This is a genomic window from Streptomyces sp. NPDC007189 (assembly GCF_040703635.1).
GTDB lineage: Bacteria > Actinomycetota > Actinomycetes > Streptomycetales > Streptomycetaceae > Streptomyces.
Genome location: NZ_JBEYEY010000026.1, coordinates 1 through 55544 on the forward strand (window position 1 = coordinate 1; position 55544 = coordinate 55544).

Consider the following 55544-nt stretch of genomic DNA (forward strand, 5'->3'; position numbering starts at 1 on the left):
CTGAGACTGGGGCAGGAGCGCCCGCTGTGGCAGCCGGTGCGTGATTGAACGTACTAACACCCCCTATTGCTGTCATATCGAGCAAATCGGAATCTTGGTTTCGTAGGGCTGATCGGGCATGCGGAGGCCCTCTACGCCACTCAGGAGTGGAGCTGGTCGGTCGCCAAAAATGCTGTCACTAAGGCAAGTTGAGTCACCGTTAGCCCTTGTAGGTGATCTTCTGGCGCCTAGTCACCCGCGGTGGTGGTGGGTCGCCGGGAAGTGTCGGCGAGTCGCTGCTTGACATGCGGCCTGTCGCAGGATCAAATCCTGGATCCGCGCGACGTGGAGATCGTGACTGGGTGCCTGGTCACCCGCATGGCGCGCTCCCAGGGCGGCGCCGTGGCGCCCACCTCGGGCATCCTCGGCCTGTATCGCAAGGAGTTCGTGTTGGCCAACCTGGAGGACTACGTGACCTCCGGCTCGGCCGGTGACGACCGTCGCCTGACGTACTACGCGCTCCAGCACGGCCAGGTCGTCGCGGTGAACGAGGCGTGGGTGTACAGCGCGATGCCGGAGGACCTGAGCGAGCTGTGGACCCAGCGGGTGCGGTGGTTCAAGTCGTACTGGAAGTACGTGCGCTGGGAGCTGACGAACTTCTCGGCGGCCCCACTGTTCCTCCGGCTGTACGGCCTCGTGCTCACCGCGCTCTCGCCGGTGTTCTCCGCCTGGGTGCTGTTGGTGATCCCGCACTGCACGGGCAGCAAGGTGATGTTCCTGTACGGCCTGGGCTACTGGATCATCCTGACCTACGCCCAGACGGGCATGTACGCCGCGCTGAGGCCCGAGCTTGGCACCCGGCAGAAGCTCTTCGCGTGACCCCTGCTGACGCCGCTGGTCTCGCTGGTGAACCTGCTGCTGATCAAGCCCGAGATGTACTGGGCGCTGACTCAGGCCCGGACGACGCACTGGGGCACGCGCAAGGTGGCAGAGTCCAAGGACGCGGTGCCCGCAGGAAGAAGACGACCATGGTGGTCCTCCTGATCCTGGGAGTGGCCACCCTGGCCGCCTGCCAGAACCGGGGTCTCCCCGCCAACGCCGACCGGCGTGGTGCCATGATCGGGGCGATGGGGGAGTAGCTGCCCACACGTCCGAGAAGGACACTGCGGGCCCGTGGTGGCACGTCTGTGGCACGACCCCTGAAGCGCCGAAGAGCCAGCCTGGTAGGAAACCCCAACCCCCTCCTGAGCTGGCCCTTCTCACTGCGCCCCCGGCAGGATTCGAACCTGCGACACTCGCTTTAGGAGTTTTCCTTGGGCGAGGCTGTGACCTGCGGAAACGTTGAGATTAAGGCGTCTGGCCCGGGAAAATGCCTCTCTGCAGTCTCACGTGTTCACGGCGATTCCCGGCCTCGTGTGTGCTGGATCCGTTCTAGGAGTGCCCTGCGAGGCTCATGCCCTACACGGGCTCGCCATCGTCGGCCGTCCGCACCGTCTCCCTCTCCACAGCCGTGGGTACAGTTCGTCGGCGACCGAGCAGCGTGGCGATAGGCAGGGCTGCTGCCAGTCCGCTGAGCAGGATGGCGGCGAGTGCGCCCGGGACGGCAGGCTGGTCGTTAAAAGGCAATGCCGATCGCGGCCATTGCGGGACCGGCGTTCCGGACCGAGGCGACGCTGCCCATGATGGTGCGTCGTACGGACGGACCCGTGGTCAGCAGCGTGCCAACGGCGAAGGCGGCGGCGGAGAGCAGGAAACCGGCGATGAGGGCGAGGGAGCCGAGGAGTGCGACGACGCCTTGCCAGTTGCCGAGGAACTGCCTACCAGCACGATCAGGAACGTGATGTTGGAGACGGACGCTGCTGCGGGGTGCCATGACTGTGCGGTGGGCGTGGCGTAGCGGCGCATCAGCAGGCCGATGGCAAAGGGTACGAGTTGCAGGAGGGCTACGGTCCTGATCAGTGTTCCGGCGTCGAGGGAGACGTCGATGCCCACGTCGGCGGCGTTGAGGAGGACGCCCGCTGTGGGGGCGAAGGTGATGCTGCCGACGGAGGCGAGCAGCACCTGCATCCCCGCGCCGCCGACGACGTCGCCGCTCTGCACCATGGCGAGTTTCGCCCCGAAGGGGCCGCCCGGGGACGAGGCGACCAGGACGGTGAAGACGCAGCGCAGCGCCGATACCGCCCAGGCCGGCGGCGAACATGGTGGCCGCGATGAAGATGACGGTGACGGCGTTGAGCACCAGGTGCAGGGTCTCCATCGGGTTTCCCCTCGGGTGCGGGGCAATGGCCGGACGGTGTCGGGGTGCCCGTCGCCGCGCTGTCAGTCGTGGAGGTCGCCGAGCCAGCGCAGGGCGGTCAAACTCGGCAGGAAGCAGTACTCGCCTCCTCGGGTGACGACGAACCGCGGCAGTGGGGCGAGGCGTCGGCGCAGCGGGCGGCGGGGAATGGTGTAGCCGGCGGACCCGTCGTGGGCTCCGGTGACGGGGTCTTTGGCGTCGTTCGCGCCAAAGAAGACGCCGTCGTTCATCCATTGCGTCTGGACGAACTCGAATTGCCGCCCCAGGTGTGCTCCGATGAACGCGAACATGAGGCCGCGGTCGGCGCCGTCGTCCTCCAGCGCTCCCTCGGGCAGCGGCGGGCCGTAGACGGCGCCGCGTCGGATCATGCGGTGCAGCCGCACCTCTCCTGCCACGGAGGCGTCGCGGGGATTGGCGCGGCGGATGTGGCTGCTGCCGGGCGTCGTGAATCCCGCCGGATCGTCGGTCTTGTACAGGAAGGTGTTGCGGCGGTGCGGGTCGGCGCCGAGTGCGGGATCGTCGGCGTGCGGAGCCAGTGCCAGGGGAGCACCGCTGCGCCAGCGCCCCATGATCTTTGCGGCGATCAGTTCTTCGTCCTGAGGCCCGGTGGAGTTGTCCTTCAGGTACCGCCGGAACTGGGCGACGTTCTGATGGAGCTTGCGGAAGGCCGCGTAACTGCCGTTGCGGCCCAGCACGGTGGGCTGTGGGCTCTGCACACCGCCGAGCTCGTCCCGGTAGCCCAGGATGAACTCGCCAGCCTTCAGCGGCACTTCCAGTTGGTTGGATCCCGGTATCCCGCTGCCTTCGACGGCCGGATGGCTGACACCGTCGCGATAGCCGAAATGCTCGGTCTCGGTGGGCAGCGCGTGGCAGTCCTGCCGCCATATCGCCGTCACCCCGGCGAGCCGATCGTAAGCGGGGCGGGCTCGGTCGAGGGCCGCCTCCAGGTGCTCGGGGTCGGGCGCTACCGCGGTGAGCACCAGATGGACGTCGGGGCTGCCCAGTGGCGTTTCCCAGTGCTCGGGGCTGCTGTCGCCCACATCACCCAGCGTTCTGGCACGGGCCGCCATCCCCTGCCGGAACTCCCAGGCGAACGTGTCCAGTGAGGCGCGCGGTACCCCCAGCGCCTCCAGGCCGCGGCAGGTGACGGCCACACTCACCCAGGTCTCTCCCACGGGGCTGACCGAGTCCGCCGCGGAGGTCACCGCCGTACTCGCGCGCCGCATCAGCTCCCGCCCGTGCCCCCGGTCGTCGATGCGGAAGGCGAGGTAGGTCGCCGCGTAAGGCGTGGGCCGGCCGCTGAGAACCCCGCGCTGGATGTCGTCGAGTTCCAGCGCGACGTCCGGGTGAACGCTCACGGTTGACCTCCCCATGGCCCTACTTGGAGACGAGGTTGCGCCAGAAGTTCCGCAGGCTCTCGTCCCCGCCGAACAAGGAGCTGAAGATCGTCGAGTCCGCCAGCAGCAGATCGCCGGCGCGCTCGCCGCCGGGAGGCATCCACAGGAGCATGTTGAACTCGGTGTTGCCGGCTTCGGTGAAGGGATGCGGCCGCGACATGTCGATCGGCTGCCTGGCCAGCACGTGGACGGTGTCCGGGTCGTCGGTCGTCACGTCGTAGTGCGGCAGGTGCATGTGGAAGTTGAAGTTCGTCACCCCGTCCAGCCAGTCCTTCCGGTCCAGGTCCCGGACTGTGGACAGAGGGGCGATCTGGTTGCCCACGCGGGTCGCCGGACGCAGGCCGTACCGGTTCATGACCGGTACTCCGAGGCCCCGCATCACGTCCCTGACGTAGGTGGCGAACCGCTGTTGGCGGGGCACCAGGGGATCGCCGTGATGGCGGTATTCCATCTCCCGTACCGACGGATCGTCCGATGCGCCCACGTCGTGGTGCGGGCCCAGGACGAGACGGGTGTCCTCCCGGGCGAGGAACGCCCGCAGGGCCTCGATCTCCCCGGGCTGTGCCTCCTGCTCGGTGACCGCGTGGTCCAGCCCGAACACGAACAGGACGTCCGTGTCGTCGAGCACCCGTTCGTCGAGCGGTGTGAAGAAACCTGCCTGGTCGATGCGCTGGTACACCGGCACGGGATGCCCCGTGACCTCCTCGACGAAGTCCTGGAACGGCACCCAGGCCCAGAAGAACAGCTCCAGCGACCCGGCGACGCCCTGCTGGAACCGGTACGGGTCGGACCATTGCGGGTCCTCGTACGCCGGCCATGCCGCCCGCCTGACCTCGGTCATCGTGGAGAACCGGTTGTCCAGCTCGGCGGGGTTGCGGCCGGCCTCGGCCGGATAGCTCCACGAGACGTAGATGCTCACCCGCCGCCCGCCAGGGGTGTACTCCCGCGGAATGTGCCTCTGGTTGTACGTGCGCGCGGTCCTGACCTCGCTCATTGTCACTCGTCTCACCGGGCCCGACCGTCGGTCGTCTCACTGCATCTGGTCGAGCATCTGCGACAGGGCGTTCTTGACCAGCAACGCCTTCTTGATCTCGTCCGCCGTCACGTATGGGTACTCTCCGTACTCGATGAAGCTCGGACAGTGGTGTTCCCGTACGAAGCGCACGAACGCCTCGGGGTTCGTCCGCCAGTCCTCGGGAAATCCTTCGAGGTTCTCGAAGGTTGTGCTCACGCCCGCCTTGCTGAAAAGCGCGACGGCGTCCTCGGTGTACTTGTCGAAGTCGGTGTCGAAGATCCCCTGATACATGAAGCGTGTGTCGTCGTCGAAGAGCACCCAGCGCAGATAGTGCAGTTTCAACGGTGCGAGGAGGTAGGGATCCTGCTCCAGCGCTCGGGCAAGGGCATGGCCGTGCTCCCGTATCGCGTCGGCCCTGCCCGGTTTGACGTTCGCGACGATGGTGAATCCGTAGCAGGCCGGAGTTCTCGGAAAGACGGGGCCGTACTTGCCCTGTTCCAGATGGCCGGTCTCCTTGGGGATGACGACTGCCTGTGGCTTGATCTCCATGTCCGTTCCCTTCCGCATCCGGAGGCCGAGACCGGTCCACCTTCAGCGTTGCACTCGACGGCCGAGGGCGCCTGCCGAGCGGGCGGGAGCTGATCAGGCGCGTCGGGCGGCGCCGACGTCAGTGCGTCACGGCGACCTTGAGGAGCACGATGAGCAGCCCGAGCATCAGGTTGACGGCCCCGGTGGTCACCACCGCGCGGCGGGAAGCCCCCGCGCGCACGGCGGCGACCGTGGACCAGCCGACATGACCGGCCAGCGCCACGCCCAGGGCCAGCCACAGAGCCCCTCTCGGGCCGATGCCCAGCAGGGGGGTGACGCTGACCGCCACGGCCGGCGGGACGGCCGCCGTGACGATGGGCCACTCGGTCACGCACGCCCGCCGGATCTCCCTCGCGCTCACGGGCACGTACATGACCCGCGCCCCGAACAGCCGGGCGAACACGTGGGCCGCCCAGAACACCAACCCTGTGCCTAGAAGCAGGAGAACGAGTTCCAGCCGAGGGCGGGAACCGAGCGAGCCGGTTCCCGCCCCCACCACGACCGAGGCCGCGAGCAGCGAGCCGTACACGGCACCCGTGTAATCGTGCCGCTCCGCGGCATCCGCGTGCGGCATGGGCGGCCTTTGCATAGGAGGCCGATCTTCCATGATCCCAGTGTGGTCACTTATGTGGTGCGCCGCACGGCAACAGGCCGTCGCGCGGTCAGTGCCGACCGGCGTCGTCTGTGCAGGTCAGCTCTGCGACGAGACAAAGGTGGATGTCGCCGTCCTGGTCGGGTTCGGTAGGGGCACAGCGGGCCGCGATCCCGTTGGACAGCGGGGAAAACGGGCGAAGTCCACCCCCAGTGCGGGCCGCCAGACGTTCCCCTTGCGTATGCGTCATCGGCGGTATCCGGCCTTGAGCCGGGCGCGCAGACCCGGGCCCATGGCCAGGCCGACGCTACGCCGTACTGTTCAGCGGCCTGCTGCTCGACATCACCAGCTGGACGCAGGAGGAGGCGGACACCGGCGTAGCCCTCCAGACAAGCTGGGGCAGCCCGGAGCCGGCGGACGAGCCATGTACGACCGGCGCCCCGGCCACCCGACCCGCTTCGAGTGGAGCGGCGACATCCCGTGACGACTGCCGGCAGGGACACTCAACCGGGTGACATCCCAGTCCCTTATGAACCGGGCGTCGCCCGTCGCCCGTGGACGTCGACCAGAGCATGAGGACGAGCAGGGATGAACACGTCGCGGAACCGGGGCTCGTCGTTGTAGACGTCGTGGCTGCAGACGACGACACGGCTTTCGCTTTTCCAGACGGCGCTCACCGAACGCTGGGCGACGGCGACAGACGACCGGACGACCAGGACGCCCGGTGAGCCGGGTGTACGGCTGGGTTGCTACCTCGTCTGCGCCAGGAGCTTCCCGCCGTGGTCGACCCCACGAAGCCGACCACGGTCGGAAGAGGCCTATGACAAGGCAGCGTCCTCGCCGAACAGCGGTACCTGCGCCACGTCGACGTCTGTGCGGATGCGGTGCGGCCGGGCAGGGTGACGCCACCGCCCGGAGCTGTCCCGGGCGACGTCGACGGCCACCTCCATCACCGCCTCGGGCTGCACCAGGTGCACATCGAGCGTGCGCTGTGTTCCCAGCCTGCCGAGAACGTCCATCCCTGCCACGGGTGCCTGCCGGCTGGCGGGGCCAGCAGGTCGGCCAGGGCGCGGCTGGCGGCCTGGACAGTGTGGTGCTACGGCCGGCGTGCTGCAGATGGCCCACTGCGTCGTAGCGGCCCAGCAGTACCGTCCGGGGCGGCTTACGGGCACCTTGGCTCTGGCTGCCTGAAATGGGGCGGCTTCGGCCGGGCGCCTCGTCGGGTTTTATACCGGAGCAGCCGTGGTTGGCCGCGTCCGTGGGCTAATGCCGGAGCGTGACTGTTCACGGTTTGACGCTCGCTGCGGCGATTCCCAAGCTGGTGGGAGGGGCTGGTGGAAGGGGCCGCGGTCGTGAGTGGTGGACAGAGCGGACTGCCCCGGTTGCTGGCGGCGGCGGAGACGGCGGCGCCGGCGGACGCTATCGACGTGATCGCGGAGGACCTGCGGCGGCGCTTCAACGCCGCGAAGGTCTCCTTCCTCATCGTGGATCTGACGGGGAAGGCGGTGGCGCGGCTGTCGACCGCCGCTGCGGCGAGCGAGCGGGAGGCGGAGCGGATCCCCCTGTTCGGCAGCGTCTACGAGGAAGTGATCCGTACCCAGCGGCTGCACCAGGAGGCGACCAGTCACGGACATCGGGTGATCGTGCCGGTCACCAATCGGGGTGACGCGATCGGGCTGCTGGAGGTGCTCCTGCCGGCCGATCCCGGCGAGGCCGTCCTTGACGCGGTCGGGGAAGCAGCACACGCCTTGGCTTACATCGTGATAGCCAACGGGCGCTTCACCGACCTCTACGCCTGGGGCAAACGCTCCAGGCCGCCCACCTTGGCGGCTGAAATCCAGTACCAGCTGCTGCCTCCGTCGCTGTCGTGTGAGGCTGCACAGTTCACGCTGAGCGGGAACCTGGAGCCCTCCGAGGACCTCAGCGGTGACACCTTCGACTACACCCAGGACCGCGATACCTTGCATGTGTCGGTGACCGACCCCATGGGCCACGACATCGATGCCGCCCTGGCCGCCACGGTCCTGGTGGGCGCCCTGCGCGGCGCCCGCCGGGCGGGCGCCGACCTGGCCGAACAGGCCCACCGTGCCGACCAGGCACTGATCGACCACGGCCGCGGTCACGCCACCGGACAGCTGCTGCGCATCAACCTCCACACCGGGCGGGCCCGGCTCGTCAACGCGGGTCATCCCTGGCCACTGCGTATGCGCGAGGGAGCTGTGGAGGCGATCACCTGCGAAGTGGACCATCCGTTCGGGCTGTCCGAGCTGACTCCCCACCCCTACCGTGTGCAGGACCTCGACCTGCGGCCCGGTGACCGTCTGCTCATGTTCACCGACGGCATGCTCGAACGTCACGGCGAGAAGGTCGACCTGGCCGCCCTGGTGGAACGCACCCGGAATCTGCACCCGCGGGAGACCACGCTGGCGTTGACGTCCGCGGTCCGGGACGCCGCCAACGGCCGGCTTGAGGACGATGCCACCGCCGTGTGCCTGGACTGGCACGGTCCCCAGGAAACCCAGCGGCACGTCGGGTCCGGCGCGGACACTCAGCAGGCCTCAGCCGCACGCACGAAGGACCAGTCGTAACTCAGCGCTCTCTTCGACGGTGCCGGACGGCTCTCAGGCCGCGCCTCTTCCTGGAGACCGAGCTTTCGCACTCCTCTACAGCCCTTGCGGGGCGGCTCGGGACCTACCCGAATGAGAAGGCACGGACGCCGGCATCGCGGCCGAGCTTGTCGAGCTGGACGGCGAACAGGACGTTGGCGGTCTTGGCCTGGCCGTAGGCCGCCCACTTGTCGTAGCCCCGGCGCCAGTGGATGTCGTCCCAGCGGATGCCGGAGAGGTGGTGGCCGCGCGAGGAGACGGAGACGACCCGGGCGCCGCCCGGCGCGATCGCGGGCCACAGACGGTTGACGAGGGCGAAGTGACCGAGGTGGTTGGTGGCGAACTGGGCCTCCCAGCCCGGCCCCACCCGTGTCTTAGGGCACGCCATGATCCCGGCGCTGTCGATCACCAGGTCGAGGGTCCGTCCCGAGGTCAGGAACCGCTCGGAGAAGCCGCGCACACTCTCCAGGTCGCCGAGGTCCAGCTCGTCCAGTTCGACTCCGGAGATGCCGGTCGGCGCCTGCTCGGCCACGGCCGGGCGGCGGCCGGGCACGACCACGCGGAGCCCCGAGCCACCGCGGGAGAAGAGTTCGTGCCGCAGACGCCCTGATCTTGGGCTCATGCCCTTCAGCGCAGGCCCCACCCGGACAGCGAGTTCGCTCCGGTCGCGGTGTGCCATACACCCGGCGGAGTAGTCAGGACGACTCCCCCCGCACGATTACCCGGGGTGGGCCATGGGCGATGCTGTGGGCTGTGACAGCTGATCTTCCCGCGCAGCGGCCACGTCGTTCCCGGCTGCGGCGGTGGCTGGGGCGCGCCGCCCTGGGCTGTGCCGTCGTTCTGGTGGTCGGCACGGCGGCCTCTTTCGTCTACAACTCCGTCACGGCCGGGCGCGCCGCGCCGCCGCGGGGCCTCAGGTACGTACAGGCCGCCGACATCCGCACACGCTTCCAGACCTGGGGCACGACGGGCCCGCCGGTCGTCCTGGTGCACGGCGCCTTCGAATCCGTGGACACCTGGTCGCGTCTCGCCCCGCTGCTCGCCCGGGACCACCGGGTGTACGCGCTCGACCTGACGGGCGACGGATACAGCGAGCGCCACGGTCCGTACACGGTCGACCATTTCACCCGGCAGCTCCTCGGCTTCCTGGACGCCATGCACCTCGGCGGACCGGGCGAGCGCCCGCTGCTGGTGGGGCATTCCAGCGGAGCCGCCGTGGTCACCGAGGCGGCCCTGCGCGCCCCCAGCCGGCTGGGCGGTGTGATGCTCCTCGACGGCGACGCCCTCGACACGGGCGCCGGGCCGCCGCGGGCCTTCACGTACGTGCTGATCGACCCGTACCGCACCAGCCTGCTGCGGATCGGCCTCGGCATCGACGCGGTGATCCGCAGCGTGTACGACGCCCAGTGCGGACCTGCCTGTCCGCGCCTGGACCCCGCCGGCCTGGATCAGTGGCGACGCCCCCTGCAGGTGCCGGGCGCGGAGAAAGCGCTCTGGAGCATGCTGTCCGCCGGGGTGCCGGGCCTGCCCGCCGACCAGGTGGCTCGGCTCGCCGGGGTGCGCCTGCCCAAGTCGGTGGTGTTCGGCGCCCAGGACGACGTGTTCACCCGGCAGACACCGCAGGAGACCGCCCGGCGCATCGGGGCACCGCCCGCGACGCTCATCCCGGGCGCCCGGCACCTGACGATGATCTCCAGTCCTCAGGCGGTCGCAAGGGCCGTGGACAGACTCACGGCGGCCTCGATCAGGTCCTCCCGCTGACCCTGCGGCTTCCCTGGTGACCGGATGCTAACGGCTGCGTGGAGATCGCGAATTGGAGGACCATGTCGCGGTGCGCGACTCCAAGGACATCGGTGTCTGTCCGCTGGCGTTCTCACGGGCGCCAACTGACGGAGAGTGCCTGCCTGCGAAGGCTGGTAGAGGCCGAGCGTGGTCGCTGCCTCGTCCAGTTTCTCGTCTGACGGGTTGGGCGTCGGGGACTCGACGATTTCCGCCGCGGACTTTCCGGGCTGCTCGGCACCTCGGTCCGACCAGCCACGCAGCAGGCGCGAAAATTGACGGAGGTGGTCGCGCTCGGCAGGTCGGCGGCAGCTGGCGCAAGCTGTTCTCCCGACCCGCCAGCTCCTCGGCCGGTAGCCAGCCAGGGCGACTAGCTCGTCGGTCTCTCGGTGCTGCAGTGGCCGACATGCAGATCGACCTGGCGTGTCTCCCCTTCGCCCAGGGGCACCTGCGCGGTGACGGGCGCATAGCCGGTCGTGACGACGGTGTAGTCGCCCGGGGCCAGGTCCTGGAGCGTATATGTGCCGTCAGTGACCGTCAGCGCGGAGGCGACCACCTTGCCCGAGGAGTCCAGCACGGTGACACGGGCGTCACTCACCGGCAGACCTGTGCGGCCATGGCGGACCGTCCCGCCGACGCGGCCGAGTCCGGCCAGGGTGACCTCCGGGGCGGATGGCGTCGCGGAGGTCATCTGCACGGCCCGGGGACGGTACCCCTCGGCCGACACGACGAGCGTGCACGGCAACGAGTCCTCGGCCGTCAGCGCATAGGTGCCGTCCTCGCCCGTCCTGGCGAGGGAGCGCTGCCGGCCGTACCTGTCCACCAGGGTGAGGGTCGCGTGGGCGATGGGACGGCCGGCGCTGTCTCGCACGAGGCCGTGGAGCGTCGAAGCCGACGGAGCGGCTGCGGAGCCCTCGGTCCGCACCGGGGGTGGCGCGGAGGGAGTCGGCGCCGGCGCCGAGGGCTGCGTCGCCGGCACCGTGTCGGGGCGGCGGCCCTTGACCAGTGAAGCGGCCGCTGCGGCGATCGACATGGCGATGGCCAGGGAGAAGACCACGACCAAGCCGTCGTGGAAAGGCTGCGAAACGAGATGGGGGAAGTACTCGCGCCCCGTGAGGTGTGCCGCGGCGCCGGGCGAGAGGTGTTCCAGGATGGCCGGGCCGAGGAGGTGCCGGATGGGGTTGTAGCCCAGGAACGCGGCGAAAAGGACACCGACCGGCGGGAGCCCCGCGACGTTGTGAGCGGCGCTCGGCGGGACGCCCTGGGCGGTCAGGCCCGAGGCGAGGGTATGCGGCAGTGTGCCGGACAGTCCCGCGACCATCAGCGAGAAGAACACGCCCATGGACAGCACCATGCCGGCGTTCTGGAAGGTGGCGCGCATCCCCGAGGCGGCGCCGCGGGCGTCGGCCGGGACGTTGGACATGATGACCGACGTGTTGGGAGCGGCGAAGAGGCCGCCGCCGAGGCCGTTGAGGAAGATCAGTGCTGCGAACACCCAGTAGGAGAAGTCACTGGGCAGGGCGAGCAGTCCGGCGAACGAGGCCGCCATCACCAGGAAGCCGGAGGCGGCGAAGAGACGGGCTCCGAACTTGTCGGACAGCGCGCCGGAGACGGGTCCGGCGACCAGAAAACCGATGGTGAGCGGCAGCATGTAGATACCGGCCCACAACGGCGTGTCGGCGTAGTCGTAGCCGTGCAAGGGGAGCCAGATGCCCTGCAGCCAGATGATGAGCATGAACTGCAGTCCGCCCCGGGCGATGGCGCCGAGCAGGGTGGCGGCGTTGCCCCCGGCGAACGCCGCGTTCCGGAAGAGCCGGAGCGGGAACATCGGCTCGGCGACCTTCGTCTCGACGACGCAGAAAGCGGCGAGCATCGCGACTCCGCCGATCAGTCCTGCGAGCACCCAGGGATTGGTCCAGCCCATGGTGTGGCCGCCGTACGGCTGGATGCCGTAGGTGATGCCCGCCAGCAGCGCGGTCAGGCCGATGGCGAAGGTGATGTTGCCCCACCAGTCCATGCGTCCTGGCCTGCGGACACCGGTCTCGTGCAGGGACTTGTACGCCCATACCGTGCCGATCAGGCCGATGGGCACGTTGACCCAGAAGATGGAGCGCCAGTTCCAGGTGACGAGCGCCCCGCCGAGGACCAGACCGAGGAACGAGCCCGCGATGCCCGCCACCATGTTGACGCCGAGCGCCATCCCGCGCTGACGTGCGGGGAAGGCGTCGGTGAGGATGGCCGCGGAGTTGGCCATCAACATCGAGCCACCGACCGCCTGGACGATGCGCCAGCCAATCAGCCACAGCGCCCCGCTGCCGCCGTGGAAGGGGTCCAGCGAAAGGATCACCGAGGTGAGCGTGAAAATCAGAAAGCCCGCGTTGTAGATGCGGACCCGGCCCAACATGTCCCCCAGCCTGCCGAGCGCGACGACCAGCACCGCGGTGACGAGCATGTAGCCCATGAGCATCCACAGCAGGTAGCTGACGTTGCTGGGCTGCAGAGGATCGAGTCGGATGCCGGTGAAGATGCCGGGCAGCGAGATCAGCACGATCGAGCTGTTGATGGTGGCGAGAAGCATGCCCAGCGTGGTGTTGGTCAGCGCCACCCACTTGTAGCCGGGGTGGTCCGAGCCGATCCATCCTCGACCGCGGCGCCGCGCCGGGTCGGCGGCACCGGGTATGTGATCGGTCCTGCTGCTCGTCATTGCTCGCTCCCGGTGTCTCGCCCTTCGGGCAGGGGCTCCGGCTGTCGGTGGTCCGCGAGCATGCGCTGGACGAGCGGAGCGACGATGCGCATGGCCGCGTCCAGTGCTCGCTGATCGTCGTCCGGCAACGTGGCCACCAGATCGGCCAGGCGGGCGTCCCGCGCCTGCCGGCGCGTGGAGAGCACCGCGCGACCGGCGTCGGTGATGGCCACAAGGGTCACTCGCCCGTCGCCCTCGTCGCTGATGCGCCGGGCCAGACCCTGGCGCTCCAGCCGTTGCACCAACTGGGTCATCGATGGCTGCGTCACGCCCTCCGCCACTGCCAGGACCGTGAGCCGGACCGGGCCCTCGCGCTCGAGCCGGGCCAGGGTGGAGGCCGCTGTGAAGCTCACGCCACGGCGGTCCGTCACGACCCTGATCACGGCCGAGGCCGTCTCCGCCAGCGATCGCGCGGTCTGCTGGGCGTCCGCGTCCGCGGGGGAGTGATGCACCCTCCTTAAATATCACGTTCCTATATAGGAGGCCTATGAAAAGTTTCGGAAGGGAGATCCTGGGCGGTCAGGTCACGGTGTCGTGGTTTTCGGTCGTGCGCGAGGGCGTCCAACGCCAACCGGGCGCCCCCCGGCAGCCGCTGCCTACGGGGCGAGTGCTCGGCCCTGCCTGGGGCGCGCAGGAAGATGGCCCGCCCCGTTCGCGGCCTCGCTGTAGGTGGTCGCTACTCGGATAGTCCGAATAGGGGTGAATACCTGGTTAAGGCTTGGGGTGGGGGCCGGGAGCTGGGGTGGGTGGTGTCGGAGGAGGAGTTGTGTCCGGCGGTGGATGCCCTGCTTCAGGAGGAGCCGGTGCTGCCGCCTGTGGGGGAGCGTGCTCGTCAGGCGGGTCTGGCCCGGGTGATGAGGTCGACGCACGGTGAAGAACTAGGAGAACGGCCGGTCGGAGCCGAGGGGCCGCGGTTGTCGACGTACCGGCGGCTGCTGCAGGGCTGGACAGCGAAGTACCCCGCCCCCGCGCCCGCCGGGGACGCGCCCGCTGCCGCCGCAGCCGGTATGCGCCAGCCGGTAGCGGGAGAGCAGGAGCCCACCGGCCCCGCCGGTTTCCGGGCCGAGCAGCCATCCGATGGGGAGATGGGCCGGTCCGCGGAAAGGGCCGTGCGAGCTCCGACGATGGCTCCGCGGTTTCCTCATGGTCCGCTGGTGACGGCGCCGCCTACAGCCGCGGCGACGTTGGTCAAAGGGGAGCTCCAGTCGACGCCTTCGTCGAGCGCCCGGACGGAGGCAGGGGGCCCGGTGTGCGCGGACGGTCGGTAGTCACTCACCCTGTCCGGTCCCGGCGGCATCCTGGGGATTTCAGCCCAGGGCGGGGTAGTCGCCGGCAGCGAGGTCGTCGATCAGGCTCGGGTGGGTGGGCTGCCAGCCGAACCGATCCCGGGTCAGTGCACTCGAGGACGGCATGTCAAGGGCGAACACGCGACCGATGACGCTGAAGCGTTCAGGCGGCACCGACTCGACCGGCACCGCCAGAACACGGCCGATGGCCTCGGCCAGCGACCTCATGGTGTCGCCCCCGTCGGCTACCGCGTGCAGGACCGTGCCCGGCGCAGCCTCCTCGAGTGCGATGCGGAACAGCAGGGCGGCGTCAAGCCGGTTGACTGCCGGCCATCGCTGTGTGCCGTCGCCGACGTACGCCGACACGCCCGTTTTCTGCTGCCGGGCCCGTCTCACGGCCCAAGCTGAGTGAGGCCCTGTGCACCGTGCTCGAGCAGGAGCTCGTCAAGGGGCCGATCGCGCATGGCTGGCCGGTGTCGGCGTACACGTGAACGTGGCCCTGGCAAGATCTCCGTGAAGTTGTGGCGTGCTCCCGTGCGCCGGTGACGCTCCGTCACGGGTAGCGGCGGTGTCGGCTGAGTGTGATGACCTCGTACGGATCGTGTCTCCGCACCTGAATGCGGTGCGGGTGGAGCGTGTGTGGTGGGCGGGCGGCGTGGTTCGCATCGCTCCCCGTACTCGCGAGTTGATGGTGGCGTGTCCGGACTGACGTCGCGAGTCGGCGCGGGTACACAGCCGGTCTCCCCGCACACTGGCCGATGTCGCTGTCGGTGGCCGCCCGGTGTCGACTGGCCGGGGCCGCGGTCGGCGGGGATCAGGACGTCAAGTTCCTCGCGGAGCGCGGGTAGGAGGAATGCGAGTGGCGAGCTGCGGAACCGGATCACACTCCGGGCCTGTCGCAGAACTCTTGCGTCTGTTCTGTTGTGAGAACGGGCGCGGTGAAAGGGCGGAGCGGGATCAGTCGGTGTCGAGGCCGTCGATCAGGCGGTTGAGGAACCGGGTGAAGGTGGCTTCGGGGGTGACGGGGCGTTTGGGGGCTGAGAGGGCTTCGGCGAGTTCCGGGTGGTGGCCGTCCGCGGCGACGGCGGCGAGGTAGCGGGCTTCGGCTGCGGCTCGGTCGGGCGACCGTGAGGCTGCGGCCTGCGCAATCTCGTGGGCGACGTGTCCGGCCACGAATGCGGTGATCTGGGCGAAGACCTCCAGCTTTGCCGCACCGTCCAGCCCCGTGGGTCGCAAGACGGCGAGCGCGTGTTCCAGGAAGGCCAGCGTGTTGGGGCCCGGAACGCGACGGGTGGACAAGGCGGCGGGCAGCCAGGGGTGGCGCAGCATGTGTGCGCGCTGCAGGTGGGCAATCGTCTTCAGGTCGGCGCGCCAGTCGCCACTAGGCGGGTCCATGACCGTCAGTTCGCCGCTGACGTGGTCGACCATCAGGTTCAGCAACGTCTCCTTGTCGGGGGCATAGCTGTAGAGCGACATGACGCCGGCTCCGACCTGTGCGGCGACTTTCCGCATGGTGACCGCTTCGAGGCCCTCCGCGTCCGCCAGGGCGACGGCCGCCGCGGTGATCGCCTCCCGGCTGTACGCCGGCTTGCGGCCCCGGCGGGGCTGGACAGAGCGCAGCCAGAGCCGCTGAGGGTCGACGCCCGGAGCGTCGTTCTCACCGTCACGGGGCATTGTCCACGTTCCCTTCCTTGATCGCGGCGACCCTTGTGCGCCTCAGTCAAGCATCCTCTATTCTCGTACATCGTACGGGAAATCAAGGAGGGGAACGATGACGTCACGCACGCATGGTCCTGTGCCGGGGCCGGCCTGGACACCGCCTTCCGGGAAACCGCCCATGGCCTCACGGATGATGAGGGCGACGTGGCGCCGTCTCCCCGCCAAACTGCACGATGTCGGGTGGGAGCCGGGGCTGGTGGTGCCGGCCGCCGACGGCAGCCTGCTGATCACGGACCACTACTTTCCGCGCACCGAGGGCGACTTCCCCACGCTCCTGGTCCGCTCGCCGTACGGCAGGGGCGTGCCGTGGTCTCCGATGTACGGTCTGCTCTTCGCCGAACAGGGCTTTCACGTGATCCTGCAGAGCTGCCGCGGCACCGGCGGTTCGGGGGGTGCGTTCGACCTGTGGCGCAACGAGGCCGCCGACGGCCAGGCTACGGTGTCCTGGCTGCGCGAGCAGCCCTGGTTCAACGGCACACTGGGTACCGTCGGCCCCAGTTACCTGGGCTACGTGCAATGGGCCCTCGCCGTGGACCCGCCGCCGGAGCTGAAGGCGATGGTGGTGCAGGTGGGCATGTACGACCCCTACGCCCTGTTTCACGCGGACGGTGTGCTACGCCTGGAGACAGCCCTCGCAGTCGGCGTGGGCATGACCTATCAGCACCAGGGCATGCCACCGTTCCTGAGGGCGACCCTGCGCCTGCAGCGCCGCCTGCGCGACGTCACCACCGCGCAGCCCCTGCGCGGTGCATATGTGTCCGCCCTCGGGGGCGAGTTGCCCTGGCTGGACGACGTCATGACGCACCCGGATCCCAAGGACGCGTACTGGCACGGCGCGTCGTTGGCGCAGGTGGCGGAGCGGCTCAGCGTGCCCACGAGTCTGATCACCGGGTGGCACGACGCGCTGGCCGACCAGACCCTCGAGCAGTACGACCGGTTGCGGAAGGCCGGATGCGAGACCGCCCTGCTCGTCGGCCCCTGGACCCACACCTCCGCCCTGCAACAGGGATGGCCTGAGGTGTTCGCTGAAAGTCTCTCCTGGCTGCGCACCCACCTGTACGCAGATCCCTCCGGTCTCCGTCTCACACGGGTGCGCGTCCACGTCGGCGGCGAAAACGCCTGGCGGGACCTCGAAGAATGGCCGCCGGCCACGGCGGTCGACCCATGGTTTCCCACCGCGCAGGGGCATCTCACCCGGCAACCGCCCACGGACTCCGCACCACTGACGTCGTTCCGCTACGACCCGGCCGACCCCACCCCGTCCCTCGGCGGCCCGCTGCTCTCCCGCACCGCCGGTCCCCGCGACAACCGCAGCCTGGAGGCTCGGGACGACGTCCTGACATTCACCGGACCTCCGCTGACCGAGCCCGTCGACATCCTTGGGCCGGTCTCCGCGCGGTTGAGCATCTCCACGGACACCGGCCACGCTGACGTCTTCACCCGTCTGTGCGACGTGGACCCACAAGGCCGCTCCGTCAACATCTGTGACGGGCTGGGCCGGCTGCGGACGGACGGGCAGGAGCCGTCGCGGATCACCGTGCCGATGAGCTCCACCGCCCACCGCTTTGCCATCGGCCACCGCATACGCTGGCAGATCAGCGGAGGCGCCCATCCGCGCTACGCCCGTAATCCCGGACCGGGCAATCACCGGTGGACGCCACCACCTTTACACCGGTGCGTATCACGCTCCACACGGACTCGGCGCTCATGCTTGCAATGCATGCCCACAGTTCCGGGCTCAGCCCTGCGGGGAACGGCTGACCAGCCAGCCGGACCCGACGGCCCGGCTCACTCCTCGGCGCCGTCTCCATCGTCCAAGCCGGCCGCCTCTGGCTTGCGCAGGGCGCGCAGGCCGCCGCCGACCAGGGTGGGAGGGGCGGCCCGGCACGTCGACATTGGAGTGGCGGAGTGGGACAGCCGGGCGACGTCCTCGTCCGGACGTCGTGCTTGCGCTCATCGGCCAGCAGCGCCTGCAACTCCTCCTGTACGTCTGCATGATCTGTCCGCGCTTGCCCTGGCAGATCCCCGGGGGCCGTTTGGCGTGTGCTCGTCGGGCCTGAATCCGCGCCCTGATTGAGTGGCCCGTTCGGGGGGTATCGGTGGTTTTACCGCGCCGCACCTGGGGAGGTTGTGGCGCGGTCCCTGGCCGGCCTCTGTTTCGTCGTCCCCCCTGTGGTGACGGGCCAGAGGCCTTCCTCCGCCGTACATCCGAGCGGCGCGCCGGCAGTGGGCCAAGCGTCAATCCATGAGTGGTTCGTCAGACGTCTGGACGTCGCCCCAGGCTGCCAACAAGCGGGAAGCGCTGCCCGTCACGGATTGGCGCAGCCGTGCACCTCGACCGCGGAACGGACCCTATGACCGACGTGAGGTGGCGGACACTGACAGCAGCACGTCCCGCGCACCTGAGGCGACCTTCCTGGGGGCGATGGAGGGCCTGGCTTCTGCAGGCCTGAGTGAGCGGATGGCCCGGCGCCCTGGGCTGCACCGTGCGCCGCTGCGGACGTCACCGTCCACGGCACCCAAAGGGATGAAGTGGCCCGGCTACGGGTGCAGGGTCCGACGGTTCCCCACACGATTGCGGCGATCCTGCTGGCGCTGCGGGACCGCACGGGCGAGGTTCCGCATGTGTACTTCAGCTGGTCCGAGGGCGGGCCGGTAGGCCGTCTGCTCTGCTTCCTGGTCTTCGGCGACGCAGAGGTGGCCACGGTCACCCGCGAGGTACTGCGCCGCGCCGAGCCGGACCGGGAGCGACGGCCGCGCGCCCACGTGAGCTGAATTCACCGGTCCTGGTGGGCGCGGAGGACGAGCATGGAACGGGCCTCGGCCTCCACCTCGCTGCCGCCCTTGATCAGTGGCCGGTATTTGGTGTAGGGGATGGCGGTGTCCACTTCCACCGCCCACCACGGATCGAGCCTTTCGGGAACGGTGAACGCGAGAGCCTGGCTGTGGGCGTTGAAGAGCAGGAGGAAGGAGTCGTCCTCCACCCGCAGCCCCCGCAGGTCGGGTTCGGTGATGGCTTTGCCGTTGAGGTGGACCATCAGGGACCTGGCGAAGCCGGTCTCCCAGTCGGTGTCGGTCATCTCGCGTCCGGCGGGGGTGAACCAGGCGATGTCCTTCACCGCATTGCCGGATGTGTGCGCAGCCCGTCCGCGGAAGAACCGTCGCCGGCGGAAGACGGGATGGTCGCGGCGCAGAGCGATCAGCTTGCGGGTGAAGTCGAGCAGTTCGCTCCCCTCGGTGACATGGGGCCAGTCGATCCAGGTCAATTCATTGTCCTGGCAGTAGGCGTTGTTGTTGCCGCGCTGGGTCCGGCCGAGTTCGTCACCGTGCAGCAGCATGGGCACGCCCTGGGAGAGCAGCAGCGTGGCGAGGAGGTTGCGCTGCTGGCGGGCGCGCAGGGCGAGGATGCCGCGGTCGTGGGTGGGGCCCTCCGCGCCGCAGTTCCAGGAGCGGTTGTGGTTCTCGCCGTCGCGGTTGTCCTCGCCATTGGCCTGGTTGTGCTTGCCGTTGTAGGAGACCAGGTCGCGCAGGGTGAAGCCGTCGTGCGCGGTGACGAAGTTGATTGAGGCGTAGGGGCGGCGGCCGTCGTTCTGGTAGAGGTCGGAGGAGCCGGTGAGGCGGGAGGCGAACTCGCCGAGTGTGCCGCCCTCGCCGCGCCAGAAGTCGCGTACGGTGTCGCGATACTTGCCGTTCCACTCGGTCCACAGCGGCGGGAAGTTGCCGACCTGGTAGCCGCCGTCGCCGACGTCCCAGGGCTCGGCGATGAGCTTCACCTGGGAGATGACCGGGTCCTGCTGGACGAGGTCGAAGAACGACGACAGCCGGTCCACCTCGTGGAACTGCCGGGCAAGGGTGGCTGCCAGGTCGAAGCGGAAGCCGTCGACGTGCATCTCGGTCACCCAGTACCGCAGCGAGTCCATGATCAGCTGCAGGGTGTGCGGATGGTTCATCCGCAGGCTGTTGCCCGTGCCTGTGGTGTCCCAGTAGAACCGCGGATGCTCCGCGGACAGACGGTAGTACGCCGCGTTGTCCAGGCCGCGCAGCGACAGCACCGGGCCGAGGTGGTTGCCCTCAGCGGTGTGGTTGTAGACGACGTCGAGGATGACCTCGATGCCCGCCTCGTGCAGGGTTTTGACCATCGAGCGGAACTCCTGCACCTGCTCGCCCCGCTGGCCGGAGGAGCAGTAGGCGTTGTGCGGGGCGAAGAAGCCGAGGGTGTTGTAACCCCAGTAGTTCGACAGGCCCTTCTGTATCAACGCGTGGTCGTGGATGAAGTGGTGGACCGGCATCAGTTCCACCGCGGTGACGCCCAGCGTGGCGAAGTAGTCGACCATGGCCGGGTGCGCCAGCGCCGCGTATGTGCCGCGCATCGCCTCCGGTATCGCCGGATGGGTCTGCGTGATGCCCTTCACGTGGGCCTCGTAGATGACCGTCTCGTGATACGGGGTCCGTGGCGGGTGGTCGTTGCCCCAGTCGAAGAAGGGGTTCACCACCACTGACTTCGGTGCGTAGGGGGCGGAGTCCATGTCGTTTCGTCGGCCGGGGGCGTCGAAGTGGTAAGGGAAGAGCGCCTCGTTCCACTCGACCTCGCCCTCGATCGCTTTGGCGTACGGATCGAGCAGCAGTTTGTTGTGGTTGCAGCGCTCACCACGCTCAGGCCGGTATGGACCGTGTACCCGGAACCCGTAGCGCCGGCCCGGGCCTACGTCCGGCAGATAAATGTGGTGGACGAAGCCGTCCACCTCTCTCAGTGCTACACGCTCCTCCGCGCCATCCTCGTCGAAGAGACACAGCTCCACGCGCTCCGCCACCTCGGAGAACACGGCGAAGTTCGTCCCCGCACCGTCGAACGTCGCGCCCAATGGCGACATCTGACCCGGTCGCGGGCCTACCTCAGTACTCTCCTGCCATATACGCATGATCACGCGCCTCCCCAGCAAGGACGGCGGGCAGCCCGCACCCGTCGTTCCCTTTTGCCCGCGTCATCCGGTGAGCATGCGCGCATGCCTGCCCTGCCAGGGCTGGGCGATGGAGTGTGAAGTCGCAGCATCTCGTCGGGCCCCACCAGCAGACCGGGGCTGACCACGGCGTACGTCGAAGGGGGCGCATGAGTAGCGGGGAGTGCCTTCCAGCGCAAGAGTGGGACCTGCGGGCAGCAGCTGTTTCAGTGCGCTCGGGCTGCTGCCCGCAAGCTCTCCGGGGCAGCCCGAGGGAAACAAACCACGATCAGAGCGGCGAGCGGCTATGAGGCACCCGGACCAAGGGGCTCGCAACTCCGTACAGCTGGTTGAAGATATCCCGCAATACCGGGCGGTCTGGTGGTGCGGCGGTCACCAGTGTCTGTTCCAGAAGTTGCCGGCGGCGCTGACGTGTCGCTTCGAGCACACAGTTTGCGGCGCCTGTGAGGGAGAACTCGCCGGACGGGAGGCGCCGTACCAGCGTGCGCTGCTCCAAGCGGTCGAGCAACCGACTTACCCATGAGGCGCTGACGCAGAGGTCATGGGCAATTCGGTCAGGATCGGCGGGCTCGCTGCCCAGGGCGAGCAGCACGCGCATCTGCTCTTCGGAAACCGTGGGGGCGACGTCCTCATGGGCCTGCTGCCACAACTTGACCAACGCTTCGGCGACGTGTTCCGCGGCAGGACTCGCTTCGGCACGTTCGGGTTCCACTGACATGGCTTCCCCTTTCCTCGATGCCGTCGAGTACGCGCTTACCCGACCGAAGGACCCTCAGCCCCGCCTGTATGTTCGAAAATGCTATGAGCTGGGACGGAAAGTGAATAATATGTAGAGTTGGTAGGTCATTCGGGTGACACGGTCTTCGTTTGGGGACCGATATTTCTCTCATTCCTCGAATTGCCGCCGCTGTGGCTTGAAAGGTCCGTGACGGCATCTTCCGTGGCGTCGTAGACGTCGAGAATTCTGTCGACGCCGGTGAGCTTCAGTAGCTGTCGCAGTTGCTCCTGTGCGCCGGCCAGCGCCAGCCTCGCACCGGCCGTATGTGCGCGCCGACGGGCCGCAAGAAGGCTGTTCAAGCCCGCTGAATCGCAGAATGAGACACCGGCGAGGTCCAGCACGATGTACCGTTCGCTGCAATCGATGAGGTTCAAGAGCTCGGTTCGAAACATCGGCCCGGTCAGGTAATCCATGTCGCCACTGAAGGCGGCCACCAGACAACGGCCGGTATGGGTCTTCGTGACCGAGGGAACACGGGACATTCAGATGCCCTCCCTGCCATTTTCCACGGCACGCAGGTCGCACCGTGAAGTGGCGCCTGTCCTAAATGTCCCCGCCCAACCGCCGCAGCGCCGACGAGACTTGGCGGACTTGTACGCCGTTGGTGTGAGATGCCAGGAGGCGGGAATTCGGAGTGCAGTGCACCACAGACGTCACCCGACGAGGAGACCGAAAGCCATGCTGGCCATCTTTTCTGCTGCCCTGTTCTTCATCGCATTTTTGATCAACGCGGCGGATATCTCGACCAACCACACCTTCACCTCAACCAACGTCATGCTCCTTGGTCTCACGGTTCTGGCCCTGCACCTCGCAGGCCTTGGAGGCGGCTGGACCGTCCGCGGCCGCAGACGCTGAAGACCTCTCAGGAACCTCCACCTGCCGGCACTTCCCGGCGGCCTGTTACGGACGTGCGGGTACGGCTTGAGCGACACAAGATCGGGGAGGAGGGCACAAGTGGCTGGGCACGGGACGCGGCTCGGCAGTTCGATCAAGACGGTCCGATGCGCGCTGAGGAGGGCTGCTCATGGCACGCAGCTACGCCGCTCGCGCCCGCCGTCGTGGGCGGGCGGCGAAAGGATCGCTGCAGGGAACCCGGGCCGCTGCCGGGGGACCAAGAAACGGCGGGCAGGGCGGGGGAGGACTCGGAAGCATCCGCCCGCGTCCCGCAGAACGCAGTGGGTCGTGGCTGCGGGCGGGCTTTGCTCTCGGACTCGGTGCGACTCTGGCCTGGCTGCTGGTGCACACCGTGCTGCAGATCGGACAGCTGCTGTCGTTGTTCTTGGCGGCCGTCTTCATCGCGATCGGACTGGAGCCGCTGGTCGCCCTGCTGACCAGACACCGCCTACGTCGCGGCTGGGCGGTGTTGATCGTCCTCCTCGCGTTCGTGCTGTGCCTGGCGGGGTTCGTCGCACTGATCGCCCAGCCGGTCACGGACGAGGTCAACTCGTTGACCAAAGCGATTCCTCAGTGGCTGACCCAGCTGCACGACCGGCACACCTTCCTCGGTCACCTGGAAGACCGCTACCACCTGATCTCCAAGGTCCGCAGCGCACTGGCCTCGGGCGGCTCCAGTGTCCTCGGCGGGCTGCTGGGAGCGGGAAAGATAGTGCTCAGTCTGGTCACGTCGGCGGTCATCGTCGTGGTCGTGACCGTCTACCTGATGGCCGCCCTGCCCGACATCAAACAGTTCGGATTCCGCTTCGTCCCCGCGAGTAAACGCGCGCGAGCCGAGACGGTGACGGACGAGATCCTGACCCGGACGGGCCGGTTCATGCTGGCCAACCTCGCAACCTCGGGTATCGCGGGGCTCGCGACCTTCGCCTGGTGTGCGGCCATCGGTGTACCGTACCCGGCCGCCCTGGGCTTCTTCGTCGCGCTGATGGACCTGATCCCGGTCGTCGGCTCAACCGTCGCCGGGGTGGCCGTGAGCCTGGTCGCCCTGTCGGTCTCCCTGCCGGTCGCGGGTGCCACAGCCGGCTTCTACGTCGGCTTCCGCCTTGCCGAGGACTACCTGATCATGCCCCGCGCGATGAAGTACGCCGTCGACGTGCATCCCGTGGTCACCGTCGTGGGCGTCCTCGTGGGTGGCGCGCTGCTCGGGATCATCGGGGCCTTGGTCGCCGTACCAGCCGCCGTCGCCATCGGCATCCTGCTGGACGAGTACGTCTTTCCCCGCACCGACGCGAAATGAGGCATCGACGCGGGCTCCCGGCGGCGCGCACCCGACACACCGTTCGGAGCCATCTCGGCGCGTTCCGGTCCCAGGCGGCCCTCACTCACCGGAAGTGCGGTTCTGGACAAGGCAGGCCATGCATCGAGGACCTGGGCAGTGGCGACGACGCCCAGGCCCAGGAGCCGACTGCACCAGAACGTCGCTGATCCAGAGCAGGCTCAGGAGAACCCTGCGAAGCCGACGTCGACCACGGAGAACAGGGCGACGCACCAGCGCGGAACGGCGCCGCGGGACCAGGAACAGCCGCACCGGCGCGAAGAAGACGAAGGACGTGGTGGTTGTCCCGCCTGGTCGTTCCGCCACCCATCCGGCGCAGCCAGGGCATCCGCGGTGGCTGAGGGGGTACGCGACGCACCCAGCGAACATGAAGCGCGAAAGGGGCGTTCCGAATGAACCTGCCGTGGGATCTGTTCCTGGGCCGGGTGCGTGAGAGCGGTGCGTACACCACTGACAAGGAGACCGAAAGCGTCGTCCGCGCGGTCCTGACCGCACTGGGCGCCCAACTTGAGGGCGAGGTCCGCACCGACTTGGCAGCGCAGCTACCACTGAGGTGCAAGCCACTCCTGCTCGATCCGCTGCCGGCCACCAGGCCGATGACACCGACGGAGTTCGTCGCGGCGGTGACTCTGCTGATCGACGGCGCAACCGAGGAAACCGCGCGCTGGGATGCCAGCGCGGTCCTCACTACTGTGGCGGACTGCGTCGACAGCCAGCTTGTCCAGCAGATGCTCGTCCAGCTGCCTCCCGGCTATGGACTGCTGTTCGGCCATCCGGTTCACACCTGACGGGCCACTCGCATTAGCCGGTGCTGCGCCGGTACTTGCCGCCTCACGGACCAGCCCACCCGAAGGGCGGAGCCGGAGACAGACGAGAAGGGGTACGTCCAGGACATGACTTTGCCTGAGGACGTGAATGGAGGCGGTGTCGCGCGAGTGGGCGCGCGACCGTACGTCGAAGTCGAACGTGCACTTGACGACCTGGCGATCCACGGCAGGCTACGCTCGTCGCAATTCTCCATCGGGGCGGCTGCGGCATACGAGTGGGCCCTCGGGCGGATCGAGAATCCTCCGGTGACCGGCCGAGGCGGCCGGGGCCCTCTTGACCTGCTCCAACTGACATCCGAGTTGGACGCGGCTGCCTCTCTGCTCGAAAACCCCGATGACCAGCCCGGCAGCCTTGACTTCCTGAGCGGGGTGCGCACGGCTCTGGCATGGGTATGCGGTGATGACCGGTCCGCTCTGACCGACAGGGCACGGGGTTGATGCTGCCGGTGATCGATGGTCTGTACGGGGCGTCGCCGTGGAGGCTTGCGCACAGCAACGGCAGACGGGGAAGGACCCGCCGAAGCAGGACTGAGTCCTCAGCGTCGTCAAGGCGAGCGGGTCCGCCGTCACCGTGCGGGGCGCCGCTCTTATGCCCTCCCCCTTTGTCGTCAGCGGTTACTGTTGGGAACTTATCGCCGTGTCTCAGCCGCGTTGTCAGCTTCGGGTCAGCCGACTGATCTCCTGGGGATCCAGCCCGGTGAGATGGGCGATACGCGGCGCAGGGGTACCGGCTGTCAGCACCCGGTGCACAAGCATCTCCCAGTCCTGAGCAACATCCCGGAAGTCCAGAAGCTCCCGCTCCATGTCCGCCACGGGTGGGGGCGCGCACTCTTGCTGTACGCGCACGGCTTCCTCGTCGCTCTGCCGATTGTCGGGCTGGCGGCACACCGACCTCGTGATGACGGCACCGCACATGCAGTGCCGTCATCACGAGGTCAGAGCAGCCCGGTGTCGTATCCGCACACCCAGCTGAGCGCCGCGCGGATCCCTCGCAGATAGTCGTGGTTGCCGGGCGAGTCGTTGGGGTTCTCCAACTGGACTGTCGCCGCGTCCAGTTCGGCCGTCAGCACCGCCAGATCTGGGGCGTGAGGAACCCCCCGGCCTGTGACCGGGGAGCTCCCGGAGCGCCCCAGTACCCACTGGAATGCCGCCACTTCTCCCGCTTGAAACTGCGGCGAGCCCGCGCCATGACCGCCTGTTAGGTCATTGAGTACCGTCTCGACATCGACGCATAGGCGTACGCCTGCGCGCGAGGCTTGGCTGCCACCGCTGTCTTCGCCAGTCATCACCCTCCATCCGTACCAATTCGCCCGCGGCGGAGGTCCGCTCTTCGAGGCTACGGTATGAGGCGCACACAAGATCGGAAGGCGCCCATGCTAGTGAGACCTCCGGGCTGGTGTCCTACGACCGCCGGCGTGCTGTCGCAGCCTTCGTGCTTCGGAAGCCGCCTTCGACTTGACCGCGGGATGTGCGATACCCAGAACCGCCGACAGCGGCAGGGACAGGGTGCGGGCGAGTTCCCTCAGTTCGTCGTCGGTGGGGTGGATGGGGCCATTGGCACCGTCTTCTGCGAACGCCTTGACCCGAGGGGTACGAATACCGGTCTGCTCGGCGACGGCCTGGGCCGTCAAATGACGGCGGCGCATCGTGTGCTGGATCAGTCGCGCGAGATCGTCCATCTTCTCTCTCCTGTCCGGTCAGCCACCTGAAGGCCCGGCTCGCCGGGATCGCCTGCTGCTGCGTCGGCCCCTGTGACATCCCTGGTTCGCTGGCTCGTCCCAGCATGGCGTGTTCTTTGGCTGTAGTGACGCGCCTACCCTCGACGTTCGTTATGACCCCACGGTCACCCGAACGGCTGTCGTCGATGACCCACATGACGAGGGCGATGCGGCTGTACCGACGTAAAAGATCGACTCAGAAAGACGCGAGCAGCGAGACACCAACGCCACCCGCCTGACGGCCGGTGCGCAAAAGAGGCACCAGGAGGCACCGCTCCTCTGCGGTGTCGTCCTGTCACGGAGCGGGCTGGTCATCGTTGGATGCCGTGTCACGCCCCCAGTGAGGTGACCCCGGTTTGGTGGAGTCCCTTCAAGGGGGCCCCGGTTGGAGCGGCTCACCTCGCATGGTGGAGGATGCGGGACGGGAGGGGATTTGAATGCGTTCAAAAGCGTGGCCGGTGCAGAGGCAGGCGCGTGTGGGGGACAGGTTCGGCGCGGTGCTGGCGGCTTCGATGTCGGTGCTGTTCGTCGAGGCTGTGATCGGTGCGATCGCGTTCGTGGTGTGGGGGCAGACCCAGGAGCGTCCAGGGTTGTCCTACAACGCGATGTCGGTCATCTTCCTGGTGGTGATGGCGCCGTTCGGGGCGGCGGCGGGAGCTGCGTGCGGCGCCCTGCTGTCGGTCGGGGTGGTGATGCCGGTGCTGGTTGTGGCCGGATGGCTCGGCCGCCGGCTCTCGCGACGCGAGGCGTGGTGGTGGGTCCCGGCGCTGGCGGCCACCGGAACTGCCCCCTTCGCCCTGGCCGCGGCGATGCTCGCGCGGACCGGTCTCCTGGCGGGCCTGGGGGTATGGCTCGCGGTGACCGCGGCGCTCGCCGCCACGGTGCTGGTCGCCCGAAGGTTGCTGCTGGTGGACCGCCCGTGGCTCTCCGGCGGCGCGATGTTCGGGCGGGTGGCGCTGCACGGGACGCTCGCCGTCGTCGCCGCCGGCACGCTCGCCGGCATCGGCCTGTGGGCCGGGATCGGATACGAGCCTCCGCGGCTGAGCACGGAGCAGGTCACCGGCACCTGGTCCGACGCAAGAGGCGGCACGCTCATTCTCACGGCGGATGGCAGGGCCACGGCGACCCGCGTCGAGACGTTCGCCGACTCCGACGACGTTTTGGAACCGGTGGTGCACAGGTGCACCGGCACCGGTACCTGGGAGTACACACGGGGTACCGGGCCGTGGTCCCAGGAGGTGGATGTGTCTGTCGACGACTGCCCCATGGACACCTGGGAGGTGTTCGGGACCCGCGAGCACCCCAAGCTGTACGTCTACATCGGCGACCCCGACAACTGGAACCTCTACATCCTGCAACGCCGTGGCCGGCCCGTATCTTTCGGATCCCGCCGCGACGAGCCTGCAAGGCGCAGTTATGCCTCGGCGCCGAACCACGCAGGTGGTGCGGTGTTCGGTGAAGATGCTGTTCCCGATTCTCGGGTGTGCCAGCTGTCTGACTTGACCTTGGTGATGGACCAGTACTTGGCTGGGCAGACGATGAAAACATCATCAGTGTGTACAGCGGGATGAGCAGGGGTGCAGTGATGCGTTCCGCGGTGGTCAGTCCGGGCCTGAGGATGGCGTAGAAGAGGGCCTCAGCGGCCATGAAGACGCCAGCGGTGGCGAAGGCGTGAGGCAGGAAGGCGATGGTTCCGCCCTTCCACATGTTCACGGCTAGGCCGATGTAGAGGATCTGCAGCAGGACCTCGGTGCAGACCTCAATGAGCCGGGTTGCCATCGACGCCGTGGGCAAGATTGGTCAGTTCCCAGGGGATGAAGCGCCAGCCGGACTTGCCCCAGCGAAGCCGCTGGCGATAGGTCCCCTTGACGGTCTCCGGCATGTCGGTGGTGACGTAGGCGCGGGGAACCGACACGACGCGTCCGCGCAATGCGTGCGCGATCGCACGCTTCCGGAGGTGCAGCCCCAGGCCTGTAACCTGCACAAATAGACAACCCGCCTTGGATCGACGCAGGCGGACTTGAACGAATTCGATCTTCACAACTCTCTGCGGGCGTGGAATATGCTCGGGCACGATGACGACGTGCCCGATGCCAGCCGCCGGTGCTTGTGGGAGGAGTCGGCGCGTGAGTCGCCGACCCGGTCGCACTCGGCCAGGGTGCCGTCCAGCAGGATGAAGCCGGGGTCGGCCTCTCGTAGGACCTTCACTGCTCTGCGAGAGTGGACCACCGTCACCAGATCCGAACTCTTCCCAGGTACCGCCGCCGACCGCCGGAACCGGCCCCGGGACTATGTGGGCCCGTGCGGTCGCAGGCCAGGCCCCGGGAGTCCCAAACTGGGCGGGGCCGCTCCGCGTGCCTTCAGCAACACCAACACCTCACGCTGCAAGGGGGAATGTCGCTAAGGTCTCGTGCGGTGAACATGGATGAATCCGGACTGACCAAGGCGGTTGCTGATGCGCTGGGCGCTCAGCGCACCGCTGCCCTTGCGGAACTCACCGACCGTGTCACCGCGCTGCGCCGCATGAGCGAGGATGCGGGAACCACCGAAGTGCTGCTGACCCCCCTGACAGGCCGCGCTGCGGAAAAGTGGGAGCGCCTCGCCCGGCGGGAGGCTGAGGACTGGGTCTATGTCCGTTCCGACGATGGCGCAACTGTCCTTGCCGTGGACCAGGCATCCGAAGCCGGAGCCCGCGATCCGGCGGCAGCTGTTGTCTACCCTGAGCTGCACACGCGACTGGTCAGCTGGTGGCTCGTCCACGCCTGGCGCAGCGCCGACCTCTTCGCTGACAGCCTGGACAACCTGACCCGGTGGCGTATCACCCCCGGCGCGGTCACGGCCCGGGCTCTCATCGAAGAAGCAGGAGCACTGGTAGACGAGGAGAACGCCATCGCCGAGGCATGGCGGACCGGCAAAGCCGCCGCCAAAGACGCCTTGAAACGTCCCGCCCTTGTCCGCGAGGCGCTCGCTCCCGTCCTGCTGAAGGCCGGGTTTGGTTCAAGGATGACCGGCAGCAACGAAAAGCTCCAGGCCACCAACGTCCTGACCCTCGTGAAGAAGTTGACCAAAGCGACGGGCGATGACAGATTTCCGAAGTGGTATGACCTGCTCTCCGACGCCGCGCACCCCGCCTTCGGAGCCAGAATCGCCTTCGCCACACCTCCGCTCGTACACACCTCAAGTGCTGTCACGGTGCGCAGTTACGCCCGATCTCCCATGTCGCTCGCTGATGGAGAATCGGTCCAAGTTCTGGAACCGACCGTCGCCTTCGCAGTTGCTGACTCCCTGATCTCCGTCGGCACCCACATGTTGAACGTTCTCGAAGACGGCCTGGCCGTCGTGGACGACTTCGGCCTGACGACATCAGCGGCAACGCTCACCCGCCGTACGTACTGGCGCGCCTTCCACCCCACGCGCGGCAGCCGCGCCTGCCCCTGCGGCCGCGGTAAGTGGTCCGCCTGCGGTCACCACTGGGGAAACCAGATCCGCAGCCGTTGATCACCAGAGCGGCACGGCAACGCCAGACGTACGGCCGCTGCTGCCCTGGATCCCCAACGCCGAGGTCCCCTCGGGCCGCGGCGAGCTGCCCGCCCTGCTGCGCGGCTACCTGCGGCTCGGCGCGTGGGTGCGCGGCGAGCCCGCGCACGACCCCGATGCGGGGTCGCCGACCTGTACGTGCTGCTGTCGATGCGCCGGGTCAACCCGCGCTATCTGCGGCACTTCCTCTCCCTCGTGCCGGCCTGTAGGTGTCGAAGGCGTCTTCGGCGGCCTGGCAGGCCTCTTCGACCTCGGCCGTGCTCGCCTGGTGGTACGGCGGGTCGAGCGGACGGCCGGTACAGGCGTCGAGGGAGCGCACTTCGGCGCCCGTACCGGTGACGCGCCTGTCGGCGATGAACATCGCACCCGTCAGGTCGACGGCAGGTGGTCGTGGGGCGGACTCGCGGGGCGGGGGAGGGGCGCTCATGGGGCTCCTGCGGGAACGGCGGGGGATCAGGCGGTGGGGGTGTGGTACTTGGCGATCAGCGCACTGAGTTCCCCGAACTCCGGCGGGGTCAGATCAGTCAGCGGCGGGCGGACGGGGCCCGCGCTGTGCCCGGTCGCGGTCATGCCGGCCTTGACGATGCTGACGGCGTAACCGGCCTGTCGGTTGCGGATCTCGGTGTAGGGCAGGACGAAGTCGGCGAGCAGGCGGGTGACCGTGTCGTGGCGGCGGGTGCGGACCGCAGCGAAGAAGTCGAGGGCGAACTCCGGCAGGAAGTTGAAGATGGCGGAGGAGTAGGTGGTGACTCCGAGTTCCAGGTAGGGCAGGGCGAACGTCTCGGCGGTGGGCAGGCCGCCGATGTAGATGAGGCGCTCGCCGAGACGGGTGTGGATGCGGGTCATGGTGTCGATGTCGCCCACACCGTCCTTGTAGCCGATGAGGTTGGGGCAGTTCTCGGCGAGGCGGGCGATGGTGTCGGCGGAGTAGACGGCGTTCGCGCGGCTGTAGACGACGACGCCGAGGGAGGTGGAGCGGCAGACGGCTTCGACGTGGCGGGCGAGGCCTTCCTGGCCGGCTTCGGTGAGGTAGGGCGGGAAGAGCAGGATGCCGTCGGCGCCCGCCCGCTCGGCTGCGGCGGCGAGCTCGATCGCGGTGGTCGTGCCGTAGCCTGCCGGGGCCAGGATCGGCGTGTTGCCGGGCGCGCTGTCCGCGGCCGCGGTGACGACCTGCTCCACTTCGGCGGGGCTCAGGGAGAAGAACTCTCCGGTGCCGCCCGCTGCGAAGAGACCACCGACGTCGTACTTGGCCAGCCGGACGATGTTCTCCCGGTAGGCGTCCTCGTTGAAGGACAGGTCGTCGTCGAAGTGGGTCACGGGGAAGGACAGCAGTCCGGAGCCGAGGCGGCTGCGCAGTTGGGCCGGGGTGAAGGACGTCATGGGTGCTCCTGAAGGTCACGGGTCGATGGGGTGGGGTAGGGCGGCGTGGGATCGGGACCGGGAAGGCGCTTCGGCCACCGACGTGGCGACGGCGTGGCAGACGGCAGGACGCGGTGGGCCCGGCACGGGCAGCGCGGTTGTCCGTGCCGGCGCTGCCCGCGCCGGGGTCAGGCACTGCACGCGGGCAGGGCTCGCAACGAGATCGGCCGGTGCCCGTGCCAGACCGCACGAGGGTCCCGACGCGGCGGCCGGAGGGCGGCGGGTCGGCTCAGGGGCGGGAGCCCACCTCGTGCTCGGCGGTCGTCCAGGCACGCGCCTGATCGCTGAGGGTGAAGCCGAGGCCGGGGCGGGCGGAGACGTACATGCGTCCGTCCTTGATCTCCAGGCGCTCGTTGAACAGCGGCTCCAGCCAGTCGAAGTGCTCCACCCACGGCTCGATGGGGTAGGCGGCGGCGAGGTGGAGGTGGATCTCCATCGCGAAGTGCGGTGCGAGTTGCAGGTGGTGGTGCTCGGCGAGGTGGGCGAGCTTGAGGAACTGCGTGATGCCGCCGATGCGGGGAGCGTCGGGCTGGATGATGTCGCAGGCGCCCAGCCGGATCAGCTCGACGTGCTCGGCGACGCTGGCCAGCATCTCGCCGGTGGCGACGGGGGTGTCCAGAGACGCGGCGAGCGCGGCGTGCCCCTGGGCGTCGTAGGCGTCGAGGGGCTCCTCGATCCAGACGAGGTTGAACTCCTCCATGGCGCGGCCCATGCGCTGGGCGGTGGGCCGGTCCCACTGCTGGTTGGCGTCGGCCATGAGCGGGACGCCGTCGCCGATGTGTTCCCGCACGGCGGTGAGGCGGGCAAGGTCGAAGGCGCCGTCGGGATGACCCACCTTGATCTTGATGCCGCCTATGCCTTGGCTCAGCGACGCGTCCGCGTTGTCCAGGACCTGCTGGGTCGGGGTGTGCAGGAAGCCGCCGGAGGTGTTGTAGCAGCGGACCGAGTCCCGGTGGGCGCCGAGCAGCTTGGCCAGCGGCAGACCCGCCCGCTTGGCCTTCAGGTCCCACAAGGCGATGTCGAAGGCCGCGATCGCCTGCGTGGCCAAGCCGCTGCGGCCCACGGAGGCTCCGGCCCAGACGAGCTTGGTCCAGATCTTGCCGATGTCGCTGGGGTCCTCGCCGATCAGGTTGTCGGCGATCTCCCGGGCGTGCGCGAACTGGCCGGCTCCGCCCGCGCGCTTGGAGTAGCTGAAACCGATGCCCTCGTGCCCCTGCTCGGTGATGACCTCCACGAAGAGGAGAGCGACCTCCGTCATCGGCTTCTGCCGGCCGGTGAGGACCTTGGCGTCGCTGATCGGCGTGGCCAGCGGCAGCGTGATGGAGGACAGGCGCAGCCAGGCGATGCGGTCGAGGGTGGCTTCGCCCGCGGCATGGGCGGCCTGGACTGTCGTGTTCGTCGTGGTCACCACTTCGTGTCCCTGTTCTGACGCTGTTGGAATCTTACGGGCCGCTGAGGATCGCGGCGGTTTGCCGGCCCTGCGGCAGTGAGATGCGGAGCAGGCGGGAGCGATGTCCGCCCACTAGCCGTTCGCGCACCGTCCACCCGGTGCCGCCGCAAAAGCGGCTCCCGGAAACGACCGGTGCTGCCGCGGGCGGCCCCCGGAAGAGACCGGTACCGGTGCCGCCGCGAACAGCGACCGGAGAAAGGACCGGCGCCGCTGCGGGCAACCCGGCGAAGACCGGTATGTGCCTATTGGTCAGGAACACGGCCGGGTCGCACCCTTTCTGGCTCTGCCCGCGGCCCGTGGCCGTGGAGAGCGGCCGGAGAGGCGGAGATCACCCTGTCGATCACCGTCGACGCTACGTCCGCTATTGATATACGTCCAACATAGTTTTTGGATGTTGCAATACAAGGAGGGCATCAATGTTCACGCTCGCCCAGCTCACGGGTTTCGTGGCCGTCGCAGAGGAACTGCACTTCGGGCGGGCGGCCGAGCGGCTGCGCATGACCCAGCCGCCACTCAGTCGGCAAATCCAGCTCCTGGAGAATGGCTTGCAGGTGCGCCTGCTGGACCGGACCAACCGGGCCGTCCGGCTGACACCGGCCGGGCGTGCCTTCCTGGTCGAGGCCCGGCGCCTGCTGAAGCAGGCCGAGACGGCCACCTTGTCCGCGCGCCGGGTAGCGGCGGGTGGGGCGGGGAATCTCGCGGTCGGCTTCACCGCGGCCGGTGCGTACGCCGTCCTGGGCGCCCTGCTGGAGTTGATCAGGGACGCGCTGCCGGAGGTGGAGGTGACGCTGAAGGAGATGGTGACCCGTGACCAACTGGAGCAACTGCGCGAGGGCGGACTGGACCTGGGCCTGGTCCGTCCGCCGGTCACCGCGGTCGATCTGGAGGCCCGGCAGGCGCTGCGCGAACCGCTGCTGGCCGCGTTGCCCGTGGGACATCCGCTGGCCGCAGGTGACGGGCCGCTGCACCTCTCCGCGTTCGAAGGCCAGCCGCTGATCATGTACTCGCCGGTGGAGGCCCGCTACTTCCACGACCTGCTGGTCAGCGTCTTCCGCACCGCCCGGGTCACCCCCGTCTACACCCAATACCTCAGTCAGGTGCACAGCATCCTCGCCCTGGTCGGCGGCGGCTGGGGCGTGGCGCTGGTGCCGGCTGCCGCCGGCCACCTCAGGTACGCCACCGTCGTCTTCAGGCCGGTGGAGCTGCCCGGTGACCCGGAACCAGTCGAACTGAGCCTGGCCTGGCGGCGTGACAACGACAACCCGGCCCTGCACGCTCTGCTCGACCGGGTCGCCGACGGCATCGCGCTGCCTCGACCCCACCCGGACCTGGGCTGACCTGCGGAGCGGACGCTGGCAGGGAGCCGGGGGAGAGTCGCGGGTGTGTGTACCCGTCGGCAGCGGTCCGCACGGCCGGACCATGGGCCGGCGATGCTCGGCGGGTATCAGTCGATACAAATTTGATTATGGACCGGCATCGTATGCAGGTCTAACGTCTCTGCCCAGCCGCCGTGGCGTGTTTCCGCTTGCTGGGTCCCCTTTCCTGACCGTTGCCCGACGGCCCTTCCGTACTTCCCGCCTTCTGTCCCGGTTCGACGGAGAAACGGACAGCGTATGCCCCTCGTTGTCGTCGGAATCAGCGTGCTGGTTCTGCTCTTCCTCATGACGAAGCTGAAGGTCAACGGCTTCGTCGCCCTGCTGTTCGTGTCCATCGCGGTGGCACTGGTGCAGGGCATACCCATGGCCAAGCTGCCCGACGTCCTCAGTGAGGGCATCGGCGGCCAGCTCGGCGACTCGATGATCACCATCGGGCTCGGCGCCATGATCGGACGTGTCATGGGTGACAGCGGTGCCGCCCAGCGCATCGCGGACAGCCTGGTCGACGCGTTCGGCGCACGCTGGGTGCAGCTCGCGATGGTCGTCACCTCCATGATCATCGGCGTGACCATGTTCTACGAGGTGGCCTTCGTCATCCTCGTGCCGGTCGCCTTCACCCTGGTGCGGCGGACCGGCAGCCGGCTGCTGTGGATCGGCCTGCCGATGTCGATCGCCCTGTCGACCATGCACAGCTTCCTGCCGCCCCATCCGGGCCCGACTGCCGTGGTCGGCACCTTCCACGCGTCCGTCGGCAAGACCCTCGCCATCGGCCTGCTGTTCAGCATCCCGTTCGCCGCGCTCATCGCGCTGGTGTGGCCGCGCCTGTCCTTCGTGCGGCGCATGGACCCGCCGATCCCCCAGGGACTGGTCTCCGACCGGCGGTTCACCGAGGAGGAGATGCCGCATCTGGGCTGGGCCCTGTCCGTCGCGCTCGTGCCGGTGGTTCTGATCGCCGGAGCCGCCGTCTACGACATGTGCGTCCCGGACGACGCCCCCGCGCTGCCGTTCGTCACCTTCATCGGATCCGCACCGGTCGCGCTGCTGTTCACCCTGCTCCTCGCGGGCTGGGCCTTCGGCCCGCGCATCGGGCGCAGCCTCCAGGACGTGGCGTCCTCCTGCGCCTCCGCCGCCCAGGCCATGTCCATGATCCTGCTGGTGATCGGCGCCGGCGGCGCGTTCAAGCAGGTCCTCACCGAAGGCGGCATCTCCGACTACATCAAGCACGTCACGTCCAGCTGGGACATCTCCCCGCTGATCCTCGCCTGGCTGATCGCGGTGATCCTGCGGGTGGCGCTCGGCTCGGCGACCGTCGCCGTCGTCACCGCCGCCGGAGTGGCGCACCCGCTGCTCGCCGGCAGCGGCGTCTCACCCGAACTCATGGTCCTCGCCGTGTCATGCGGCTCCATCGGCTTCTCCCACATGAACGACCCCGGCTTCTGGATGTTCAAGGAGTACTTCAACCTGTCGGTGCTCGACGCCATCAAGGCCCGCACCACCTACACCACAGCCCTTGCCGTCCTCGGCCTCGGCGGCGTACTGGCCCTCAACGCCGCCGGCTTCTGACCGCCCCCAGCCGCCGCAGCCGCAGCCGCATACGGCCGGCCCGCACCGCGGTCCGGCCGACGGCACCGCACCAACCAAGGAGCACCAGCGTGAGCCGCCCCACCGTCACCGATGTCGCCGTCTACCCGGTCGCCGGCCGCGACAGCATGGAACTGAACCTCTCCGGGGCTCACGCCCCGTACTTCACCCGCAACGTCGTCGTCCTCACCGACTCCGAGGGACGCACCGGCCTAGGCGAGGTCCCCGGCGGCGAGGCCATCACCCAGACCCTGCGGGACGCCGCACCCCTCATCCTCGGCGCTGCGGTGGCCGACTACAAGCGCGTGCTGCGTGAGATCGGTGCCCGCTTCGGCGACCGGGACGCCGGCGGCCGCGGCGCCCAGACATTCGACCTGCGCACCACCGTGCACGCCGTCACGGCCGTGGAATCCGCCCTCCTCGACCTGCTCGGCCAGCACCTGGAGGTCCCCGTCGCCGCCCTGCTGGGCGACGGCAAGCAGCGCGACTCCGTCCGCGTCCTCGGCTACCTCTTCTACGTCGGCGACCCCGACCGCACCGAGCTCGACTACCTCCGCGAGCCCGACGCCGAGGACGACTGGCACCGGCTGCGCCGCGAAGAAGCACTCACTCCTGAGGCGATCGTGCGCCTTGCCGAGGCCGCCGAACGCCGCTACGGCTTCCAGGACTTCAAACTCAAGGGCGGTGTGCTGTCCGGGCCCGAGGAGGTCGCCGCTGTCCGCGCCCTCAAGGAGCGCTTCCCCAAGGCTCGCATCACCCTCGACCCCAACGGCGCATGGTCGCTGCGCGAGGCCGTCGAGCTGTGCGCGCCGCTGCTGGGCACGCTGGCATACGCCGAGGACCCGTGCGGCGCCGAGGGCGGCTACTCGGGGCGGGAGATACTCGCCGAATTTCGCCGTGCCACCGGCCTGCCCACCGCCACCAACATGATCGCCACCGACTGGCGGCAGCTCACCCACGCGCTCGCCCTGCAGTCGGTCTCCATCCCGCTCGCCGACCCGCACTTCTGGACCATGCAAGGCTCCGTCCGCGTCGCCCAGTTGAGCAACGCGATGGGCTTGACCTGGGGTTGCCACTCCAACAACCACTTCGACATCTCCCTGGCCATGGTCGCCCACTGCGGTGCGGCGGCGCCGGGGCCGTACAACGCCCTCGACACACACTGGATCTGGCAAGAAGGCACCGAGCGGCTCACCGAGGACCCCCTGCGCATCGTCGGCGGCGAGATCGCCCTGCCGGACGCACCAGGCCTCGGCATCACCCTCGACAAGGACCGCCTGCTCGCCGCTCACGAGCTGTACCTGAGCAGGACCCTCGGCGCCCGGGACGACACACACGCCATGCGCTACCTCGTCCCGGACTGGACCTTCGACCCCAAGCGGCCCTGCCTGGTGCGGTGAGGCGGCCCGGCGGTCCGGTCGACATCCCAGGCTCGGCCATCCGCCGCCTGTCGCAGGCCCGCACCGCGGTGCGTGCGAGCCGGGATCGGCCGACGGCCGCGAGATGACCGAGGAAGAACACCGCCAGGCGGTCGCGAAACTCGGCCAGTTGTGGGCCATCATCGGCTTCGAACTCTTCCAGGGCGGCGTGCAGTTCCTCGCCTGCCACCTGCAGCGCCCTCAGGACCTTCTGGCCGCGCGCCAGCAGGAGTTCACCGAGCTGCCGCTCCTGGCGCCGCAGCACACCTGCTGACCTCCCGGGGCCCCGCGGTTGTGCCGGCCTGTGTGTGAGAGGCGTTGGCTGACTCCCGTGCCGGGCACGCCCGGTTCTGTGATTCTGGTCCTGGCGACTGGGGTGGTCTGTCGGCCGTGTTCGTGGCGTTCCCGCCGCGCCGACTGCGGGGCGCCACTGCGCGCCTGTCATGCATGACGCGATCGCGGTCACGTTCCGGTGAGGCGACCGTTCCGTGCTGGATCGAATTCGCGGGGCAACTCGTCGAGGTGACCTTTGCGGGGATGGTCGCGTCGCGGTGTGGGGGTGCGGGGCCGTCGGGCAGATGGCGGCGCCTGCCGCGATCCTGATGGGCCCGGTGGCGGGCCCCGACGTGTGTATCGAGGCAGTCGGCATGGAGGCCCATAGCGACAGTCCCGTACACCTCTACGACCAGGCCAAGCAGCAACCGCGGTTGCAGACGGACCGTCCCACTGCCGTACGGCAGGCCATCCACGCCTGCCGCAAGGGCGGCACAGTCTTCGTCCTCGGCGTCTTCGCCGGCGCCGTCGACAAGTTTCCCCTCGGCGCGGTGATCAACAAGGGCCTGACCCTACGCGGAGCCCAGCAGCACGGCCAGCGGTATGTCCCATGCTGCTGGACCACCTGGCTGCCGGTGATCTGAGCACAGCCCACCTGGCGACGCACAGCCTGTCCCTGGACGAGGCGCCGCGTGCCTACCGGATGTTCAAGGAGAAGGCGGACGGTTGCGTCCGATCGGTCATCCGGCCGGGCGCCTGACGGCGGGCGCGCGGGAGGCGTCAGCACAGGGCAGGATCACCAGACCACCGGCTGCCGCGGCCATGATCGAACGACGATGCCGCAGCGCCTCGGGAGGACGGCGCCGAGCAACGCGCCTCCGCTCTGCCTCCCGTCAGTATCGTGTCGTCGACTCCGGACATGGTGAGATCACTCGCCGACAGAAGCCCGGTCGGTCCCCGCCCCGGCCGGGAGAACGTCCGCTGCTGGTGTTCCGGGTGCGTTGCGGGAACCACCAGCGCAAACGTCCTTCACGCTCACACGTGCAGTGTCGGCCCTGCCCGAAGCTTTGGCTGGGCGGGACATCAGGCGGCAGTTTCCGCAGGTGAGAGGCGTGGACGTGCTGGGGGCAGGAGGCCGGTGTACGGTCGCCGTAGGACATGGACACGTGGATCCGTGCCTGGCGGACGGGCCGACGGTGGACACGTGCCCTAGGAGCGCCCATGTCTCAGCAGACGAACATCACCGCCCGGACCGCGGTCGCCGAGGCCGTCCGCGACGGCCGTTTTGACGCGTTCGAGCAGATCGTGGCGCCTGGTTCGATCGACCACGACCCAGGTCCCGGACGGATGCCGGGGCCCGACGGGTACAAGGCCCTGTTGGGCGCATTGCGAGCAGCCTTACCCGACCTGCATGTGGCGGTGGATCATCTGATGGCTACCGGTGAGGAGTTGGCCTTCGCCTACACCAGTGCTGGGACACATCGGGGACAGCTGATGGCACAGCCGCCGACCGGCAAGACGGTCGGCTACCGGGATGTGCAAACCAGCCGGTTTGACAGTATCGACAAGTTCACCGAGCGCTGGGCAGCAGCGACGAAGGCGGCATGCTCCGCCGACTCGGACTCGCTGAGATGTGACCTGGTCGGCGTGCCGAGCACACACTGACACATGTGCCTCACGTCGGCCCAAGGCCCGTCCGACTCCTAGGTGCGAGGTCCTGGTACTCCGACCGTGGACAAGCGAACAAATGCGGGCCGGCGCGCATCTCACCTCGTAAAGCCCCTCCCGTGCTCTTACGGCCCGCAGCGCGACGGGCACCGTCACGACATCCTGAAGGAGACCTGGCGATGAATCTCCCGTCGTACCGAGACCCCAGAAACGCGACAGCACCGACGCGGGTCTCCGGCCGGGCCAGGAACGCACGAAGGCTGAGCACGGCCGCTGCCGTCGCCGCGATGCTCCTGGCCGGCTGTGGCACGGGGACCCCCAAGGCGACCTCGCACTCCACCAGTGGCCCCGGCCTGTCTCCCGTCCCACCCGCTTCGCCCACCCGCTCCCACTCGTCCTTCGTTCCGGACCTCACCACCACCGCCACCGCGTGCACCAACAGTGCGAAGCTGGCTGGGTGGTCGAACCGCCGGCTGGCCATGCTGACCATCGCGGTCCCGGTGTCGGAAACCTCGGTGTCCGACGTCACCTCCGAGGTGAGCGCCGGCGCGGGCGGTGTGCTGCTCTTCGGCAGCAAGGCGCCGTCCGACCTCGGCTCACGGCTGAACACACTCAAATCCCATGTGCCGGGCCACCTGGGCCTGTTGGTCATGACCGACGAGGAGGGCGGCGGAATCCAGCGGATGTCGAACCTCGTCGGGTCCCTGCCCTGGGCCTCCTACATGGGCGCGCACTGGACCCCGGCCCAGGTTCAGCAGAACGTCACGAAGGTCGCCACCAAGATGGCGGCCGCCCAGGTCAACATGGACCTCGCGCCGGTGGTCGACGTCGACGGCAGGAACGTGGCCCCCAGCAAGACGAACCCCGACGGGTGGCGGTCGTTCAGCGGCAGCACCTCTGTGGTGTCCAAGGACGGTGCCGCGTACATGAACGGGTTGCGTGCCGGGCATGTGATACCTGTCGTCAAGCACTTCCCGGGCCTTGGCGGCTCCAGCTACAACTCCGACTTCGGCCCCGCCCGCACCTTGCCCTGGTCCACCCTGCAGAAGGTGGCCGTCCCGCCGTTCACCGCGGCCATCAAAGCCGGTGCCCCGGCCATCATGGTCGCCAACAACACCGTGCCAGGCCTGGGCACCAATCCGGCGAGCCTGTCACCTACCGTCATCACCTCCGAACTGCGCGGCAAGCTGGGCTTCAAGGGCCTGGTGCTCACCGACTCGCTCAGCGCCAAGGCGATCTCGGCCGCCGGGTTCAGCGTCTCCACGGCCGCCCTCCAAGCCCTGCGTTCCGGCGCCGACATGGTCATGTTCGACCTGAAGGGCAACATCAGCTCCCAGACCTCCTCGATCGCCACGGCGATCACGGACGCGGTGGCCGGCGGACATCTCTCCCGCAGCCGCCTCATCGACGCGGCGGGGCACGTTCTGGCCGTGCGGCACGTGAATCTCTGCTCCTGAGGCCAGCGTGCGAGTGGCGACTGTGAGCCCTTCTCCGAGGAGGGCGATCTGGTCGATCACTTGTGAACCGGCGCGTCACGGCTTGTTCCTCATGGTCGGACTGGTTACATTCCGTGATTGTCTCGGGCCGCCTGAGCCTTCTGTCACCGTCGTAGCGGGTGGTGGGGCGGGGTCTCGTTCTTCGGGACGTGCGGTCGGCCGGGGCCGGCCCGGTGCGGTGTCGCTGCGCGAACAGGGCAGCGCAAGCTCGGTCGGAGACTGTCGAACCACTGGCGGACCGGGCAGGGGTCAGCCGGCCCTGGCTCGGCCGCCCTCTCTGCCAGGGCGGCGGAAATCCGGGGCCGACGGCCGAGTGAGACGGAGCTGCGTGTGGGCGGTGACCAAGCAGCCAGGTCCACCGCCGAGCGGCATCCCGAGGCGGAGATAGACGACCATGTCGGCGATCTCCTCGGGTTCGATGAGGCGCTGGATCAGGGACTGAGGGCCGGTACTTGACCATGAACGCGCGCTGCGCTTTGTCCCAGGGCAGTTCGCCGCCGACGAGTGCGCGGAGGAACTCCTCGACTCCACCGGTGTGGGTGGGACCGGCGATGACGGAGTTGACGGTTACCCGGTGCCGTCGGCGTCCTCGACGAATCCGCGGCTGACCGCGAGCAGCGAGGTCTTCGTGTTCCGGTAGTGGATCATCTCGGCGGGGATGCCCATGGCGGAGTCGCTGGCGCGGTTAAGGACCCGTCCCCAGCCGCGTTCCTTCATGCCGGGCAGGTAGGCGCGGATGAGCCGGACGGCGGACAGGACGTTGACCTCGAAGTAGCGGCGCCATTCGGCGCCTTCGATCTCCAGCGGGGCGGCGCTGACGAAGATGCCGAGGTTGTTGACGAGGATGTCGACCGCGGGCACGGCCTTCAGGACCTCGGCGGTGCCCTGCTCGGTCGCCAGGTCACCCGCTGCTGGCCTCGAGCGTGCGGCCGTGGTCGAACCACCGCCGCACGCTGACCGGATCGGCTGGCATCAGCGGCTTGATCCGGTCCCACATCGCATCAGCGATCAATAATCGGACAGGCATACCCGATCAACCGACGAGCGCGCTAATAGAGACACGCTCTAGCTGTACAGGGCTACGCCCACGGCAGCGCACCACTGAGACCGAGGTTCAGGCGCCGGGCGGTGGTCCTGGTCATCCAGCCTTCGGTTGCGGGGTGTCTCTCGTCGAGTTCGTACATGTGTTTGCGTGTGGGCGGTGGGGGCTACTCGCCCTCGGGAACAGCCCGCGTCGCATGGAAGGCAGCGCCGACGGGACCGTGCGGAGATGGCAAGGGGCTGGTCGCAATGACCGTAGCGACACAGCAGGGCGGCGGGGGCGGTACCAGCGGCCTGTACGACGTTCTGGAACTCATCCTCGACCGCGGGGTGGTGATCGACGCGTTCGTCCGGGTCTCCCTCGTCGGTATCGAGATACTCAAGATCGACATACGCGTTGTGGTCGCCAGCGTTGACACCTACCTCCGCTTCGCCGAGGCGTGCAACCGCCTCGACCTGGAAGCGGGACCGAGCAAGCCGGCCGGGCTCACGGAGCTCACGGGACAGCTCACGGAGTCCGGCGCCCGAGGCAAGACCAAGGGCGCCCTGTCGGGTGCCGCGGAGACGATCGCCGATGCGTTCCAGCAGGCACGTGACGAGGGCCGCGAGCGGCAGGGCGACCGTGCCGCACGCAGCAGAGGGGAGTGAGGATGAGATGTCACGTCTACGCAATCATCGCGCCTCGCAGTCGCTCTCACGCCGTGACCACGAGACGTGGTGCATGACCCCGACTCAGTACACGGCCTTCTAGGCGGATGAGTCGGGGTCGAGTGGGGAGATGGGAGTGTTGTCGTACAGCTCTGGTTGCAGCGACAGCACGGGGCGGCCGTGTGGCCACGCGGCCGAGGGCAGGGCCATGGTCAGCGCGTGGCCGATGCGCCAGTCGGCGACCACTGTCCCGGCGGCGACGGCGCTGTCAGGGTCGAAGGGCTCGAACCTGAACACCGCGCGGGCGCCGATGGAGGAGAGCCGACGCCGCGACGGCTCGCGCACGGCGGCATACAGCGACAGTGCGGGCAGGTGCAGGCTTCCATGCCCGCGACCGGCTTCGATGTACAGGCCGAGCAGCACGGGATGGGCGTGGTGCAGGGCCAGTAACGCGCTGTGGTCCAGGACGACGGCGGTGCTCACGCAGCCGTGCCCCACCGTCCGCCGCCCTGGTGCTCGGCGATGCGGGCCCACAGCGCCCTGCCTGCGGCCGCGTCTTCGGCGGTTACCGTGACGCGGACCGTTGTCTCGAGGTCAGCCCTGGCTCGCTGGGCGTTCCGGTTTCCGGCTGGGGCCGACGGGCACCCACGAAGCGGTGGAACCTGACCTCTGCTCGTCGACAGCCGTTCGTAGGACGTGCGCGCGAGGCCGGCCGTGCGTGTGGGGGCCAGATCGTACAGCGGTGAGCAGGGGGTCGGCTGAGGGCGGGCACGGGCCCGTTGGGTCCCGATGGTCACCCGCAGAAGGGCAGGAGGAGATCGATGATCACTGCGGATCATGTGCGTAACCTGCTCAACCGTACCGAGGGGGACGCCACGCTTGTGCTGCTCCGCGGCCGGGTCGAGGTGGTGGAGTCCGCCGACGCGGACCTGGAGCGTTATCGAGGCGCCATGAAGATCGTCTCCCGCCGGGATCTTGTCGAGCGCCTGGGCGGCGACCGGTTGGCGTCCGGGGACCTCGAGGCGGTGGCGGCCGAGCTCGATTCGATAGTGACGCATCAGGGCGGCTGAGAGCGCCCGCGCCGGTGGCGGAATGCCTCAGCCGGGCAACCGGGTCGCTCGGCACTGCAAGGGTGCGCGTCCCCGCGTACATCACCCGGTCTTCGATGGGGGCGTTCGTCGCGGCCTTGGTGATCAGGTCGGCGGCGCGCACCAGGCCGGGGAGCCGGCTAGTTCGTCGATGAGGATCCGCCGCAGGGAGGCCGCGCTGCCCCTTTCTCGCGCCGCGACGGAGGCCTCGCGCGCAATGGTCACCCAGGCGCTCGGGATGTGCCGTGCGGCGTCCCCGTCGGCGAAGTTGTAGAAGGCCGCGTGCACGACCTCCGCCAGCACCCGCCCCAGCGGCGCGGCTGGCGAAGCAGCCGTCCCAGTAGGTCCGGTGGCCGAGCGCGGCCAGTTCCTCGTTGCACTGGTCGCGACGAACCTGACCAGGCCGATCGGTTCCAGGAGCGCGGTCGGCGCGCCCGCCGGTTCCGGGTCCGCGCCCGGCTTCCTCGCTGCGTCTGGGGCCGGTCCGCCTTGGTCCGGGAACGCGGCGAGGTGGTAGCCAGGTGTTCAGGACACGGCAGCCGGGGGTGGCGGCCGCGCATCGGGCGCACATCTCCGCAATGCGCCACAGCCGACCGGCACGGTCGGCGCACACCGTCAGGACCACCGGGTCCCCGCATCGCGCTCTCCCGCCGGCGGCCGCGCGGCAGGCGCACCACATGTCGCTGCGCGGTCTGCCGCCCGCGCGGATGCGGGCCAGGTGCATGTCGACGTGATCGACCGCGGCCTTGCGGCCCGTGGTGGCGCCTTCGGGAATGCGCTGATCGGCGCAGACCGGCCGGGAGCAGGAGAGCCTGCCCGCGGCGGAGGAGGGGCGGCCGTAGGGGCCCGGCCGCACCGTCCGCATCCGCCCTGCGACGCGCTCGGTCGGCTGCGTATCGGTCGTCACCGTCATGTTGGTGTCCTCCGTTCCAGGCGTCTGCTTGATCCGTTATCCCAGGGTGGTCCCCGTCATCGTGGATGCCGGCCACCAAGCCTGGCGGGTGGGCGGTGCCCGGTCCGGTGTGCCTGCACGGCAGCGCGTGTGTTTTCTGTCCAGCGCCACGGTCACATGGGCAGCGTCTGGCGGGTACCGCTGGGGATACGTGTCTTTGGGTGTCCCTGGCACGGGCTGCCAGAAGGTTTCACAGGTAAAAGTCGGTATGGGCAGGGGCACAGGAGGCGGGACGCAGGGCGGGGCCGCTGCCGGCGGCAACGGCATGCGGTGCCATGACGGGTGTGGCGTCCGGTAGTCGGTGGTGGCGGGGTTACTGATGGTGGCGGCTGTGACTTACAACGACTGGCTGCTGCAGTTTTTGTCAGCGAGCTCTCCCTCGCGGCGGCGGACGTAGTACAGCGCAGTGTCCATGTTCGAGCCCAAGCTGGGCGGCCCGTCGATGGTGATCACATCAGAATCAGCTTCGAGGGGCTCCAGGGCCCGTTCGAGAGCGGCTTCGCTGAAGCTCACCTTCGACAGGGCGACGTCCCGCAGGAATGCGCCGGTGGTGAACCGCAGCCGGAGCGGCTGCGAGACCACGTCAACCAAGCCCAGCGGCGCAGTCGTTGTGTGTTGCTTCCTGGCTCGATGCGGTGTGGGTGCTCAGTGAAGGACGGTGAGCAGGCCTTCGACGCCGCGGCGGAACGCGGCGCCTACGCTGTCGACGCCGTCGAGGTGGGCGCCGCTCATGGCGCCGTCGCGCATCATGACGAAATGCCGGGCGGCGTGTTCTGGTTTGCCGCGACGCGGTGAGTTCCCGAAGACCTGCGCGAAGAGTTCGGTGAGCGTGGTCGTGTACCAGGCTCGATGATCGAGGATCACCTGGCGCACCCGGTCTTCGGGGTCGGGGTATTCGGCGGCGGCTTTGAGGAACGCGCAGCCGCGGAACTCCGGCGAGGCCAAGCTGTCGGCGACGGCGGTCCCGATCGCGCGCAGGGCGTCGGCCGGGGACGGTGCGGCCTCGATGGCGGCCTGCACGCCGGCACGCATGTCGGTGTCGACGCTGCGCAGGTAGGCGATCACGAGGTCCTCTTTCGAGGGGAAGTGCCGGTAGAACGTCGCCCGCGTGGCCGGGGCCTCGGCGAGGATCCGCTCGACCCCGACCGCCCGGATGCCTTCGCGGTAGAACAGCCTGCTGGCCGTGGACAGCAGCCGCTCTCGCGCCTCGGACCGGACCGGCTCTTCCGATGAGCTGCCGTTCGGGTTGTCGGGCGCGGGGCGTCTCCGTGTGGCCATGAGCCCACCGTAGCAGAAAGAACGATCGGTCTTGCTATCGCCGGGGAGTCGTGTCAGGCTCCGCACTGGAAGAGAGAACGGTCTTTCTCCTAGGAGCCCGGCTGCCATGCCGGTTCCCGCTCCACGTCAGCAGAGACCAGAGCCAACGGTCTTCTTTGGAAAGGAACAGTCATGACCACGACTACTGCACCTGCCCCTGCCACCGTCGCGTCAGCGCTTCGCCGGCTCTACCTCGTTCGTTTCGGGTTCGCCCTGATCTGGGCCGTCGTGCTCTTCTTGAGCGCGTCGAGCATCGGGCCGGTGAGCGCGACCCTGCTCGTGATCTACCCGCTGTTCGACGTGGGCGCCGCCGTCGTCGATGCCCGCTCCTCCCGAGCGAGCCAGTCCGCTCTTGGTCTCTACGTCAACATCGCGATCAGTCTGATCGCCGCGTTCGGACTGGTCTTCGCGGTCACCTCCGGCATTCCGGGGGTCCTTCGTGTGTGGGGGGTCTGGGCTGTCGTAGCGGGCCTCGTCCAGCTCATCGTTGCTCTGCGGCGACGCGACCTCGGGGGACAGTGGGCGATGATCGCCAGCGGCAGCATCTCCACGCTCGCCGGGATCTCGTTCCTCCGGCAGGCCGAGGCCCCGCGTTCCTCGCTGAGCAGTCTGGCCGGTTACGCCCTGCTTGGCGGCATCTTCTTCCTCGTCTCTGCCCTGCGCCTCGGACGCAACGCCAGCCGGAGCACTGGTGGGAGCAACTGACATGACCGACCACACCACCAGCGTCGACAGAAGGGCGCCGCTGGAACCTGCGCACTGGCCCGTCCACCGCCCACGCCAGCCGCGGCCACCTGTTCCGCGGCGACAAGCTCACCGTGCTGTGCAGCCGCGGCACCTGGGACTGCAGCCGGCTCACCCAGCGCTCCAAGGCCGACATTCCCAAGGGCAGCCGGGGCAGGGCACGCGAAGACGGTCTTGCGCCCCTGGGTGGCTGACACACCGAAGACCAGTACCGCGCTACGGTCAGCCGTATGAGTACCGCGACACCCGCGCGCGCAAGGCCATCGAGAGCGCCTACGCCAACGAGGTCGAGGCGCTCTACCAGGCGTGACTAGCTGATGCTCACCCGGAATTCTTGTCCGATCCGTCGGGCTGGTTGCCGTTGTTGTCGCAGTTGGTGGTCGACAGCCACAGCTGGTCGGCGCCGGGGACCTTGGTGACGGTCCGCAGCCGGCCGTAGGTGCCCACGTAGTACGCGGTGGGTGTGCCCGCTACGTGCCGGGTGCCGAGAACAGCAAGGCCGGCTCGGAGCTGTCCGACTGGTACGGCAGCGACCGGATCCTGCACAACAACGCGTACGGCATCTTCGTCAAGTAACCGGCCTCCGCCGGAACGGGGGGCGGTCCGTCAGGCCTCCCCCCGGACCTGCCCGATGGATCAGCGCATGTTCAGTGGGGGCTTTCCGTGCCCACGGGCCATGCGCTCTCGCCGGCTCCCGGCTTCGGAGGGAGCCGGCGGTTCCTGCGCTCCGGAGGGAACGAAGACAATCACATACGTCTCGAAACCCTCAGGAACTTCCGATTCCTCGTGCTCCGCAGCGGCGTTGAACCGTTCGCGGGAGTCGCTCCGGCCCTGTGACCAAACCTGCGCGCGGTAGGTACGGGACGGATCCAAGTTCACACACGGCTCACCCGGTTCGGCTTGCCGACCGAACACCTCGACCGATTCCGGGGCCGGCCGGGCGGGGCCGTTCATCGTGTCAAACGCTGCCATGCGGCCCTTGTAGACCGGCTGGTAGTCCACAGAAGCGACCAGGGTCCAGGCCGGCCCCGGTGCCTCGTCCAGTTCGTCGTTGACGGCCAGGACGACCGGCGCAGTGTGCTGCTGAACCCGCGACGTCACGACGATCTGGCCGGGAACGGTAATGACTGGCTCTTCGGTCTGGAAATCAGGCTTGCTCTCCCTGCGCTCGAAGCCTCGTTCCCAATGCTCGCCCACTGAGAAGTGGCTGTACTCGATGCTGACTGCTCCAACCCCGCTGATCTCCGGCATGCCCTGGAGCCTTCCAGGAAAGAAGCCGTCGCGCAGTAGCTGTGTCGGCCAGGCTGGTCCTACCAAGGAAGCAGACGGGGAGTCCGGGGAGCGATCCGCCAACCGCTCAGCGGGGGAGCGCGGGTCAGGCGCAGACGGCGACCTCGCCCTGCGCCGCGCGCTCGCACTCGTACGTCGCCGCCCCTTCGCCGGCATGAACACCCAGCGCTACGCCTGGGGGCGGGGTTCTTCTATCACCAGGGCCTGTGCGCCGGCTGTCATCCGTTCTCGCCGGAGCGTCGCGGCTGGTGCCCCGACTGCTTCGCGTGGGGCACCAGCCGGGCCTCGCGGTGGCGGTGCTAGGGCTGTCTGGGTTGGCACCGCAAATCCTCGAAGGCGGGGCCGGGTGGGCCAGCAGCTCGTGGTGATCAGGTCGTGTCGTCTGCACTGCGTGGGGTGCATTTCCGTTGATCGTTGGTATGAGCCACTGCCACCGACCGTGTGGCCGCTCAGCAACGCCCACCACCACCTGCCCTGGACCCTGCCCGAGGACATGCAGGGGCTGTCCCCAACCACCCGGCTGCAAACCCAAGCGCGCACGGTTCGGCATGTGGTGACTGCCGATCAGATGCCTGCAGAGCCCCCCATTTGACCTGTCCTCATCCGCGTCCAGGAGACAGGTGAACCGATGCTGCGCCCAAGAAGCCTGCCCAGGTTGCGCGTTGGGTGACGCTCCGAGTTCACCCGTGCGGGAGGTACCCGCCATGGTCTGCTCGGGCCTACGCTCTACGGCGGCCGCCGGTTCCGGGCGCCGGCCGGTGACACGCGGCTCCACTCGTCCGGTGAGGTCGTGTCGTCGGTCAGTGGGTCTGAGTGCGTCGTCATGCTCTTGACCTGGTGTTGTGCAGTTTGACCGGGCGGGTCGGTGCTGTGTCTTGGTTCCTTGGACCTGCGCAGGGGCGTTGTTTGTCAGCCGTCTGACGTGTGGTGTCGGTCGACCCGGGCATCGGTTGGGCAGGTTGGTTGGGCTCTGCGCAGTTTGAGTGGGTGCCGGTGGGGCTGGACGGCTCGGTGTGGGCTGTGTGGTCTTGTACGGGGTGTGGGGGTGCCGGCGGGTACCCGGGCGGGTTGCGGCGGGTGCGCAGTGCCAGCACCAGGCAAACCGTGGTCGCGGCGATGGCGAGTGAGGCGGGCAGACGTGCCCATGAGGTGCCCGCGACCGGTGCCTGCGCGGCGAGCAGTACCACTGCGGTCGCGGCGGTGGCCGCGAGTGCGGGTGTCGCCTGTGGTTGGCCGGGCGGGGCGGTGACGCCGGCTGTCCAGGTGTCGGTGACGAGGAGGTAGGCGAGCAGCAGGGCGGCGATGCAGACGACCAGCCAGACCGGGGGGCCGGCGACCGCGGCGACCGCGATCGCCGCGGCCGGCAGCACGGTCGTCCTGCGGCGGGCCGCGAAGGTCCGCCAGCGCATGGAGGTCAGGACGGGGCGCGCGTCGACCATCGGAGCGGCCCACCACGCGGCCGCTGCAGCCCCCAGGACCAGTACCCTGACCGGCAGTGGTGCGTGCAGGGCGGCCGGCGGGTTGCAGGCGGCGACGGCGAGGGCCGTTCCGAGTAAGCGGTCGGTGATGCGGGAGGTGAGACGTGCGATGAGCAGAGCGGTGCGGCTGTCGGCCGGGCGGGGGCCTGGCCGGGCGATCGGGGCGCGGGTGGTGGTCATCGGGTCCCCCCGTGGATGCGGGTGCGCAGCAGCGGCGCGAGCGCGAGGTCGAGGGTCTCGCCGGGCCGGTGGGTGACGACCGCGATGCCGCGTTCTACCAAGGCGAAGCGCATGGCGTCGCGGTCGGCCCGCCACAGTCGCAGCGCGAGTTCGCCTTCGGTGTCGCCGGGTTCCAGGACCGGCTCGCCGGTGGGGATCTCGATAGCGACCATCGGGTTGGCCCGGCCGCGTACTTGGTGCAGGATGTCGAAAATCCGCTGATCTGTCAGCGGCGTGATGACGTATACGAGCGCTCCTTCGGGCAACGCGGGTGGTGGGAGCAGGCGGAGTCCCTCCGTGCGGTACGCGAGGTCCTTGCGGACCGGAAGCACGCTCTCGACGATGCGGTAGAAGTAGCCTTGGCCGCTGCCCGGTTGCAGCCAGCGGGTCGCTCCACCCACCGACACGACGCCGACCCGGTCGTGGGTGCGCAGGTAGGCGCGGACCAGCCCGGCAGCGGCCCGGAAGGTCTCGTCGAGCGAGGACGCGCCGGTGACCGGGTCGACTACGTCGGCGAGCACGTCCAGCAGCACCACGGTGTCGGCGGTGCGCTCCGCGGCGAACTGGTGGACCTGCAGGGTGCCGCGGCGGGTGGTGGCCGGCCAGTGGATCCGCCGTTGCCGTTCGCCGCGCACATACGGGTGCACGCCGGTGACTTCGACGCCCTCGCCGCGCTGCACGGCGGTGTGCTCGCCGAGCCGTTGCGGCAGTCGGACCGGGATGGGCGTGAGGCCGGCGTGTGCGGGCAGCGGGAAGACGGCGATCTCACCGAGTTCGGCCCGGACGGTGCGGCGGGCCAGCCCGCCGTGGTCGTAGACGTCGACGTCGACCGTGCCGAGCGTCCAGCGGCCCCAGCGCTGCACGGTCAGGGCCAGATCGACGCGGTGCGGGCCGACCGCCAGGTGGTCGAGCCGGACCCCGTGACCGAGGGTGACGCCGGGGTCAAGGCGGCCGGCCTCACCGTCGTAGGACACCGCGATCCGCACCGTCACCTGCTCGCCTTCGAAGCACCGCCGCGGCTCCACCTCGGCCTCGGCCGTCACCGCCTCCGGACGCGGCCCGCTCGGCAGGGCGAGGGCGAGCAGCACCAGCGGTGCGGCGGCGAGAGCAAGCACCCAGGGGCGGCCGGTGACCAGCGCGGCGGCCAGCGCGACGACGGCCAACGTGACCAGCCGCAGGGCGCGTTCACCGGCGCGCCAGCCGGGCGGAGGCGGCGGCGGGGGTTGGACGGTCACGTCGTGGCGGCCGTCCAGGGCCCGTTGAACGGCGGCGGCCGCTCTGCGGCCCGGCACAAGCTCCTTCATGACGCGATCGGCGTGCGCGGCAAGGTCTGCGGGGCGTGCACGGACTGCACGATCTCGCGGACCACGTCGTCGCCGTCGATCTGCCGGACCCACAGCTCCGGCTTGAGGGTGACGCGGTGCGCGAGGGCCGGCACCGCCACGGACTTGACGTCCTCCGGGGTCGTGTAGTCCCGCAGGTTAAGGACGGCACGGGCGCGGGCGAGCTGCACCAGGGCCAGGCCGCCACGCGGAGAGGCGCCGACCTGGATGTGCGGGTGGGCCCGGGTGGCGCGGACCAGCGCGACGACGTAGTCCACCAGGTCGTCGTCCACCTCGACGCGTTCGACGGCGGACCGCATGGCCAGCACCTCGTCCGGACCGCTGAGCCGGCGCAGCACAGCCTCGGCAGCCGCCCGATCGACCCGCGCGCGCAGCATGCCCGCCTCCTCGGACGCCGCCAGATAACCCATACGAACCCGGAGCAGGAACCGGTCGAGCTGGGCCTCGGGCAGCGTGTAGGTGCCCTCGTACTCGATGGGGTTGGCGGTGGCGAGGACCACGAAAGGCTTCGGCAGCGGCCGGGTGGTTCCGTCGATGGACACCTGGGACTCGGCCATCGCCTCCAGCAGCGCGGCCTGGGTCTTGGGCGGGGTGCGGTTGATCTCGTCGGCGAGCAGCAGGTGGGTGAAGACCGGTCCGGGCCGGAAGACCATGTCGGCGCTCCGTTGGTCGTAGAACTCAGTTCCGGTGACGTCGGAGGGCAGCAGGTCGGGGGTGAACTGGATGCGGCGGAAGTCCAGGCCGAGGACGGTGGCGAAGGAGCGTGCCAGCAGGGTCTTCCCGAGTCCCGGCAGGTCCTCGATGAGGACATGTCCGCCGGCGAGGATGCCGAGCATCACCAGCGCCAGAGGCTCCGTCTTGCCGACCACGGCGGTGCCGATCCCGCCGAGTACGGCCGCGGCCCTTTCACCCGCCTGCCGAGGTGTCAGGGTGTCGTGGTCCGGTATGGGTTGCGTGCTGGTCACGGTCGGATCGATCCTCACAGGATGGGGGCGGCGTGCGCGGGCTGCGGGGTCGGCCGCAGCGTCACCGGTCACAGGGCTTCCAGGCGGTCGAGCAGGGAACGTAGGACGGGCTCGGGGAGAGCGGGCTGCGGAGCGGGTGCCTCGGGATCGATCCACGGCCACAGCTCGGCGCCGACTAGGGCTCGGGCCTGCTGTGGGTTCCGGTACATCACCACGCCGTGCCGCTCGGCCAGCCGGGCGGCGAACAGCCGCTGCAACTGCGGCCGCATGACGGTGCCGAAGTACGCTTCGCCGTCGTCCGCCAAGGTGTCGGCCACGATGCGCTGCCATCCGCCGAGGGCCGGGGCCCGGCTGTCCAGCAGGCGCACCGGCCTGCGATAGCCGCTGTCCTGGGCGCCGCCACCCGCGGCATAGCGCCCCAGCACCAGCGCGACAGCGGTGATGAGGGCGAGGCCACTGACGGCCGCGGCGGCACCGTCGGCCAGGGCGAGCAGCACCTCGGCCGCGACCGCGACGGTGCCCAGTACGGCCAGCGAGTGCCGTACCGATCCGGGCGCACCTAGCACGGAGCCGACGAAGGCACGGATCCGTATGGGCGCCTTCACAAGGCACCCGCCACGGCTTCCGGACCGGACGCCCGGGCGTGTAGACCGTCAGCGATCTCGGCGAGAGCCGCCGCGGCCCGGTCGCGGTGGCTGCCGTCCATCGGGTGCGTGGAGTAACGGGCCTCACGGAACAGGGCGGTGAGCGCGACGACGGCCGCCCCCGCGGGCAGGCCGCCGGCGACAGCCCGCTCCAGCAGGTCCTGCGGACTGTCCGAGGCGCGCCGGGCCACCCCAGAGGCGGCGAGCGACTCCTCCATGGCGGCATAGCAAACGATGACGGCTGCGCGGGCATCGTTTCCGCCCAGCAAAGCACGGCGCCCGGAGTCCACGGCCTTGACCAGGCGTTCCCGCTCGTCGCGGGGCGTCGCGCACGTCGCCGGGGCCTCGGGCGCCGGCGGCCGGGTCAGATACCGCCACAGATGCAGCCCGGCGATCACGACGACCACGACAAGCAAGGCGATTCCGAGACCGAGCACGATGCGCGTCAGCCCGGAATGCATGCCGTGGCCGGCGTGCCCGGCATGCCGTGCGGGTGGCAGAGCGGGTACCGGCTCTTGCGACGGGCTGGGAAGCGGTAACGACGCGTGGCCGGCCGCCTCATGGCTGCTGCCGGACCAACCGAACCGGTGCAGGACCAGGACGAGCAGCGGGACGACCATCCCCGCAGCCAGCAGGACGCGGCTCACGCCGTCCACCAACCGCTGTTCCACCGTGTTGAGTTCCCGGGCAGCGCCGACTTGCTCCCGATACCTCTCGCGCGGCGCCAAGCCGCCAAGGAATGCCAGCAGGGTGAGGCCGACCACGAGAACGGGGTTGCCGCCGAGCGGCCCGCGGCCCTTGGCCAACAGGCCCGTGTCAGGATGCAGAAGCAGTGCTCCCAGGGCCAAGCCGCCCACCACCAGGACGGTCAACGCGGCCTGTGCGGCGCCGATCGCGCTGTGCAGCCGTCGCCCGCCCGCCGTACGCTCCCGCCCCACCGCCACACCCCCCTGTGATCGCCCAGGCCATGCGCGCCGTCCCCGGTCACCTGTCGCCGATGCCCGACTTGACGCAATCCTGACACGGCGAGGCGCGCCGCTTCATTGCCGACTTACGGCAATCCTTACGGACCTTTTTATGCCGTCTCTCGGCTACGACCGGACGGGCATTCAGCGGTGGTATCCGGCGTGAAGGCGACGCCATACCTGTGTGAGGAAGCGGGTGACAGGGATGGCCATCATGAGATGTCGGAACAGCGCCTCCGCATGCGCTCGAGGGCACGATGGCCCCGTGGTTGACCGGGAGCGAATCAAAACAGAGACCCCCGTTGCGTACCGCTGTTCCCCGTCATTCCCCACCTGATCGGGCACGTCAGGGGCACGAGCGGCTGTCTGTGCGCCTCTACGGCGGCGCAGCGCGCTTCCTGAGTCGGGAGAATCGGCGCCAGGCCACCCACAAGTTGATCAAGAGCAGAGCTGATCCCGCGATGGGCCAGCCTATGGATCCACCCTCACGGTAGGTCTCGATACCTACGGACAGCATGAGTGCACCGACCACGGGGCCGCCCACGAGGTCGAGGAGGAGGTTCACCTGCCTCGCGATCTTTGGGAGGAGGATGTCTATCCGCGCCGCGCTTCTCGTAAGAAGGATGTCCATCCGCACCGCGATCTTTGCAAGGTTGACCACGGCTTGATCGTCACAGTCGGCCGCCTCAGCTGCCAAGGGCGAGGTCCTCGCCACAACGTGCGTCTTGGGCGTGCGGTCGGCGGAGTCTCAATGACCGAGTCAACCCATCGCTGGGCGGGCGCCCCCTCGATGCGAACTACGGGCGGGACGGACACTGAGGTCTGCCAGGCATGTCAGTCGGCTGCTTGTGGCTGGTGACGGTCGTTCGGGGGCACGGAGGTTGCTGTACTTCGCTGCGGTACGGCACCCCAGGAAGGTCTGCCTGGACGGGACGGCATGACGGCCGGCGCTTGCGCGATCATGAGCGCATGGAATCGTGGACGATCAAACACTTCTCCCAGGCCAACCCGGCGGGAACCGGGCAGGATGACGTGCCTGCGCTGCTCCGTAGAGTCGCAGACTCCATCGAAAGCCTTGGCTTGGTTAAGGTTCAAGATCTCGTCATGCATACGGAGATCACTGCGGACGGCGATTGGCCGAGCCTTACGGTCTACTTCCACGACGCCGAAGACTGATCCGGGCTGTAGACGGACGCTTTGCACTTCGTCCGCTTCCTTATCGGAGGGCAATAAGCGAGTCTTCCGCCGTTTTGGGTTAGCCAGTCGGTTTCCGGCCATCAGGGGCGTTACGAGATGCGGAGATCGTCAACGCGCTGCGGACCCAGCCAAGGGCAACGGCCGAACCTGGTTCGACACCGCCGCCTGTGCCAACGCGCTCAACCTGCGCGCATACTGCGAACGGCGCAAGGCCGCGCGATTTTCTGACCTGAGTGAACGCGATCCGGGCTGAGCGGCAGACACCCTCGACTGAAGACCCGTCGACATCGTTGCGATCACACTGTTCTCACCGGATTCTTGGCGGGATGCGGTGTCGATGTCGTGTGCGGAGCAGGACGATCCGCGGTTCCGCTCGAGTGCTGCGGATCAGGGCTGGTTGCTCACGAGAGCAGTTGCGCGCGTCTCGGGAACTCCCAGCATCAGCAGGCTCGTGATCGCTGCTGCTCGGGCGCCGAGGGTCCCGTTCGACAGGTCGCTGTCCGCGATGGCGAACACGACGCCGTAGGCAACCTGGCTCAGAATGCCCGCCGGCAGGTGCTGTGCGAACACGTCGGTGTCCTGGCCCCGCTTTACGAGGTCGGCGAGGAGCTCGTCGAGTGGCCCGAGCAGGCTGTGGATCGCCTCGCCGTACTCGCCGCGGCGCAGCGCCAGCAGCACTCGGTAGCGGTGCGCCACCGGCCAGAGGCGGGCGATGAATTCGGCCCACGCCGCGTCCGCTTCTGCGTCGGAGGCGTTGACTTCGGTGAGCACGGCTGTCATCTCGGTGACGGCCCGTTCCGTGAGTGTCCGAATCAGGTCGAGGCGCGAGGGGAAATGGCCATAGACGGTGCGACGGACGACGCCGGCAGCGGAGGCGATGTCGCCCATGCCGGCGTCGGGGTTCTCTCCCAGCAGGTCGAGGGC

General features: G+C 68.8%; 51 protein-coding genes and 11 pseudogenes (1 of these 62 running past the window's edge). 25 read left to right on the forward strand and 37 right to left on the reverse strand.

Annotation, left to right across the window (positions count from 1 at the left end):
* Positions 1-324 precede the first annotated feature (324 nt).
* Entirely contained in the window at positions 325-858 is a 534-nt protein-coding gene (locus AB0950_RS36285) for a glycosyltransferase family 2 protein (RefSeq protein ID WP_366780365.1), read from the forward strand.
* Between the two features lie 831 nt (positions 859-1689).
* On the opposite strand, the gene AB0950_RS36290 is transcribed toward AB0950_RS36285, so the two are convergent.
* From AB0950_RS36290 to AB0950_RS36310, 5 genes are all read right to left on the reverse strand, one after another.
* The gene (locus tag AB0950_RS36290) at positions 1690-2082 is read right to left on the reverse strand and encodes a hypothetical protein (protein WP_360576233.1); all 393 of its coding nucleotides are present in this window, start codon (positions 2080-2082) and stop codon (positions 1690-1692) included.
* A gap of 216 nt (positions 2083-2298) precedes the next feature.
* Positions 2299-3633 (reverse strand): Dyp-type peroxidase, encoded by a 1335-nt coding sequence (locus tag AB0950_RS36295; protein ID WP_366780366.1) that lies wholly within the window; start codon positions 3631-3633, stop codon positions 2299-2301.
* A 19-nt stretch (positions 3634-3652) separates the two neighbouring features.
* Complete coding sequence (locus AB0950_RS36300) at positions 3653-4666, reverse strand: hypothetical protein (RefSeq protein ID WP_366780367.1); 1014 nt, start codon at positions 4664-4666, stop codon at positions 3653-3655.
* 36 nt (positions 4667-4702) lie between these two features.
* Positions 4703-5236, reverse strand: coding sequence for a hypothetical protein (locus AB0950_RS36305; protein ID WP_360162921.1), 534 nt, complete (start codon positions 5234-5236; stop codon positions 4703-4705).
* A gap of 118 nt (positions 5237-5354) precedes the next feature.
* The gene (locus tag AB0950_RS36310) at positions 5355-5849 is read right to left on the reverse strand and encodes a hypothetical protein (protein ID WP_360162918.1); all 495 of its coding nucleotides are present in this window, start codon (positions 5847-5849) and stop codon (positions 5355-5357) included.
* Positions 5850-6148: 299 nt separating this feature from the next.
* On the opposite strand from AB0950_RS36310, the pseudogene AB0950_RS36315 reads away from it, so the two are divergent.
* From AB0950_RS36315 to AB0950_RS36325, 3 genes and pseudogenes are all read left to right on the forward strand, one after another.
* Positions 6149-6351 (forward strand): annotated as a pseudogene (locus tag AB0950_RS36315) (hypothetical protein); the annotation flags it as partial.
* A gap of 88 nt (positions 6352-6439) precedes the next feature.
* A pseudogene (locus tag AB0950_RS36320) lies at positions 6440-6487 on the forward strand (hypothetical protein); the annotation flags it as partial.
* A gap of 13 nt (positions 6488-6500) precedes the next feature.
* The gene (locus AB0950_RS36325; RefSeq protein WP_360162938.1) at positions 6501-6770 is read left to right on the forward strand and encodes a DUF6207 family protein; all 270 of its coding nucleotides are present in this window, start codon (positions 6501-6503) and stop codon (positions 6768-6770) included.
* On the opposite strand, the gene AB0950_RS36330 is transcribed toward AB0950_RS36325, so the two are convergent.
* Positions 6686-6886 (reverse strand): hypothetical protein, encoded by a 201-nt coding sequence (locus AB0950_RS36330; protein ID WP_360162915.1) that lies wholly within the window; start codon positions 6884-6886, stop codon positions 6686-6688. The genes AB0950_RS36325 and AB0950_RS36330 overlap by 85 nt on opposite strands.
* 333 nt (positions 6887-7219) lie before the next feature.
* Here AB0950_RS36330 and AB0950_RS36335 point away from each other — a divergent pair, with 333 nt between their 5' ends.
* Positions 7220-8455 (forward strand): PP2C family protein-serine/threonine phosphatase, encoded by a 1236-nt coding sequence (locus tag AB0950_RS36335; RefSeq protein WP_366780368.1) that lies wholly within the window; start codon positions 7220-7222, stop codon positions 8453-8455.
* Between the two features lie 112 nt (positions 8456-8567).
* Here the strand turns inward: AB0950_RS36335 and AB0950_RS36340 are convergent.
* Positions 8568-9044, reverse strand: a pseudogene (locus tag AB0950_RS36340) (SDR family NAD(P)-dependent oxidoreductase); the annotation flags it as partial.
* Between the two features lie 182 nt (positions 9045-9226).
* On the opposite strand from AB0950_RS36340, the gene AB0950_RS36345 reads away from it, so the two are divergent.
* Positions 9227-10234 (forward strand): alpha/beta hydrolase, encoded by a 1008-nt coding sequence (locus tag AB0950_RS36345; RefSeq protein ID WP_366780369.1) that lies wholly within the window; start codon positions 9227-9229, stop codon positions 10232-10234.
* Between the two features lie 388 nt (positions 10235-10622).
* Here AB0950_RS36345 and AB0950_RS36350 read toward each other — a convergent pair whose 3' ends face one another.
* The 5 genes and pseudogenes from AB0950_RS36350 to AB0950_RS36370 form a co-directional block, all read right to left on the reverse strand.
* Positions 10623-11231, reverse strand: a complete 609-nt coding sequence (locus AB0950_RS36350) for a carboxypeptidase-like regulatory domain-containing protein (RefSeq protein ID WP_366780401.1) — start codon at positions 11229-11231, stop codon at positions 10623-10625.
* Positions 11232-11240: 9 nt separating this feature from the next.
* Positions 11241-12830, reverse strand: a pseudogene (locus AB0950_RS36355) (MFS transporter); the annotation flags it as partial.
* Between the two features lie 122 nt (positions 12831-12952).
* Complete coding sequence (locus AB0950_RS36360; protein WP_366780370.1) at positions 12953-13348, reverse strand: MarR family transcriptional regulator; 396 nt, start codon at positions 13346-13348, stop codon at positions 12953-12955.
* 954 nt (positions 13349-14302) lie between these two features.
* On the reverse strand, positions 14303-14647 hold the full coding sequence (locus tag AB0950_RS36365; RefSeq protein WP_366780371.1) for a hypothetical protein: 345 nt from the start codon (positions 14645-14647) through the stop codon (positions 14303-14305).
* 591 nt (positions 14648-15238) lie between these two features.
* Complete coding sequence (locus AB0950_RS36370) at positions 15239-15955, reverse strand: TetR/AcrR family transcriptional regulator C-terminal domain-containing protein (protein ID WP_360161404.1); 717 nt, start codon at positions 15953-15955, stop codon at positions 15239-15241.
* 178 nt (positions 15956-16133) lie between these two features.
* Between AB0950_RS36370 and AB0950_RS36375 the strand changes: the two are divergent.
* Together AB0950_RS36375 and AB0950_RS36380 are read left to right on the forward strand one after the other, a co-directional pair.
* Positions 16134-17761 (forward strand): annotated as a pseudogene (locus AB0950_RS36375) (CocE/NonD family hydrolase).
* Between the two features lie 735 nt (positions 17762-18496).
* Positions 18497-18775 (forward strand): annotated as a pseudogene (locus AB0950_RS36380) (amino acid transporter); the annotation flags it as partial.
* Between the two features lie 2 nt (positions 18776-18777).
* On the opposite strand, the gene glgX reads toward AB0950_RS36380, so the two are convergent.
* The 3 genes from glgX to AB0950_RS36395 all read right to left on the reverse strand — a co-directional run bounded on the left by glgX (position 18778) and on the right by AB0950_RS36395 (position 22218).
* A complete protein-coding gene (gene glgX, locus AB0950_RS36385) occupies positions 18778-20919 on the reverse strand; it encodes a glycogen debranching protein GlgX (RefSeq protein ID WP_366780372.1) in 2142 nt (713 codons plus the stop codon).
* A gap of 307 nt (positions 20920-21226) precedes the next feature.
* On the reverse strand, positions 21227-21676 hold the full coding sequence (locus AB0950_RS36390) for a MarR family transcriptional regulator (RefSeq protein WP_360161400.1): 450 nt from the start codon (positions 21674-21676) through the stop codon (positions 21227-21229).
* 125 nt (positions 21677-21801) lie between these two features.
* On the reverse strand, positions 21802-22218 hold the full coding sequence (locus AB0950_RS36395; RefSeq protein WP_366780373.1) for an STAS domain-containing protein: 417 nt from the start codon (positions 22216-22218) through the stop codon (positions 21802-21804).
* A gap of 196 nt (positions 22219-22414) precedes the next feature.
* On the opposite strand from AB0950_RS36395, the gene AB0950_RS36400 reads away from it, so the two are divergent.
* The 3 genes from AB0950_RS36400 (at position 22415) to AB0950_RS36410 (ending at position 24754) form a co-directional block, all read left to right on the forward strand.
* The gene (locus AB0950_RS36400; RefSeq protein ID WP_360161396.1) at positions 22415-22591 is read left to right on the forward strand and encodes a hypothetical protein; all 177 of its coding nucleotides are present in this window, start codon (positions 22415-22417) and stop codon (positions 22589-22591) included.
* A 382-nt stretch (positions 22592-22973) separates the two neighbouring features.
* Positions 22974-23927: an AI-2E family transporter gene (locus AB0950_RS36405; protein WP_360161394.1), complete on the forward strand. Its 954-nt coding sequence runs from the start codon at positions 22974-22976 to the stop codon at positions 23925-23927.
* 431 nt (positions 23928-24358) lie between these two features.
* Positions 24359-24754, forward strand: coding sequence for a DUF2267 domain-containing protein (locus tag AB0950_RS36410; protein WP_360161392.1), 396 nt, complete (start codon positions 24359-24361; stop codon positions 24752-24754).
* Positions 24755-25447: 693 nt separating this feature from the next.
* On the opposite strand, the gene AB0950_RS36415 is transcribed toward AB0950_RS36410, so the two are convergent.
* From AB0950_RS36415 to AB0950_RS36425, 3 genes are all read right to left on the reverse strand, one after another.
* A complete protein-coding gene (locus AB0950_RS36415) occupies positions 25448-25708 on the reverse strand; it encodes a DUF6003 family protein (protein ID WP_360161390.1) in 261 nt (86 codons plus the stop codon).
* A gap of 20 nt (positions 25709-25728) precedes the next feature.
* On the reverse strand, positions 25729-25863 hold the full coding sequence (locus AB0950_RS36420) for a hypothetical protein (RefSeq protein WP_360161388.1): 135 nt from the start codon (positions 25861-25863) through the stop codon (positions 25729-25731).
* Positions 25864-26169: 306 nt separating this feature from the next.
* On the reverse strand, positions 26170-26472 hold the full coding sequence (locus AB0950_RS36425; RefSeq protein WP_360161386.1) for an XRE family transcriptional regulator: 303 nt from the start codon (positions 26470-26472) through the stop codon (positions 26170-26172).
* A 515-nt stretch (positions 26473-26987) separates the two neighbouring features.
* Between AB0950_RS36425 and AB0950_RS36430 the strand changes: the two genes are divergently transcribed.
* On the forward strand, positions 26988-28082 hold the full coding sequence (locus tag AB0950_RS36430) for a hypothetical protein (RefSeq protein ID WP_360161384.1): 1095 nt from the start codon (positions 26988-26990) through the stop codon (positions 28080-28082).
* Positions 28083-28270: 188 nt separating this feature from the next.
* Here AB0950_RS36430 and AB0950_RS36435 read toward each other — a convergent pair whose 3' ends face one another.
* Positions 28271-28552, reverse strand: coding sequence for a glycosyltransferase family 2 protein (locus AB0950_RS36435; protein ID WP_360161382.1), 282 nt, complete (start codon positions 28550-28552; stop codon positions 28271-28273).
* Positions 28553-28608: 56 nt separating this feature from the next.
* Positions 28609-28719: pseudogene (locus tag AB0950_RS36440) on the reverse strand (IS5/IS1182 family transposase); the annotation flags it as partial.
* 213 nt (positions 28720-28932) lie between these two features.
* Between AB0950_RS36440 and AB0950_RS36445 the strand changes: the two are divergent.
* Together AB0950_RS36445 and AB0950_RS36450 are read left to right on the forward strand one after the other, a co-directional pair.
* Positions 28933-30009 carry a hypothetical protein gene (locus AB0950_RS36445; RefSeq protein WP_360161432.1) on the forward strand — a complete coding sequence of 359 codons (1077 nt, stop codon included), beginning with the start codon at positions 28933-28935 and terminating at the stop codon, positions 30007-30009.
* Between the two features lie 28 nt (positions 30010-30037).
* Positions 30038-30387: pseudogene (locus tag AB0950_RS36450) on the forward strand (hypothetical protein); the annotation flags it as partial.
* 114 nt (positions 30388-30501) lie between these two features.
* On the opposite strand, the gene kdgD reads toward AB0950_RS36450, so the two are convergent.
* Positions 30502-31428, reverse strand: a complete 927-nt coding sequence (gene kdgD, locus AB0950_RS36455; protein WP_360161380.1) for a 5-dehydro-4-deoxyglucarate dehydratase — start codon at positions 31426-31428, stop codon at positions 30502-30504.
* A gap of 268 nt (positions 31429-31696) precedes the next feature.
* On the reverse strand, positions 31697-32878 hold the full coding sequence (locus tag AB0950_RS36460) for a mandelate racemase/muconate lactonizing enzyme family protein (protein ID WP_360161378.1): 1182 nt from the start codon (positions 32876-32878) through the stop codon (positions 31697-31699).
* Positions 32879-33333: 455 nt separating this feature from the next.
* Here AB0950_RS36460 and AB0950_RS36465 point away from each other — a divergent pair, with 455 nt between their 5' ends.
* The 7 genes from AB0950_RS36465 (at position 33334) to AB0950_RS36495 (ending at position 40690) form a co-directional block, all read left to right on the forward strand.
* Positions 33334-34254 carry a LysR substrate-binding domain-containing protein gene (locus tag AB0950_RS36465; RefSeq protein WP_360161376.1) on the forward strand — a complete coding sequence of 307 codons (921 nt, stop codon included), beginning with the start codon at positions 33334-33336 and terminating at the stop codon, positions 34252-34254.
* 276 nt (positions 34255-34530) lie between these two features.
* Positions 34531-35856 (forward strand): gluconate:H+ symporter, encoded by a 1326-nt coding sequence (locus tag AB0950_RS36470; RefSeq protein ID WP_366780374.1) that lies wholly within the window; start codon positions 34531-34533, stop codon positions 35854-35856.
* Between the two features lie 89 nt (positions 35857-35945).
* Positions 35946-37274 (forward strand): enolase C-terminal domain-like protein, encoded by a 1329-nt coding sequence (locus AB0950_RS36475; RefSeq protein ID WP_360161372.1) that lies wholly within the window; start codon positions 35946-35948, stop codon positions 37272-37274.
* A 103-nt stretch (positions 37275-37377) separates the two neighbouring features.
* Entirely contained in the window at positions 37378-37566 is a 189-nt protein-coding gene (locus AB0950_RS36480; RefSeq protein WP_360161370.1) for a hypothetical protein, read from the forward strand.
* 373 nt (positions 37567-37939) lie between these two features.
* Positions 37940-38209 carry a hypothetical protein gene (locus AB0950_RS36485; RefSeq protein WP_366780375.1) on the forward strand — a complete coding sequence of 90 codons (270 nt, stop codon included), beginning with the start codon at positions 37940-37942 and terminating at the stop codon, positions 38207-38209.
* Positions 38210-38786: 577 nt separating this feature from the next.
* Positions 38787-39230 (forward strand): ester cyclase, encoded by a 444-nt coding sequence (locus AB0950_RS36490; RefSeq protein WP_366780376.1) that lies wholly within the window; start codon positions 38787-38789, stop codon positions 39228-39230.
* Between the two features lie 482 nt (positions 39231-39712).
* Entirely contained in the window at positions 39713-40690 is a 978-nt protein-coding gene (locus AB0950_RS36495; RefSeq protein WP_366780377.1) for a glycoside hydrolase family 3 N-terminal domain-containing protein, read from the forward strand.
* A gap of 420 nt (positions 40691-41110) precedes the next feature.
* Here AB0950_RS36495 and AB0950_RS36500 read toward each other — a convergent pair.
* Both AB0950_RS36500 and AB0950_RS36505 read right to left on the reverse strand, forming a co-directional pair.
* Positions 41111-41641, reverse strand: a pseudogene (locus tag AB0950_RS36500) (SDR family oxidoreductase); the annotation flags it as partial.
* Position 41642: 1 nt separating this feature from the next.
* Positions 41643-41756 (reverse strand): annotated as a pseudogene (locus tag AB0950_RS36505) (IS5/IS1182 family transposase); the annotation flags it as partial.
* 263 nt (positions 41757-42019) lie between these two features.
* Between AB0950_RS36505 and AB0950_RS36510 the strand changes: the two are divergent.
* Entirely contained in the window at positions 42020-42418 is a 399-nt protein-coding gene (locus tag AB0950_RS36510) for a gas vesicle structural protein GvpA (RefSeq protein ID WP_360161362.1), read from the forward strand.
* Between the two features lie 99 nt (positions 42419-42517).
* Here AB0950_RS36510 and AB0950_RS36515 read toward each other — a convergent pair whose 3' ends face one another.
* Complete coding sequence (locus tag AB0950_RS36515; RefSeq protein ID WP_366780378.1) at positions 42518-42901, reverse strand: hypothetical protein; 384 nt, start codon at positions 42899-42901, stop codon at positions 42518-42520.
* Between the two features lie 338 nt (positions 42902-43239).
* Here AB0950_RS36515 and AB0950_RS36520 point away from each other — a divergent pair, with 338 nt between their 5' ends.
* Positions 43240-43488 carry a hypothetical protein gene (locus AB0950_RS36520; protein ID WP_360161358.1) on the forward strand — a complete coding sequence of 83 codons (249 nt, stop codon included), beginning with the start codon at positions 43240-43242 and terminating at the stop codon, positions 43486-43488.
* A gap of 123 nt (positions 43489-43611) precedes the next feature.
* Here the strand turns inward: AB0950_RS36520 and AB0950_RS36525 are convergent, their stop codons facing one another.
* The 3 genes and pseudogenes from AB0950_RS36525 to AB0950_RS36535 form a co-directional block, all read right to left on the reverse strand.
* Positions 43612-43809 (reverse strand): hypothetical protein, encoded by a 198-nt coding sequence (locus AB0950_RS36525; protein WP_360161357.1) that lies wholly within the window; start codon positions 43807-43809, stop codon positions 43612-43614.
* A gap of 1021 nt (positions 43810-44830) precedes the next feature.
* A pseudogene (locus AB0950_RS36530) lies at positions 44831-45001 on the reverse strand (ParA family protein); the annotation flags it as partial.
* A gap of 102 nt (positions 45002-45103) precedes the next feature.
* Positions 45104-45736, reverse strand: a complete 633-nt coding sequence (locus AB0950_RS36535) for a helix-turn-helix domain-containing protein (RefSeq protein WP_366780402.1) — start codon at positions 45734-45736, stop codon at positions 45104-45106.
* 171 nt (positions 45737-45907) lie between these two features.
* Between AB0950_RS36535 and AB0950_RS36540 the strand changes: the two genes are divergently transcribed.
* Entirely contained in the window at positions 45908-46480 is a 573-nt protein-coding gene (locus tag AB0950_RS36540; RefSeq protein WP_366780379.1) for a hypothetical protein, read from the forward strand.
* 360 nt (positions 46481-46840) lie between these two features.
* Here AB0950_RS36540 and AB0950_RS36545 read toward each other — a convergent pair whose 3' ends face one another.
* The 8 genes from AB0950_RS36545 to AB0950_RS36580 form a co-directional block, all read right to left on the reverse strand.
* Positions 46841-46966: a hypothetical protein gene (locus tag AB0950_RS36545; RefSeq protein ID WP_366780380.1), complete on the reverse strand. Its 126-nt coding sequence runs from the start codon at positions 46964-46966 to the stop codon at positions 46841-46843.
* A gap of 189 nt (positions 46967-47155) precedes the next feature.
* Complete coding sequence (locus tag AB0950_RS36550; RefSeq protein WP_360575839.1) at positions 47156-47770, reverse strand: hypothetical protein; 615 nt, start codon at positions 47768-47770, stop codon at positions 47156-47158.
* A gap of 860 nt (positions 47771-48630) precedes the next feature.
* The gene (locus AB0950_RS36555; RefSeq protein WP_366780381.1) at positions 48631-49467 is read right to left on the reverse strand and encodes a hypothetical protein; all 837 of its coding nucleotides are present in this window, start codon (positions 49465-49467) and stop codon (positions 48631-48633) included.
* Positions 49464-50810 (reverse strand): DUF58 domain-containing protein, encoded by a 1347-nt coding sequence (locus AB0950_RS36560; RefSeq protein ID WP_366780382.1) that lies wholly within the window; start codon positions 50808-50810, stop codon positions 49464-49466. Before AB0950_RS36560 ends, AB0950_RS36555 begins: the two co-directional genes overlap by 4 nt.
* The gene (locus AB0950_RS36565) at positions 50807-51814 is read right to left on the reverse strand and encodes a MoxR family ATPase (RefSeq protein ID WP_366780383.1); all 1008 of its coding nucleotides are present in this window, start codon (positions 51812-51814) and stop codon (positions 50807-50809) included. Before AB0950_RS36565 ends, AB0950_RS36560 begins: the two co-directional genes overlap by 4 nt.
* A 68-nt stretch (positions 51815-51882) precedes the next feature.
* Positions 51883-52419, reverse strand: a complete 537-nt coding sequence (locus AB0950_RS36570) for a hypothetical protein (protein ID WP_366780384.1) — start codon at positions 52417-52419, stop codon at positions 51883-51885.
* The gene (locus AB0950_RS36575) at positions 52416-53396 is read right to left on the reverse strand and encodes a DUF4129 domain-containing protein (RefSeq protein ID WP_366780385.1); all 981 of its coding nucleotides are present in this window, start codon (positions 53394-53396) and stop codon (positions 52416-52418) included. The genes AB0950_RS36570 and AB0950_RS36575 overlap by 4 nt, the downstream gene beginning before the upstream one ends.
* A 403-nt stretch (positions 53397-53799) precedes the next feature.
* On the reverse strand, positions 53800-54120 hold the full coding sequence (locus tag AB0950_RS36580; RefSeq protein WP_366780386.1) for a hypothetical protein: 321 nt from the start codon (positions 54118-54120) through the stop codon (positions 53800-53802).
* Between the two features lie 272 nt (positions 54121-54392).
* Here AB0950_RS36580 and AB0950_RS36585 point away from each other — a divergent pair, with 272 nt between their 5' ends.
* The gene (locus AB0950_RS36585; RefSeq protein WP_360161335.1) at positions 54393-54599 is read left to right on the forward strand and encodes a hypothetical protein; all 207 of its coding nucleotides are present in this window, start codon (positions 54393-54395) and stop codon (positions 54597-54599) included.
* A 408-nt stretch (positions 54600-55007) separates the two neighbouring features.
* Here the strand turns inward: AB0950_RS36585 and AB0950_RS36590 are convergent, their stop codons facing one another.
* Positions 55008-55544, reverse strand: the 3' portion of a protein-coding gene (locus AB0950_RS36590) for a TetR/AcrR family transcriptional regulator (RefSeq protein WP_366780387.1). Its footprint extends 63 nt past the window's final position; the window shows 537 of its 600 coding nt (coding positions 64-600); its start codon lies beyond the right edge, outside the window — the gene reads right to left on this strand; it ends in the stop codon at positions 55008-55010.

What these genes read in the sequence shown, in the direction of transcription:
- AB0950_RS36300 (WP_366780367.1), bottom strand. Translation starts at nt 4,666, where the DNA reads ATGAGCGAGGTCAGGACCGCGCGCACGTACAACCAGAGGCACATTCCG.
- AB0950_RS36495 (WP_366780377.1), top strand. Translation starts at nt 39,713, where the DNA reads ATGCTGACCATCGCGGTCCCGGTGTCGGAAACCTCGGTGTCCGACGTC.
- AB0950_RS36305 (WP_360162921.1), bottom strand. Translation starts at nt 5,236, where the DNA reads ATGGAGATCAAGCCACAGGCAGTCGTCATCCCCAAGGAGACCGGCCAT.
- AB0950_RS36480 (WP_360161370.1), top strand. Translation starts at nt 37,378, where the DNA reads ATGACCGAGGAAGAACACCGCCAGGCGGTCGCGAAACTCGGCCAGTTG.
- AB0950_RS36540 (WP_366780379.1), top strand. Translation starts at nt 45,908, where the DNA reads ATGACCACGACTACTGCACCTGCCCCTGCCACCGTCGCGTCAGCGCTT.
- AB0950_RS36415 (WP_360161390.1), bottom strand. Translation starts at nt 25,708, where the DNA reads ATGTGCGGTGCCGTCATCACGAGGTCGGTGTGCCGCCAGCCCGACAAT.
- AB0950_RS36470 (WP_366780374.1), top strand. Translation starts at nt 34,531, where the DNA reads ATGCCCCTCGTTGTCGTCGGAATCAGCGTGCTGGTTCTGCTCTTCCTC.
- AB0950_RS36535 (WP_366780402.1), bottom strand. Translation starts at nt 45,736, where the DNA reads ATGGCCACACGGAGACGCCCCGCGCCCGACAACCCGAACGGCAGCTCA.
- AB0950_RS36410 (WP_360161392.1), top strand. Translation starts at nt 24,359, where the DNA reads ATGAACCTGCCGTGGGATCTGTTCCTGGGCCGGGTGCGTGAGAGCGGT.
- AB0950_RS36465 (WP_360161376.1), top strand. Translation starts at nt 33,334, where the DNA reads ATGTTCACGCTCGCCCAGCTCACGGGTTTCGTGGCCGTCGCAGAGGAA.
- AB0950_RS36390 (WP_360161400.1), bottom strand. Translation starts at nt 21,676, where the DNA reads ATGTCAGTGGAACCCGAACGTGCCGAAGCGAGTCCTGCCGCGGAACAC.
- AB0950_RS36290 (WP_360576233.1), bottom strand. Translation starts at nt 2,082, where the DNA reads ATGGTGCAGAGCGGCGACGTCGTCGGCGGCGCGGGGATGCAGGTGCTG.
- kdgD (WP_360161380.1), bottom strand. Translation starts at nt 31,428, where the DNA reads ATGACGTCCTTCACCCCGGCCCAACTGCGCAGCCGCCTCGGCTCCGGA.
- AB0950_RS36445 (WP_360161432.1), top strand. Translation starts at nt 28,933, where the DNA reads ATGGATGAATCCGGACTGACCAAGGCGGTTGCTGATGCGCTGGGCGCT.
- AB0950_RS36330 (WP_360162915.1), bottom strand. Translation starts at nt 6,886, where the DNA reads ATGGACGTTCTCGGCAGGCTGGGAACACAGCGCACGCTCGATGTGCAC.
- glgX (WP_366780372.1), bottom strand. Translation starts at nt 20,919, where the DNA reads ATGCGTATATGGCAGGAGAGTACTGAGGTAGGCCCGCGACCGGGTCAG.
- AB0950_RS36310 (WP_360162918.1), bottom strand. Translation starts at nt 5,849, where the DNA reads ATGCCGCACGCGGATGCCGCGGAGCGGCACGATTACACGGGTGCCGTG.
- AB0950_RS36550 (WP_360575839.1), bottom strand. Translation starts at nt 47,770, where the DNA reads ATGCCGGAGATCAGCGGGGTTGGAGCAGTCAGCATCGAGTACAGCCAC.
- AB0950_RS36555 (WP_366780381.1), bottom strand. Translation starts at nt 49,467, where the DNA reads ATGACCACCACCCGCGCCCCGATCGCCCGGCCAGGCCCCCGCCCGGCC.
- AB0950_RS36400 (WP_360161396.1), top strand. Translation starts at nt 22,415, where the DNA reads ATGCTGGCCATCTTTTCTGCTGCCCTGTTCTTCATCGCATTTTTGATC.
- AB0950_RS36395 (WP_366780373.1), bottom strand. Translation starts at nt 22,218, where the DNA reads ATGTCCCGTGTTCCCTCGGTCACGAAGACCCATACCGGCCGTTGTCTG.
- AB0950_RS36560 (WP_366780382.1), bottom strand. Translation starts at nt 50,810, where the DNA reads ATGAAGGAGCTTGTGCCGGGCCGCAGAGCGGCCGCCGCCGTTCAACGG.
- AB0950_RS36370 (WP_360161404.1), bottom strand. Translation starts at nt 15,955, where the DNA reads ATGCCCCGTGACGGTGAGAACGACGCTCCGGGCGTCGACCCTCAGCGG.
- AB0950_RS36485 (WP_366780375.1), top strand. Translation starts at nt 37,940, where the DNA reads ATGGAGGCCCATAGCGACAGTCCCGTACACCTCTACGACCAGGCCAAG.
- AB0950_RS36520 (WP_360161358.1), top strand. Translation starts at nt 43,240, where the DNA reads ATGATCACTGCGGATCATGTGCGTAACCTGCTCAACCGTACCGAGGGG.
- AB0950_RS36510 (WP_360161362.1), top strand. Translation starts at nt 42,020, where the DNA reads ATGACCGTAGCGACACAGCAGGGCGGCGGGGGCGGTACCAGCGGCCTG.
- AB0950_RS36585 (WP_360161335.1), top strand. Translation starts at nt 54,393, where the DNA reads ATGGAATCGTGGACGATCAAACACTTCTCCCAGGCCAACCCGGCGGGA.
- AB0950_RS36490 (WP_366780376.1), top strand. Translation starts at nt 38,787, where the DNA reads ATGTCTCAGCAGACGAACATCACCGCCCGGACCGCGGTCGCCGAGGCC.
- AB0950_RS36425 (WP_360161386.1), bottom strand. Translation starts at nt 26,472, where the DNA reads ATGGACGATCTCGCGCGACTGATCCAGCACACGATGCGCCGCCGTCAT.